General features: G+C 64.2%; 54 protein-coding genes (1 of these 54 cut by a window edge). 19 read left to right on the top strand and 35 right to left on the bottom strand.

Features of this window, described 5'->3' with window-relative positions:
* The 6 genes in view from DDT93_RS25100 to DDT93_RS25075 are tightly spaced (at most 25 nt apart) and all read right to left on the bottom strand, a layout consistent with a single transcriptional unit that may run on beyond the window.
* A protein-coding gene (locus tag DDT93_RS25100) for an amidohydrolase family protein (protein WP_109468670.1) crosses the window boundary here: on the bottom strand, positions 1 to 764 show its 5' portion. It extends 739 nt beyond the left edge of the window; 764 of the gene's 1503 nt are visible here — the first part of the coding sequence; it begins with the start codon at positions 762 to 764; the stop codon falls past the left edge of the window.
* A 1-nt stretch (position 765) separates the two neighbouring features.
* Positions 766 to 2223 (bottom strand): M81 family metallopeptidase, encoded by a 1458-nt coding sequence (locus DDT93_RS25095; protein WP_109468669.1) that lies wholly within the window; start codon positions 2221 to 2223, stop codon positions 766 to 768.
* The gene (locus tag DDT93_RS25090) at positions 2220 to 2768 is read right to left on the bottom strand and encodes a TRAP transporter small permease (protein ID WP_109468668.1); all 549 of its coding nucleotides are present in this window, start codon (positions 2766 to 2768) and stop codon (positions 2220 to 2222) included. Before DDT93_RS25090 ends, DDT93_RS25095 begins: the two co-directional genes overlap by 4 nt.
* Before the next feature lie 4 nt (positions 2769 to 2772).
* Positions 2773 to 3744 carry a TRAP transporter substrate-binding protein gene (locus DDT93_RS25085; protein ID WP_109468667.1) on the bottom strand — a complete coding sequence of 324 codons (972 nt, stop codon included), beginning with the start codon at positions 3742 to 3744 and terminating at the stop codon, positions 2773 to 2775.
* A gap of 25 nt (positions 3745 to 3769) precedes the next feature.
* Positions 3770 to 5053 (bottom strand): TRAP transporter large permease, encoded by a 1284-nt coding sequence (locus DDT93_RS25080; RefSeq protein ID WP_109468666.1) that lies wholly within the window; start codon positions 5051 to 5053, stop codon positions 3770 to 3772.
* On the bottom strand, positions 5050 to 6189 hold the full coding sequence (locus tag DDT93_RS25075) for an NAD(P)/FAD-dependent oxidoreductase (protein WP_109468665.1): 1140 nt from the start codon (positions 6187 to 6189) through the stop codon (positions 5050 to 5052). The genes DDT93_RS25080 and DDT93_RS25075 overlap by 4 nt, the downstream gene beginning before the upstream one ends.
* A gap of 182 nt (positions 6190 to 6371) precedes the next feature.
* Here DDT93_RS25075 and DDT93_RS25070 point away from each other — a divergent pair, with 182 nt between their 5' ends.
* Positions 6372 to 6965 carry a helix-turn-helix domain-containing protein gene (locus DDT93_RS25070; RefSeq protein WP_109468664.1) on the top strand — a complete coding sequence of 198 codons (594 nt, stop codon included), beginning with the start codon at positions 6372 to 6374 and terminating at the stop codon, positions 6963 to 6965.
* Positions 6966 to 6994: 29 nt separating this feature from the next.
* Here the strand turns inward: DDT93_RS25070 and DDT93_RS25065 are convergent, their stop codons facing one another.
* Genes DDT93_RS25065 through DDT93_RS25030 form a run of 8 tightly spaced genes read right to left on the bottom strand, consistent with a single transcriptional unit; the run spans position 6995 to position 16166 of the window.
* The gene (locus DDT93_RS25065; RefSeq protein ID WP_109468663.1) at positions 6995 to 7711 is read right to left on the bottom strand and encodes an ABC transporter ATP-binding protein; all 717 of its coding nucleotides are present in this window, start codon (positions 7709 to 7711) and stop codon (positions 6995 to 6997) included.
* Entirely contained in the window at positions 7708 to 9492 is a 1785-nt protein-coding gene (locus tag DDT93_RS25060; protein WP_109468662.1) for a branched-chain amino acid ABC transporter ATP-binding protein/permease, read from the bottom strand. The genes DDT93_RS25065 and DDT93_RS25060 overlap by 4 nt, the downstream gene beginning before the upstream one ends.
* A 2-nt stretch (positions 9493 to 9494) precedes the next feature.
* Positions 9495 to 10550: a branched-chain amino acid ABC transporter permease gene (locus DDT93_RS25055; RefSeq protein WP_109468661.1), complete on the bottom strand. Its 1056-nt coding sequence runs from the start codon at positions 10548 to 10550 to the stop codon at positions 9495 to 9497.
* A 54-nt stretch (positions 10551 to 10604) separates the two neighbouring features.
* A complete protein-coding gene (locus DDT93_RS25050; protein ID WP_109468660.1) occupies positions 10605 to 11774 on the bottom strand; it encodes an ABC transporter substrate-binding protein in 1170 nt (389 codons plus the stop codon).
* 50 nt (positions 11775 to 11824) lie between these two features.
* Entirely contained in the window at positions 11825 to 12553 is a 729-nt protein-coding gene (locus DDT93_RS25045) for a CoxG family protein (RefSeq protein WP_109468659.1), read from the bottom strand.
* Positions 12543 to 13019: a (2Fe-2S)-binding protein gene (locus tag DDT93_RS25040; protein ID WP_109468658.1), complete on the bottom strand. Its 477-nt coding sequence runs from the start codon at positions 13017 to 13019 to the stop codon at positions 12543 to 12545. Before DDT93_RS25040 ends, DDT93_RS25045 begins: the two co-directional genes overlap by 11 nt.
* On the bottom strand, positions 13016 to 13894 hold the full coding sequence (locus tag DDT93_RS25035; RefSeq protein WP_109468657.1) for an FAD binding domain-containing protein: 879 nt from the start codon (positions 13892 to 13894) through the stop codon (positions 13016 to 13018). The genes DDT93_RS25040 and DDT93_RS25035 overlap by 4 nt, the downstream gene beginning before the upstream one ends.
* Positions 13887 to 16166 (bottom strand): xanthine dehydrogenase family protein molybdopterin-binding subunit, encoded by a 2280-nt coding sequence (locus tag DDT93_RS25030; protein WP_109468656.1) that lies wholly within the window; start codon positions 16164 to 16166, stop codon positions 13887 to 13889. Before DDT93_RS25030 ends, DDT93_RS25035 begins: the two co-directional genes overlap by 8 nt.
* Before the next feature lie 239 nt (positions 16167 to 16405).
* Here DDT93_RS25030 and DDT93_RS25025 point away from each other — a divergent pair, with 239 nt between their 5' ends.
* On the top strand, positions 16406 to 16906 hold the full coding sequence (locus DDT93_RS25025) for a MarR family winged helix-turn-helix transcriptional regulator (protein WP_109468655.1): 501 nt from the start codon (positions 16406 to 16408) through the stop codon (positions 16904 to 16906).
* Between the two features lie 29 nt (positions 16907 to 16935).
* Here the strand turns inward: DDT93_RS25025 and DDT93_RS25020 are convergent, their stop codons facing one another.
* Genes DDT93_RS25020 through DDT93_RS25000 form a run of 5 tightly spaced genes read right to left on the bottom strand, consistent with a single transcriptional unit; the run spans position 16936 to position 21869 of the window.
* Positions 16936 to 18042: a DmpA family aminopeptidase gene (locus tag DDT93_RS25020; RefSeq protein ID WP_109468654.1), complete on the bottom strand. Its 1107-nt coding sequence runs from the start codon at positions 18040 to 18042 to the stop codon at positions 16936 to 16938.
* Positions 18039 to 18854, bottom strand: coding sequence for an ABC transporter permease (locus DDT93_RS25015; RefSeq protein WP_109468653.1), 816 nt, complete (start codon positions 18852 to 18854; stop codon positions 18039 to 18041). The genes DDT93_RS25020 and DDT93_RS25015 overlap by 4 nt, the downstream gene beginning before the upstream one ends.
* Positions 18854 to 19738: an ABC transporter permease gene (locus tag DDT93_RS25010; protein WP_109468652.1), complete on the bottom strand. Its 885-nt coding sequence runs from the start codon at positions 19736 to 19738 to the stop codon at positions 18854 to 18856. The genes DDT93_RS25015 and DDT93_RS25010 overlap by 1 nt, the downstream gene beginning before the upstream one ends.
* Complete coding sequence (locus tag DDT93_RS25005) at positions 19735 to 20796, bottom strand: ABC transporter ATP-binding protein (protein ID WP_232825572.1); 1062 nt, start codon at positions 20794 to 20796, stop codon at positions 19735 to 19737. The genes DDT93_RS25010 and DDT93_RS25005 overlap by 4 nt, the downstream gene beginning before the upstream one ends.
* A gap of 47 nt (positions 20797 to 20843) precedes the next feature.
* Entirely contained in the window at positions 20844 to 21869 is a 1026-nt protein-coding gene (locus DDT93_RS25000) for an ABC transporter substrate-binding protein (protein WP_109468650.1), read from the bottom strand.
* Positions 21870 to 21982: 113 nt separating this feature from the next.
* Here DDT93_RS25000 and DDT93_RS24995 point away from each other — a divergent pair, with 113 nt between their 5' ends.
* Both DDT93_RS24995 and DDT93_RS24990 read left to right on the top strand, forming a co-directional pair.
* Positions 21983 to 22849, top strand: a complete 867-nt coding sequence (locus tag DDT93_RS24995) for a MurR/RpiR family transcriptional regulator (protein WP_109468649.1) — start codon at positions 21983 to 21985, stop codon at positions 22847 to 22849.
* Between the two features lie 100 nt (positions 22850 to 22949).
* Positions 22950 to 24083 (top strand): aromatic ring-hydroxylating oxygenase subunit alpha, encoded by a 1134-nt coding sequence (locus DDT93_RS24990; RefSeq protein ID WP_109468648.1) that lies wholly within the window; start codon positions 22950 to 22952, stop codon positions 24081 to 24083.
* 145 nt (positions 24084 to 24228) lie between these two features.
* Here DDT93_RS24990 and DDT93_RS24985 read toward each other — a convergent pair whose 3' ends face one another.
* Positions 24229 to 24999 (bottom strand): hypothetical protein, encoded by a 771-nt coding sequence (locus DDT93_RS24985; protein ID WP_157960291.1) that lies wholly within the window; start codon positions 24997 to 24999, stop codon positions 24229 to 24231.
* A gap of 234 nt (positions 25000 to 25233) precedes the next feature.
* On the opposite strand from DDT93_RS24985, the gene DDT93_RS24980 reads away from it, so the two are divergent.
* Both DDT93_RS24980 and DDT93_RS24975 read left to right on the top strand, forming a co-directional pair.
* On the top strand, positions 25234 to 25707 hold the full coding sequence (locus DDT93_RS24980; protein ID WP_109468646.1) for a carboxymuconolactone decarboxylase family protein: 474 nt from the start codon (positions 25234 to 25236) through the stop codon (positions 25705 to 25707).
* A complete protein-coding gene (locus DDT93_RS24975) occupies positions 25697 to 26560 on the top strand; it encodes a sigma-70 family RNA polymerase sigma factor (protein WP_109468645.1) in 864 nt (287 codons plus the stop codon). Before DDT93_RS24980 ends, DDT93_RS24975 begins: the two co-directional genes overlap by 11 nt.
* Positions 26561 to 26652: 92 nt before the next feature.
* On the opposite strand, the gene DDT93_RS24970 is transcribed toward DDT93_RS24975, so the two are convergent.
* Entirely contained in the window at positions 26653 to 27483 is an 831-nt protein-coding gene (locus tag DDT93_RS24970) for an alpha/beta fold hydrolase (protein ID WP_109468644.1), read from the bottom strand.
* A gap of 181 nt (positions 27484 to 27664) precedes the next feature.
* On the opposite strand from DDT93_RS24970, the gene DDT93_RS24965 reads away from it, so the two are divergent.
* On the top strand, positions 27665 to 28660 hold the full coding sequence (locus DDT93_RS24965; protein ID WP_232825571.1) for a GlxA family transcriptional regulator: 996 nt from the start codon (positions 27665 to 27667) through the stop codon (positions 28658 to 28660).
* A gap of 39 nt (positions 28661 to 28699) precedes the next feature.
* On the opposite strand, the gene DDT93_RS24960 is transcribed toward DDT93_RS24965, so the two are convergent.
* The 9 genes from DDT93_RS24960 to DDT93_RS24920 form a co-directional block, all read right to left on the bottom strand.
* Entirely contained in the window at positions 28700 to 29992 is a 1293-nt protein-coding gene (locus DDT93_RS24960; RefSeq protein WP_109468643.1) for an ArgE/DapE family deacylase, read from the bottom strand.
* 8 nt (positions 29993 to 30000) lie between these two features.
* Positions 30001 to 30654, bottom strand: a complete 654-nt coding sequence (locus DDT93_RS24955) for a 3-oxoacid CoA-transferase subunit B (RefSeq protein ID WP_232825570.1) — start codon at positions 30652 to 30654, stop codon at positions 30001 to 30003.
* Positions 30641 to 31333, bottom strand: a complete 693-nt coding sequence (locus DDT93_RS24950; protein ID WP_109468641.1) for a CoA transferase subunit A — start codon at positions 31331 to 31333, stop codon at positions 30641 to 30643. Before DDT93_RS24950 ends, DDT93_RS24955 begins: the two co-directional genes overlap by 14 nt.
* 31 nt (positions 31334 to 31364) lie before the next feature.
* Positions 31365 to 32705 (bottom strand): aminotransferase family protein, encoded by a 1341-nt coding sequence (locus DDT93_RS24945; protein WP_109468640.1) that lies wholly within the window; start codon positions 32703 to 32705, stop codon positions 31365 to 31367.
* 9 nt (positions 32706 to 32714) lie between these two features.
* The gene (locus tag DDT93_RS24940) at positions 32715 to 33488 is read right to left on the bottom strand and encodes an amino acid ABC transporter ATP-binding protein (protein ID WP_109468639.1); all 774 of its coding nucleotides are present in this window, start codon (positions 33486 to 33488) and stop codon (positions 32715 to 32717) included.
* A 16-nt stretch (positions 33489 to 33504) separates the two neighbouring features.
* Positions 33505 to 34161, bottom strand: coding sequence for an amino acid ABC transporter permease (locus DDT93_RS24935; protein ID WP_109468638.1), 657 nt, complete (start codon positions 34159 to 34161; stop codon positions 33505 to 33507).
* Positions 34162 to 34177: 16 nt separating this feature from the next.
* A complete protein-coding gene (locus DDT93_RS24930) occupies positions 34178 to 34825 on the bottom strand; it encodes an amino acid ABC transporter permease (protein ID WP_109468637.1) in 648 nt (215 codons plus the stop codon).
* Between the two features lie 15 nt (positions 34826 to 34840).
* Entirely contained in the window at positions 34841 to 35632 is a 792-nt protein-coding gene (locus DDT93_RS24925; protein ID WP_109468636.1) for a creatininase family protein, read from the bottom strand.
* 62 nt (positions 35633 to 35694) lie between these two features.
* Entirely contained in the window at positions 35695 to 36480 is a 786-nt protein-coding gene (locus tag DDT93_RS24920) for a transporter substrate-binding domain-containing protein (RefSeq protein ID WP_109468635.1), read from the bottom strand.
* A gap of 138 nt (positions 36481 to 36618) precedes the next feature.
* Between DDT93_RS24920 and DDT93_RS24915 the strand changes: the two genes are divergently transcribed.
* Positions 36619 to 37575, top strand: a complete 957-nt coding sequence (locus DDT93_RS24915; RefSeq protein ID WP_198654969.1) for a LysR family transcriptional regulator — start codon at positions 36619 to 36621, stop codon at positions 37573 to 37575.
* 175 nt (positions 37576 to 37750) lie between these two features.
* Here DDT93_RS24915 and DDT93_RS24910 read toward each other — a convergent pair whose 3' ends face one another.
* A complete protein-coding gene (locus DDT93_RS24910) occupies positions 37751 to 38314 on the bottom strand; it encodes a carboxymuconolactone decarboxylase family protein (RefSeq protein ID WP_109468634.1) in 564 nt (187 codons plus the stop codon).
* Positions 38315 to 38446: 132 nt separating this feature from the next.
* Between DDT93_RS24910 and DDT93_RS24905 the strand changes: the two genes are divergently transcribed.
* Positions 38447 to 39049 (top strand): TetR/AcrR family transcriptional regulator, encoded by a 603-nt coding sequence (locus tag DDT93_RS24905; protein ID WP_232825569.1) that lies wholly within the window; start codon positions 38447 to 38449, stop codon positions 39047 to 39049.
* A gap of 82 nt (positions 39050 to 39131) precedes the next feature.
* On the opposite strand, the gene DDT93_RS24900 is transcribed toward DDT93_RS24905, so the two are convergent.
* The gene (locus tag DDT93_RS24900; protein ID WP_109468632.1) at positions 39132 to 40808 is read right to left on the bottom strand and encodes an amidohydrolase family protein; all 1677 of its coding nucleotides are present in this window, start codon (positions 40806 to 40808) and stop codon (positions 39132 to 39134) included.
* Between the two features lie 154 nt (positions 40809 to 40962).
* Between DDT93_RS24900 and DDT93_RS24895 the strand changes: the two genes are divergently transcribed.
* The 10 genes from DDT93_RS24895 to DDT93_RS24850 all read left to right on the top strand — a co-directional run bounded on the left by DDT93_RS24895 (position 40963) and on the right by DDT93_RS24850 (position 53202).
* Complete coding sequence (locus tag DDT93_RS24895) at positions 40963 to 41970, top strand: AraC family transcriptional regulator (RefSeq protein WP_109468631.1); 1008 nt, start codon at positions 40963 to 40965, stop codon at positions 41968 to 41970.
* 891 nt (positions 41971 to 42861) lie between these two features.
* Positions 42862 to 43449 carry a thermostable hemolysin gene (locus DDT93_RS24890; protein ID WP_157960290.1) on the top strand — a complete coding sequence of 196 codons (588 nt, stop codon included), beginning with the start codon at positions 42862 to 42864 and terminating at the stop codon, positions 43447 to 43449.
* Positions 43443 to 44831 (top strand): AMP-binding protein, encoded by a 1389-nt coding sequence (locus tag DDT93_RS24885; RefSeq protein WP_109468629.1) that lies wholly within the window; start codon positions 43443 to 43445, stop codon positions 44829 to 44831. The genes DDT93_RS24890 and DDT93_RS24885 overlap by 7 nt, the downstream gene beginning before the upstream one ends.
* Complete coding sequence (locus tag DDT93_RS24880; RefSeq protein ID WP_109468628.1) at positions 44828 to 45616, top strand: SDR family NAD(P)-dependent oxidoreductase; 789 nt, start codon at positions 44828 to 44830, stop codon at positions 45614 to 45616. Before DDT93_RS24885 ends, DDT93_RS24880 begins: the two co-directional genes overlap by 4 nt.
* A 21-nt stretch (positions 45617 to 45637) precedes the next feature.
* Positions 45638 to 46501, top strand: a complete 864-nt coding sequence (locus DDT93_RS24875) for a TauD/TfdA family dioxygenase (protein WP_109468627.1) — start codon at positions 45638 to 45640, stop codon at positions 46499 to 46501.
* Between the two features lie 22 nt (positions 46502 to 46523).
* Positions 46524 to 47117 (top strand): DUF6134 family protein, encoded by a 594-nt coding sequence (locus DDT93_RS24870; RefSeq protein WP_109468626.1) that lies wholly within the window; start codon positions 46524 to 46526, stop codon positions 47115 to 47117.
* Positions 47118 to 48010: 893 nt separating this feature from the next.
* The gene (locus tag DDT93_RS24865; protein ID WP_109468697.1) at positions 48011 to 49849 is read left to right on the top strand and encodes a heavy metal translocating P-type ATPase; all 1839 of its coding nucleotides are present in this window, start codon (positions 48011 to 48013) and stop codon (positions 49847 to 49849) included.
* 127 nt (positions 49850 to 49976) lie between these two features.
* The gene (locus DDT93_RS24860) at positions 49977 to 51356 is read left to right on the top strand and encodes an MBL fold metallo-hydrolase (protein WP_109468625.1); all 1380 of its coding nucleotides are present in this window, start codon (positions 49977 to 49979) and stop codon (positions 51354 to 51356) included.
* An 86-nt stretch (positions 51357 to 51442) separates the two neighbouring features.
* A complete protein-coding gene (locus DDT93_RS24855; RefSeq protein WP_109468624.1) occupies positions 51443 to 52747 on the top strand; it encodes a ferredoxin reductase family protein in 1305 nt (434 codons plus the stop codon).
* A gap of 275 nt (positions 52748 to 53022) precedes the next feature.
* A complete protein-coding gene (locus DDT93_RS24850; protein ID WP_232825568.1) occupies positions 53023 to 53202 on the top strand; it encodes a response regulator transcription factor in 180 nt (59 codons plus the stop codon).
* Positions 53203 to 53807: 605 nt separating this feature from the next.
* Here the strand turns inward: DDT93_RS24850 and DDT93_RS26630 are convergent.
* From DDT93_RS26630 to DDT93_RS24845, 3 genes are all read right to left on the bottom strand, one after another.
* Positions 53808 to 54971, bottom strand: a complete 1164-nt coding sequence (locus DDT93_RS26630; protein ID WP_157960289.1) for a hypothetical protein — start codon at positions 54969 to 54971, stop codon at positions 53808 to 53810.
* Positions 54968 to 55285 carry a hypothetical protein gene (locus tag DDT93_RS26625; RefSeq protein WP_157960288.1) on the bottom strand — a complete coding sequence of 106 codons (318 nt, stop codon included), beginning with the start codon at positions 55283 to 55285 and terminating at the stop codon, positions 54968 to 54970. Before DDT93_RS26625 ends, DDT93_RS26630 begins: the two co-directional genes overlap by 4 nt.
* A 604-nt stretch (positions 55286 to 55889) precedes the next feature.
* Positions 55890 to 56113: suppressor of fused domain protein (locus DDT93_RS24845; protein ID WP_198654968.1), on the bottom strand; the 224-nt coding region annotated here is incomplete at its 5' end.

The raw sequence follows: 56113 nt of genomic DNA, 5'->3' as shown, positions 1-56113 counted from the left end.
CCCACCACGTTCTCGATATCCATCAGCGAGGTCGAGTTCAGGTGGCAGATGTGCATATGCGCGCCGGTCGCCCCGGCAAGACCGATCAGCCGGACATAGCTGTCGACCGAGCTGCGCGGGTCGATGTTGGACATGTAGGCGATATGGGTGAAGGTCGGGGTGTTGTACTCGTAGGCCAGCGAGCAGACGCCGACCATTTCCTTCATGCCCGCGCCCGGCGCATAGCCGTTGGGAATGCCGATGCCGATGGCGCCTTCGTCCAGACCCTGCCGCACCAGCGCGCAAATCTCCTCGGTCTGCTCCAGCGTCGCCGCTTCGGTCGACCAGCTCATGTCATCCGAACCGCTGCCCATCTGGTCGATGGGATGAATGTCGGCGTTCAGTTCCAGCGCGCCCAGCGCCACCTTGCGGGCAAAGATCCAGGCCACCGCAGTACCGTAGTTCAGCGGGCGGGGCAGCTTGGCGTGACGGTCGTACCAGCCTGCCACTGGCAGGGCGCCGACCTCGAGTTCGAGGGTGGTGGTGATGCCGTCAAAGGCCTGCATCCGGTCGGCTGCGACGGACTGGCCGTGCGCGTGCAGGTCGATGAAGCCCGGCGCCACGATCAGGCCGGTCGCGTCGATCTCCCTTGCCGCGGCGCCTTCGACCTTGCCGATCTTCGCAATGGTGTCGCCCGACACCGCGAGATCGCAGACCTCGTCAAAGCCGGTCTCGGGGTCCATGACACGGCCGTTGCGGATGATGATGTCGTAGGTCTCGGCCATGTCAGGCGTCCTCTGAAAAGGGGTTCTCGATCTTGGGCCAGTAGGTCGGGGCCCGTTTGGTGTAGGGGATGATCGTGTAATCCGGGGTGATGGCGCCCGGCGTCGCGAGGTGGATCACCTCGGAGGCGATGGGGACAAAGCCGTCATAGAAATGCTGCGAAGACTTCACGACGACGATCTTCATCTTGGCCAGTTCCAACCCGAGGGTCTCGAACACCTCCGGGTGGAAGGTCTGGGTGCGGCGGGTGTTGACCACGATATGCACGCCGTCCGCCTCCAGCCAGACCGCATCGCCCAGTTTCATCTCGGCGGAGCCTAGATGCTGGATCGCGTCGTGGGAAATGCCCCTTACGGTGACAGTCAGGTCCACCGGATCGCCGGACATGCGCCCGATCTTGCCGCCCACACGCACCTCCATCTTCGCGCCGAGGCCCGCGTCGATGCACATGCCGGTCAGGACCGGATCCCAGAAGATACCGAAGGCGATGTCCTTCAGCCCCCGGTCCAGCGCCGCGCGCAGGACGAAAGTGCTGTCCGAGGGCGCGCCGCCCCCGGCGTTGTCGGCAAAGTCGGCAAGGACAACCGGCTGGGCGTTTGCCTCCACGGCGCGGTCCAGCCCGGTTTCGAGGTCGGGGAAGCTGCGCAACTGGTGCCGCATCTCCCAAAGCTCCTGCCCCAGCGCCTCGGCGCGGGCGGCGGCGAGGTCCGCGTCGCCATCGGTGATCACCAGCGTCCGGGTGCCCACGCGCGGGTTGTCGCCCCAGGGAAAGCCATGCGCCAGCGAGACCGAGAGGATGCCGCCCTGCCCCTCCATCGCCGACATGCGGTCGACGTAACCCCGGATCGGCTCGAACGGGGTGTGGTACATCGCCATCATGCGGCAGTCGTAGTCGCGCATCACCGGGTTGGTGCGCCCCGCAGCCGCATCGGCGCAGAGGGTGAACAGTTCGTCCGCCCGTTCGCTGACGTCGATATGCGGATATTCCTTGTAACAGATGATCGCGGTGGCCGACCCCAGCATCGCCTCGGTCAGGTGGCAATGCGGGTCGATCTCGAGCCCGACCTTGGCCTCGGGTCCCACGATCTGCCGGACGCGGGTCAGCATGTCGCCCTCGCAGTCGTCGTAGCCCTCGGCGATCATCGCGCCGTGCATCGACAGCAACACCACGTCCACCGGCATCGCAGCCGTCAGATCCGCGAGGATGTCGTCGCGCATGGTCTCGTAGACCTCGCGCACAGTCGGTCCGGCAGGCTGAGCGTAGGTCGAGAGACCCTCGACCACTTCCCAGCCCAGCGCCTCGGCGCGCTGGCGCCAGACGGTGACGGCCGCGGCATAGAGCCCGGCCCCGCCACGCGAAGCCTCCTTGGTGTGGAGGTGTTCCCTGAACCCGCTCCACCCGGTGGGGATGGGCGAGAAGGAATTGGTTTCGGTGGCCAGCGAGGCCATGAACAGTTTCATGCCGCGGTCTCCTTGTTGACGGGCGCGGGCCGGGTGTCCGGCGCGAAGAGCGTGGCGAGATCGGCCAGCGCGTGGATGACGATCAGGGCAAAGGCCAGGGGGATGGCGATGCCGAAGACCATCATCGGCACGTCCATCGTCTCGGCCTGCCGACCGGCCAGCCGGGCGAGGTAGCCCCGCGCCGGGTTGGCGCCGGGGCCGAAAATGCTGAACCACAGCACCGGGACCACGAAGCAGGCGACCCCGAAGGTGCGCAGCAGCCCCACGAGAATGCCGCGCGTGCCGGTGATCGCCAGCGCGTCCGGGAACAGGGTCGGGTCGGTCTTGAATCGGTAGGCGCAGGAGGCCCCCAGCAACCCGCCCCAGACCATCGAGAAGCGCGCCAGTTCCTCGGTCCATGCGGGAGGCTGGGCGAGGACGTAGCGGGCGACGACCTGCCAGCCCGCGGCGCCCAGCATGACCGCGACGGCAAGCACGGCCAGGATCAGGGCGAACCGGTTCAGCCAGTCCGACAGGGTGTTCAGAAATACGGCCGTCGCCCGCATGGTCTTATTGCCCCACTGCCGCGCGCCAGGCATCGAGTGCGCCCTCGGGCATCTCGACTGCCTCGTAGAGCGGCTGGGACGCCTCGCGGAACTTGGCGCGTTCCTCTTCCGAGAGCTCGATGACCTCGATGCCCGCCGCCTTCAGATCGTCGAGGATCTTGGCGCGGTTTGCGATGAAGTCGCGGTTGGCGTCATGCGCGGCCTTGGCGCCTGCATCGACCGTTGCGCGTTCCTCGTCCGAGAGCGACTGGTACCAGTCCTCGGAGGCGATGGCGATGCGGACCGAGGCCGACATCTTGGCGTTGGTGAAGTACTTGATGAAGGCGGTGTGGCCGAACATCAGCGGCACGAAGGGCGGGTTGATGTAGCCATCCGCCACGCCGGTCTGCAGGGCGTTCGGTACCTCGGACCACGACACGATGGTCCCCTTTGAGCCCCATGTCTCGAAGGTCTGGATCTGGAGCTCGTCCAGCGCGCGCATCCGCACGTTCTTCATGTCGTCGAAGGTGCGCACCGGCTTCTGCGTGGTGAAGATGCCCGAGGGCAACCCGAGATAGACGAGGTCGAGCACGCGCACGCCCTTGGGTGTGGTGCCCGCGTTGATCCGCTCCAGCATCCCGCCTTCGGAAAGGGCGCGGTCGAGTTCATCGGAGTCCTTGAAGAAGTAGGGCATCATCGAGCCGAAGATGGTGCCGTCGAGCGTGCCTGCCGACTTGGCGTCGGACATGGAGATTTCGAGCAGCCCCTGGCTCACCTGGTCGAGGCGTTCGGCCTCTTCGCCCAGCGCGTTGCGCTCGTACTCCTCGGCCTCCATCCCATGTGCCTTGAGGTATTCGCCGAAGGTATGCGCCCAGACGTAAGTGCCCGATTGCTCCATGTCGGCGGGCGTGTCGAGCGCGATCTTGACCTCGGCCGAGACCGGCAGCGCCAGCGTGGCGGCGATTGCCGTGGCGGTGAAGAATTTCATGAATGTCATTGTCTTACCTCTCCTGTTGATTGTTCTAGTGCCAAAGCCCCATGACGCGCGGCAGCCAGAGGCTGATCTCGGGCAGCGCGACGAGGATCGCGAGCACGACGATTTCCGCGATCACGAAGGGGATGACCGCGCGGGCGAGTGCCCAATAGCGGACCCCCGTCACGGTCGAGATGATCAGAAGGCATCCCCCCAGCGGTGGCGAGACGAGCCCGATGCTAAGGTTGAAGCAGATGACGATGCCGAGGTGCACCGGGTCGGCCCCGCCAGCTAGTGCCACCGGCGCCAGAAGCGGCACCAGTAGGGCGAGGGCCACGGTGACGTCCAGCACCATGCCCGCGATGATGAAGAGCACGTTCATCATCACGAGGTAACCCGCCGGGCCCAGCCCCATCCGGTCGACGAGCTCGGCCAGCGCCTGCGGGATGCGTTCGATCGCGGCAAGGTGACCGAGAGCCGAGACCGCGCAAAGGATCATGAAGATCGAGCCGGTCAGGACCGCCGTGCGGCTGAAGCTCTCGCGCAGGTCTTCCAGCGTGATGGGCGAGTAGAACCATGCCGCGACGACGGCCGCAAAGACGGCAACGGCGGCGGCTTCGGTCGGGGTCATCCAGCCCAGCACGATGCCGCCCACGATGATCAGCGGCAGGCAGAGCGCGGGCAGCGCGCCCAGAACCGCCGGGACCAGCGCCGGGGCCTCGCCCTTTTCGACGCGGGGGTGATCCTCGCGCCAGGCGTAGTAGCCGTTGACGAGGAACAGGGCGGCGGCCAGCACCAGCCCCGGCAGGATCCCTGCGACGAAGAGCGCGGCGACCGAGGTCTGCATCAGCGCGCCGTAGAAGATCAGGATGATAGAGGGCGGCACGATCGGCCCGATGATCGACGAGGCTGCGGTGACCGCGCCTGCGTATTCGTTGGTGTAACCGCGCTCGCGCATGGCCGGGACAAGGGTGTTCGACAGCGCGGCGGCGTCGGCGATGGCCGAGCCGGAGATACCGGCGAAGAACACGCTGGTCATGATGTTCACGTGCCCGAGCCCGCCCCGCAAGCGACCGACCATCGCCATCGAGAGGTCGATCAGCGCCTTGGTCACTCCGCCCCGGTTCATCAGTTCCCCCGCGAGGATGAAGAGCGGCATCGCCAGAAGCGAGAACACGCTGATCTGGGAAAAGACCTTTTGCGGGAGGATGGCTAGGTAGCGGCTGTTGTCGGTGGCCAGAAATGCCAGGACGGTGCTGCCCCCGATCACGTAGGCGAGGGCGAGACCGGCGGCGAGCAAAACCCCGGCGATGGCGGGAACGATCCAGATCATGCGGCTTCTCCGAAACGCTGTGGCGCGACATCCAAGGTCGTCAGGCCCTCGGCCGCGATGTCCTCCGGCACCTCCCGCCCGAGGGCGAGGGCCGCGGCGAGACGCGCCGCGGCGGGCGCGGTCTGGATGCCGTAACCGCCCTGCCCCGCCAGCCAGAAGAAGCCCGGAGCGGTCTGCGAGTACCCGATGACCGGCGCCTTGTCGGCGACGAAACTGCGCAGCCCGGCCCACTTGTTCTCGATCCGCCGGATGTCGAGGTCGAAGGCGGTCATGATCCGGTCGGCACAGATCGCGACGTCCAGCTCGTCGGGCTGCGCGTCGCAGGGCTCGGAGGGTGTCTCGTCGGCGGGTGAGATCAGCAGGCGGCCCGCGTCGGGCTTGAGGTAGAAGTTTTCCTCGATGTCGATGGTGATCGGCGCCTCGCGCGCGGCAAAGCCGTCGGGCTCGGCCACGACCATTGCCGTGCGGCGCAGCGGTTTAAGGCCGATGGTCTCGGCGCCTGCCAACTGACCGACGCGATCGGCCCATGCGCCCGCCGCATTGATCACGATGGGCGCTATGGCCCGGCCCTTGCGCGTCTCGACGATCCAGTTGCCGCCCGCGCGCTGCAGGCTTTCGACCTCGGCCCCCGTGAGCAGGGTGCCACCCCGGACCCGGAACTGGCGCAGGTAGCCCTGGTGCAGCCCGGCGACGTCGATGTCCTGCCCCTGGCGGTCCAGCATGCCCTGATCGGCATAGCCCTCGCGCAGCAGGGGTTGCCAGGCACCCAGTTCGGCGCCCGGCAGCCGCTCGATCTCTCCCTCGGGGGCCACGGCGTCGATCAGCGCGTCGAGGGCGTCGCTCTGGTCGGGCCGGGCGATCATCAGGATCGGGCGCGGCGACAGGAGGGGAGAAGGTGCAAAGCCGTCCGGCGGGCTGCCGTAGAAGGCGCGGGAGGCGCGGGTCAGGGCACGGATCGGAGCGGGGCCATAGCTCGGGGCAAAGACGGCGGCGGAGCGCCCGGTGGTGTGATACCCCGGCTGCGCCTCCATCTCGACAAGGACGACACGGGCCTCGCCTGCCAGTTCGGCGGCGACCGATGCCCCGGCCATCCCTGCCCCGATCACGATGACATCCGCACTGATGATCTCTGCCAAGCTTCCCGCGCCCCTTGTGACTGTACCTGCGATTCCGGCCCGGACCGGGCTGGCGACGATTTTCACGCTAAGAGGAAATTTTCTTATTGCAACGAAAATTTATCGGATACGAAAATTACTTCTCATTTGCGCGAGGCGTGTGTAAACTCGACGCAGCCAATTCTCCGGGAGCCGCCCCTCATATGACCACCTCTCAGGCGCTGGGTCAGCGCGTGCGCATGTTGCGCAAGACACGCCAGCTGACCCTACACGATCTCGCCCGGATCTCGGGTGTCGCGGTGTCCACCATTTCCAAGATCGAGAACGGGGCCCTGTCGCCGACGCTCGACAAGGTGTCACGGCTGGCCGAGGGCTTCGGGCTGTCCATCGGGCAGCTGATCGGGGATGAGGAAACAGAGAGCGACAGCCGCCCGCCCAACAGCCGGTTCATGAAGGTCGGCACCGGGGACGGCATCCAGATCGACACCGAGAACTACGAGTACAATTACCTGTGCTCGGATATCATGAACAAGCGGCTGATCCCGATCCGCGCCAGGATCAAGACCGGGTCACTGCAGAAGTTCGGCCCGCTTGAACGCCACGGCGGCGAAGAGTTCCTGATGGTGCTGGAAGGGGCAGTCGAGGTGCATACCGAGTTCTACGCCCCGGTGCGCCTGTCGAAGGGCGAAGGCGTCTACCTCGACAGTTCGATGGGCCACGCCTACCTGAACGTGGGCGAAACGGATGCCGAGGTAATCTGCATCTGCACCGAGTCGCAGCGCCCCGAACCCCGCTAGGGCCGGCGCGCTGCGGTCATGGCGCGGTCTCAGACGCCGCCAAGATAGCTCTCGAAGACGCGTTCGTCGGACTTCAGGACATCGGAGCGCCCCTCCACCGCGACTTCGCCGGATTCCAGAACATAGCCGTAGTCGGAGCTTTCCAGCGCCGCGAGAGCGTTCTGTTCGACCAGCAGGATCGACACGCCGTCCTCGCGCAGGCCCCGCACGATGGCGAGGATCTCGTCGACGATCAGCGGCGCGAGGCCGAGGCTTGGTTCGTCCAGCATCAATACCCGGGGCCGGGACATCAGTGCGCGCCCAAGCGCGAGCATCTGGCGCTCGCCCCCCGAAAGCGTCTCGGCACGCTGGGTGCGCCGCTCGGCCAGCCTCGGGAACCGGGCATAGACCAGTTCAAGCTGGCGACGCCTGTCGGCCTTTGACTCGCGGCGGACGTATGCGCCCAGCTGGAGGTTGTCGAGCACGCTCATCTCGCCGAAGAGTTCGCGGGTTTCGGGAACGAGGCAGAGGCCGCGCTCCACCCTGTCCTCGACACCGAGCCGCCCGATCTCCTGCCCGTCGAACAGAATCCGCCCCTGCGAGGGCAGCAGACCGATGGCCGCCGACAGCAGCGTGCTCTTGCCCGCGCCGTTGGGTCCGATGACCGAGACGATCTGCCCGGCATCAAGGTGCAGCGAAACGCCGTGGACCGCTTCGACCTTGCCGTAGCAGACGTGCAGGTCCTCGATGGCAAGAAGGGCCGTCATGCCGCGTCTCCCAGGTAGGCGGCGCGCACGCCCTTGTCGGCCCGTGCCTCCTGCGGCGCTCCGTCGAACAGCTTGGTGCCGAAGTTCATCACCACCAGCCGGTCGACCAGCTTCATTACGAAATCCATGTCGTGTTCCACGATCATGATGGTCACCCCTTCCTCGCGCAGCCGCCGCAGCAGCTCGGCCAGCGCTGTCTTTTCCGGCTTGCGCAGACCGGCTGCCGGTTCGTCGAGGATCAGCAGCAGCGGGTCCGAGGCCAGCGCCCGCGCGATCTCGATCAGGCGCTGGGTGCCGAGCGGCATGCTCCCCGCGGCTTCCAGTTCCTGCCCGGTGAGACCGATCCGAGCGATCTGCCTGCGGGCCTCGTCGTAGATCCGGCGCTCCTCCTCGCGGTCGAGCGCCAGCCCGCCGCGCAGCATCCCGCATCGGCCACGGGCATGGGCCCCCAGCGCCACGTTGTCGAGGACGCTCATGTTGGGCCGCAGCTTGACGTGCTGAAAGGTGCGCCCCATGCCCATGAGCGCAATCTCGCGCTGGGAGCGGCGGGTGATGTCCTCGCCGAGGAACTCCACACGGCCAGCGGTGAGGCCGAGCGTGCCGGTGATCAGGTTGAACATGGTCGACTTGCCCGCGCCGTTCGGACCGATCAGCCCGACCATCTCGCCCGCACGGACCTCGAAGCCGACTTCGTTGACGGCGACGAGCCCCTTGAAACGCTTGACCACGGCATCGACGCTCAGCAGTGCGGCGCCCTTCGTCGGCATGGTGCGCCGTTCCAGAGGTTCCGACGCCGGCTCGGTGCTTGCGGCGGCCGGCGAGACCGGTCGGCGCGGCAGCACGCGGCTGACCAGCGAAAGAACACCGCCCCGCGCATTCTGGAGCAGCAGGATGAAGAGCGCGGCGAAGACCACCGCCTGGATCTGTGCTGCATGTTGCGAGACCAGCGGCAGCACGTCCTGCAGCACGTTCTTGAGCGCCAGCACGATGGTCGCCCCGGCGACCGCGCCCACCAGCTGCCCCATGCCGCCAACGACCATCATGAACATGTAGTCGATGCCCGCGTGCAGCGAGAAAGGCGCGGGACTGACGAAGCGGTTCACATGGGCATAGAGCCAGCCCGAGAGTGCGGCCAGCACGGCCGAGAAGACGAAGAGCATCAGCCGGACGTGGAACGAGTTGGCCCCGACGCTCGACAGCAGGACATCGCCGCCGCGCACCGCGCGGATCGCCCGGCCCATGCGCGAGTTCAGCAGGTGATGACAGAACAGCCCTACGAGCCCCACCATAATCCAGACCACGTAAAAGGCGGCCTCGGCGCTCATCAGGTCACGGCCCGCGACGGAGAGCGGCGCGATGTCAGAGATGCCGGAGTGACGGCCCAGCATGGTGAGGTTGCCGAAGAGCAGCGGGACCGACAGCCCCCATGCGATGGTGCTGAGCGGCAGGTAGTGCCCGCCCAGTCGCAGGGTAAGGGCCCCGATCAGCACCGCGCAGAGCGCCGTGACCGCCAGCGCGCAGGGCAGCGCCAGCCAGGGCGAGAGCGCGAACTGGGTGTTCAGCCAGGCGGTCGCATAGGCGGCGATACCGACAAAGGCGGCGTGTCCGAAGGAGGTGATCCCGGCCACGCCCGACAGCAGCACCAGACCAAGCACCACGAGGGTCGCCATGCCGATGTCGTTGAACAGGGAAACCGTGAAGCTGCCGAACAGCAGCGGTACCGAGGCGAGCGCGGCCATGACGACCAGCAGGCCAAGCCGGCGCTTGAGGGTCGAGGTCATGCTCATACTTCCTCTTCTTCGACGTCATCATCGGAATGATGCGAGAAATGCGAACGGATCATCAGGGCGGGGATCAGCAGCGAGAAGACGATCACGTCCTTCAGGGCGCCGTCCCAGAACGAGGCGAAACTTTCGAGCATCCCCACCGCGAGCGCACCAAGCGCCGTCAGGGGATAGCTGCTGAGCCCGCCGATGATGGCGGCGACAAAGGCCTTGAGGCCGATGATCAGGCCGGAGTCGTAATACATGGTCGTCGACGGGGCGATCAGGATGCCCACGAAGCCCGCCAGCAGCGAGACCGCGCAGTAGGTGAGCGCCGCGGTCGAGGCCGGGCGGATGCCGACCAGTTGCGCACCGGTCCGGTTGACCGCGGTCGCCCGCAGGGCCTTGCCCACCAGCGTCCGTTCGAAGGCGAGGAAGAACAGGCCCGCCAGCACGGCGGCCGCGCCGACCATCAGCAGAACCTGCGCACTGACGAGGAACCCCGGCGCCAGCTCGACCGCGCCGCGCATCAGCGGCTGGGTGCGGAAGCCCTCGGGGCCGAAGAACAGCAGGCCGAGGCCCGACATCAGGAAGTGCATCACCAGCGAGGCGATCAGCAGAACCAGCGTCGACGCATGGGCGATGGGGTGGAAGACCAGCCGCGCCATCAGCGGAACGATGGGGAGCACAAGGGCAAGAGTCAGTGCGATGTCGACCAGTGGCGGCAATTCCTGTCCGGCGAGCAGTTGCGCGGGAACGCAGGCCAGCAGCGGCAGCCCCAGCCATGTGCCGAGCGCAGCGGGCACCTTTGCGACGCGGCCGTGCCTCAGATGCGCGACCACCTCCTTGACCGCGGTGATCGCGGCAAGGACGGCGACCAGCGCGATCGTCGGCGGCCAGCGCCCGGCCTCGAGGTAGGCCAGCGTCAGCGCGCTGAACACCGCGATGTCGCCGAAGGGGACGAAGATTACCCGCGTCACCGAGAACACGAGGACGAGGCCCAGCCCCGCGAGAAGGTAGATCGCGGCCCCCGCGACCCCGTCCACCGATAGAATGAGGGCTATATCCCAGGTCAATGCAGCGTCTCCCTGCCCGGATCGGGCCCGGACCAAAGCCCGGGCCCGTCCGATTCACTTCTTCAGAACCCAGTTGCCGTTTTCGAGCGTCACCATGACCGCCGCGCGGTCATCGGCCCCGTAGGGATCGCCGAGGTGGAAGCTGAGCACGCCATGGGTGACCGGGAGGTCCTTGGTCGCGAAGATCGCATCGCGCAGGGCGATCCGGAATTCCGGCGTGCCGGGTTCGATCGAAGGATCGACGCGCGAGACCGCGTTGGCGATGACCTTCCATGCATCGAAAGCATAGGCCGAGAAGGCGTCGGACGGCGCTTCGCCGTTGGCAGCGGTAAAGGCCGCGCTGAATTCTTCCGCCGCCTTCTTGCTCGGGTGATCATCGGGCAACTGGTCTGCCACCACGACCGGGCCGGTCGGCGCAAGCAGCCCCTCGGCGCTGGCGCCAGCGACGCGGATGAAGTCCGGGTTGATGATCCCGTGGGTGCCGTAGATCGCGCCCTGGTAGCCGCGCTCGGACAGCGCGAGGTAGGGCAGCGCGCCCGGGGTTCCGGCGGTGCCGGTCACCACGGCATCGGGACGCGCCGCGATCACCTTCAGCGCCTGGCCAGTGACCGAGGTGTCGGAGCGGGCATAGCGCTCGTCCGTCACCACTTCGATCCCGGCGCGGTCGGCTGCGGCCTTGAGCGTGTTGTAGGCGAGATCGCCCCAGGAGTCGGAGAAGCCGATGTAGCCCACGGTCTTGACGCCTGCCGCCGACATGTCCTCGACGATCTTGTCCAGCATCAGCGAGGCGGGCTGGGCGGTGGTCACCGACCAGTTGGCCTTTTCGTCCGACAGGAACAGCGGGGTGAAGGAGACCAGCGGCAGTTGCGCCTCGCTGGCGATCGAGGCCAGCGCCATCGCGCCCGGGACGCCGCCGGTGCCGACCAGCACGTCGACCTTGTCCTCGTCGATCAGCTTGCGCGCGTTCCGGGCCGATTGCGACGGGTCGGAGGCGTCATCGAGCTGGATGAATTCGAGGGTGTGGCCATTGACTTCGGAGACATAGGCGTGACCGGCGGCCATGCCCTTGGCGAAAGGTACCCCCTGCGAGGCGATGGGGCCCGAGAGCGGGGTGATGAAACCGATCTTGACGTCACCGGCCATGCCCGCCTGGGCCTGGATCAGGATGGCGGCCGCGGCGACGGCCGCGCCCGCGAGGATCGACTTGAGCTGTTGGTACTTCATTTTTTCGTTCCCTGTTGCTTGGTGCTTTTGGTGATTGTTCCGGTCCGGGGTCAGGCGCGCCCGCCCCGGTCCAGCTGCCTGTCGAGCCAGGCGAGGCACTGGTCGGCGCGGTTGGACGGCCAGTGCAGGACAACCCGCGTATTGTCGCGGTCGAGTTCGACCCGGATGGTGTCGGTGCCATTGAAACGGCGGCAGAGCCCGGCCCAGAAGCCGCTATCCGGCATCTCTTGTGCAGTCGGCACCGCCGGTTCGGCCCGGGGTGCGGTTTCGACTGGCGCAGCGTTCGGTGTCGCTGCGATGGCCAGTGCGGCCTGCTCGGGTTCCGCCGCCCCGGTTCCGTCCAGCTCGGTCTGAAGACTCTCGCAGAACTGCTCCCACATGCGTTCCGCCTTGGTCCGCATCGGGTTCAGCCCCAAGGTGCCGAGACGGCCGAGGACCGTTGCCTTGGCGGTGACCCGCAGTTCGGTTCCGCCGCCGTCAGCCGGAGTCAGGAACATCTCGCTCACGCTCTTGACCGAGCTGCCAACGGAATTGTCTTCGCCCATGGTCTCGCAGCGCAGGTAGCTTGGCGCGGTCATCTCGGTGATGACCGTGCGCACGTCGAACTTGGCGCTGATGAAGGCGATCTTGACCTGTATCCGCGCGCGGTACTCGGTGTCGCTCAGCACTTCGACCGACTTCATGCCGGGGACGCAGCGCGCCATCCGTTCCGGGTTCAGCAGGATTGACCAGAGCTGGTCGGCGGTGGCGTCGAAGCTGCGCGAGAGTTCAAGCTCCATGACCGGCCTCCGCAGTGCTGCGGATCGCGTCGACGATCCCCTGGTAGCCGGTGCAGCGGCAGAGGTTGCCCGACAGGCCCTCGCGGATCTCGGCATCGTCCGGGTTCGGATTGCGTTTCAGCAGGTCGACCGCCGCCATCAGGAAGCCCGGCGTGCAATAGCCGCACTGCAGGCCGCCCTTCTCCATGAACTGCTGTTGCAGCGGATGGAGTGCGCCGACCCGACCCAGCCCCTCGACGGTGGTGATCTCGCGCCCGTTCATCTGAACCGCGAGGCTCAGGCAGGATTTCACCACGTCGCCGTCCACCAGCACCGAGCAGGCACCGCAGACGCCGGTTTCGCAGCCGCGCTTGGTCCCGGTGAGCGCGAGATCGTCGCGCAGGAACTCCGAGAGCAGGCGGTTGGATGGCACATCGGCCTCCACGCGTTCGCCGTTCACGACAAGGGATAGTTTGTGTCCGCTCATGCAGCCGTTTCCTTCCAGTCCAGTCCTGCGGCCTCTGCCACGATCCGGCGCGTTGCCGCGCGCACTACCTGCCGGCGGAAGGCGGCATCGCCCCGGCCGTCGGAGATGGGCGCCAGTTCCTCGGCGACGAGGCTTGCCGCCTCTGCCGCCACGTCCAGCGTGATCGCCCGGCCCGCGAGGTAGGCTTCGGCGCGCGTCATGCTCTGGGGCGAAGGTGTCGCCGCACCCACCACGAGGCGCACCTCGTCCCACGCCGATCCGACGCGCCGCGCGGTCAGCGCCACATTGGCGACGGGGCGATGTTCGGCCGCCGTACGCAGGTGGCGCCGGTAGTGCCCCAGCCGCTGCGGGTCCGGCGGCGGCAGCAAAATCCCGGTGAGGATCTCACCCGGTTCCAGCGCCGTGGTGAAGAAGTCGACCGAGAAGGTGCGCATGGGGATGCGACGTTCGCCGTCCGGCCCCGCGATGGTTACCTCGGCCCCCATCGCGATCAGGCAGGATGGCGGATCGGTGGCCGGGTCCGCGTAACAGAGATTGCCGCCGATTGTGGCCTGGTTGCGGACCTGCGGGTTTGCCAGCCCTGCCGCTACCCCGGCGAGCATGGGGTAGTGCTGTTGCACCAACTCGGAGCGCGCGACGTCGCCGTGACGGGCGAGCGCGCCGATGCGCAGCCCGCCGGCCGGCGTCCAGCCGATGGTGCGCAGATCGTGAAGACGGCCCAGAGAGACGACGATCTCGGGCACCATCATGCGCTGGCGCATGGCCAGCAGCAGTGCGGTTCCCCCGGCAAAGACACAGGCGTCATCCTCGTGCGTGGCGAGCAGCCGGAGCGCCTCGGCCAGCGTCGTGGGCTCCATGAATTCGAAACTATGCATGGGGCTGCTCCTTCGCGGCGAGAGCCGCGAGAATCTTCTCGGGCGTGATCGGCAGATCGGTGATGCGAACCCCGATGGCGTCGTAAACGGCGTTGGCGATGGCCGGGGCCCCCGGCAGGATCGCCGTCTCGCTGGCGCCCTTGGCGCCGAGCGGGCCGTTCGGCTCGTCGGTTTCGACGATATCGCTGTGCATCGTCGGGACCGCTTCGGCCGTGGGCATGGTGTAATCGGCGAGATTGCCGTTCATTACCCGCCCGCCTTCCATCTGAAGCTCTTCGTAAAGCGTCCAGCCGACTGCCTGCACCGCCGCACCGGCAGACTGCCCGTGCACCGTGAGCGGGTTGATGGCCTTGCCGCAGTCGTCCGACAGATAGGTCTCGACCACCCGCACCTGCCCGGTTTCCGTGTCGACCTCGACCTCCAGCGCCTGCGCGGCAAAGGAATAGGCCGGGGCGATGTTGCCGTAGTGCTCCTTGTTCATCATCACGGTCTTCGGATCGTGGGTGTGCCGCACGAGGATGCCTTCGCCGCCATGCCGGAAGATGTGGTAACGGCAGATCTCGGGGAGCGGTGCGAAGAGGTTGGGGTTCTTGCCGGAGTGGACCACGCCATCGGCAATGGTCAGGTCGGCGGCCTCGCAGCCGAGTTTCTGCGCCGCCGCCTCGAGGATCTGGCTGCGCGCCTGCCGCGCCGCGCCCAGCATCGCGTTGCCCGCGTTGATCGTCACGCGCGAGGCGAGGGAGCCGAGGCAATAGGGCGAGTTGTCAGTGTCGGGGGCCTGCACGGTCACATGCGAGACGGGGATGCCGAGCTCCTGCGCGCAGATCTGCGTCAGCATGGTGTTGGCGCCCTGCCCCATGTCGGACTCAGCGGTGAGGATCACCACGCGTCCGTCCTCGTTGACCTTGAGCACGACGGTCGAGCCATCCCAGTTGCCCATCGTCCGGTTGCCGCTGACGTGCATCACCGCCGCCATGCCGACCCCGCGCCGCAGCACGCCACAGCGCGTGTTGCGCGCGCGCCGGGCGGTCCAGTCCAGCGCGGTGCTGACCTGGTCGAGGCATTCGGGCAAGCCGCAGCTGCCGATCTCCCAGCCGTGCACGCTGAGGTCGCCGGTGCGGATCGCGTTCCTGCGGTGCAGGTCGAACGGATCCATGCCCAGCATGTCGGCCATCGTCGACATGTGGCTGTTCAGGGCAAAGCTCATCTGGGTGCCGCCGAACCCGCGGAAGGCGCCGCGCGGCATGGTGTGCGTGTGGATCATCCGGGCGTGGCTGCGTACGTTTTCGAGCCGCTGCATGTTGTCGCTGCGCATGGCCGTAACCAGCATCACCTCGGGCGAGAGCCCGGCATAGGCGCCGCATTCCGCCTCGATGGTCACGTCCTTTGCGGTGATCGTGCCGTCGCGGGTCATGCCCATCTTCAGCCGGATGCGCATCGGGACGCTGAAGCAACCTGACTGGATGTCGTCGAGACGGCTGAGGTTCAGCCGGACCGGCCGGTCGACCTTGGTTGCAAGGAAGGCGGCGATCACGCTGGAGCGTTCCTCGACGATCTTGGCGCCGAAGCCGCCGCCGACCGTCGCCTGGATCACCCGGATGGAGGAAATCGGGCGGTCCAGCGCCTCGGCCAGACGTTGCCGCGCAAGGAAGACCGACTGGGTCGAGGTCCAGACCGTGAGCCTGCCGTTGCCATCGGTGGCGGCCACGGTGGCCATCGGCTCCATGTAGCCCGGATATTGCGAGTGGGTGGTGTAGACCTCTTCGTGCACGATATCTGCCGCGGCAAAACCTGCCTCGACATCCCCGCGCGCGATGTTGATCTCGTCGACGACATTGCCCTCGGGGTGCACCGGAACGGCGCCTTCGGACAGCGCCGCGTCGATGTCGAGCACCGCGGGCAGTTCCTCGTATTCGATCCGGATAAGTTCGAGCGCGTCCTGGGCAACGGCCTCGGTGGTGGCGACGACCGCCGCCACCTCTTCGCCCACGAAACGGACAAGACCGCAGGCCAGCACATTCTGCTGCTTGTGATGCACGCCCCAGCGGCGGCGCGGCACGTCGTCGCCGGTGACCACGACCTTGACACCCGGCAGCGCCTCGGCGGCGGAGGTGTCGATGGAGAGAATGCGCGCGTGGGCATGTGGGCTGCGCAACAGCTTGGCGTGGAGCATGCCGGCCATCTTGATATCGCCCGCATAGACCGCCCGGCCCTGCACCTTTTCCTGCGCCGACACCTGCGGCATCGGCTGCCCGACAACGGATACGGTCATTCTTCTCCCTCACCTGGCTCGACCGTCCGATGCCCGGTCCGCAAGGGGTTGCGGAGGCGTCGCGTCAAGATGTTGATTGATCAACTTTAGGGAAGGCTACTCCAGCCGAAATTGACTCGTCAACAAATTTATTGATCCGTCAACATCTAGGATTTTCTCAGCGAAAACCTTATGGTTGCGGCCAAGTCAGCCGAGGCGCATCAGGTGCAGGCAGAAAAAGCAGACAGGACGACCGGCCCATGAGCACATCGGAAACCGCAGCGCATTGTCCCTGGTCGACGCTCGATTCGAGTGGCGACGGGCTGAACGTGCACGACTTCATCACCACGCGGCTGAGCGCGCTGATGTCAAACCTGCGGCGGCAGGTGACGATGCCCTATGCCAGCGACTACGGGCTTTCGATCGCGGAATGGCGCGTGCTGTCGCTGATTGCGCATGCGGGCACCCTGCCCTTCGGCGATCTGGTGGTGCAGTCGACCTCGGACAAGGCGCTGGTCAGCCGGACGATCCGCAAGCTGGAAGAACGCAACCTCATCGAGATCCGCCCCGAGAGCGAGACCGCGAAGAAGCGCATCGCCTGCTCGATCGCGCCGGCCGGGCAGGCCATCTACGACGAGGCCATCGTCTATGCCCGCAGGCGGCAGGCCGAGATCATCTGCGCCCTCTCCCGCGAGGAACGGGAGGGGCTATTCTCGACCATCGAGAAGCTTCAGAAGGTGCTGGAGAGCGAACAGGGCTGACGCCCTGTCCGGCAGCTGTGGCCGGTGGCTCAGGCCACCAGCAGCGACATCAGGCGCTTGGTGTCCATCGCGCGGCAGGTGCCCTTGGCGGGCCGCGCCAGAGGCACGTCCTCGGCGGCGCAGAGCGCGTTCAGCACTGCTTCGTCCACCGCCTCGACCGCGGCCATGTAGACCGGATCGAGCCGTTCGTCGTTCAGGCAGGTCATCTGGCGCCACGCGCCCGAAAGCTGCGGCAGGGGCATCTCGTTGGCGGTCGAGAAGGCGAGGAAGATGTCGCCCGAGTTGTTGCCGCCGGGTGTACCGCCCCGTCCGATGCCGATGGCCGCGCGGCGGGCCAGCCGTTCGAGCTGACCGGGCAGCAACGGCAGATCGGTGGCGAGGATCACGATGATCGAGCCCCGCTCGGTGACCATGTCGAGAATGCGATGCTCGGCCATCGTCTCGCCCACGCGCTGCCCCGCGACGGTGAGCCAGGGCCGCAGACCGTGGTTCGCCTGCACCAGCGCGCCGAGGGTGAAGGACTGTCCTTCGATCTCGAGCTGGCGCGAAGAGGTGCCGGTGCCGCCCTTGTACTCGTAGCAGATCATGCCAGCGCCGCCGCCCGCGTTGCCCTCGCGCACCGGGCCGGGCCGCGCGTCGTTCAGCGCCGCCCGCGCATGGGCCTCGGTCACATGCAGGCCGTTGATATCGTTCAGGACACCGTCATAGGTCTCGGCCACCACCGGCATCGCCCAGAGGTGGTTGTCCTCCCATGTCGCGCCATATGTCTCGACCATCCAGCGGACCGCCGCCGTATGACAGGGCCCGATGGCATGGGAGTTGGAGATCATGATCGGACCGGCCAGCCAGCCGCCGTCCCGCACCCAGTGGCTGCCGGTCATCTCGCCGTTGCCATTCAGGCTGTACTGCCCGGCCCAGACCGGTTTGGGCTCCGGGTCGCGCCCGCGCGGCAGGATGGCGGTGACGCCCGTCTGCACCTGGATGCCGCGCGTCGCCAGTGCCGGATCGCGCGAGGACAGCAGCTCCATGGCCCCAACTTCGACCCCCGGAACGTCGGTGATGGCGTTCAGCGCCCCGGGCGTGCCGGGCAGCGGCACACCCAGTTCGCGGGCGCGCGGTTTGATCTTGTGGGTCATTTCTGTCGTCTCGATCTGAAGTAGAGGCCGATGGCCGCGATCACGAGGGTGAACAGCAGCATCAGGGTCGCGATGGCGTTGATCTCGGGTTTGATGCCCCGGCGGAGCATCCCCCAGATGTGGATGGGCAGCGTGGTGTTGCCGGTCCCGGCGATGAAATAGGTGATGACGAGGTCGTCCATCGAGATGATGAACGACAGCAGCCAGCCGCCGAGGATGCCGGGCGCGATGCCTGGCAGGGTCACCTTGCGGAACGTCTGCGCCGGGGTGGCCCCAAGGTCGGCCGAGGCCTCCTCGACGCTGGTGTCGAATTCGGCCAGCCGGGCCGAGACGGTGACGAAGACATAGGAGATCAGGAAGGTCGACTGCCCGATGATGATGGTCAGCAGCGAGAGGTTCATCCCGATGGTGATGAAGAAGATCAGCAGCGCGATGCCCAGCACGATGTCGGGCATGATCATCGGGACCATCATCATGGTCCGGTAGAACCCCGCCAGCCGGAAGCGGTAGCGCGCCACCGCCAGTGCCAGCGCGGTGCCGAAGACGGTCGAAAAGGCCGAGGTCGAGAAGGCGACGATAAGGCTGGTGCGGACCGCGGCATAGAGCTGGTCGGTGCTGTCGACGTAGGTCGCGCTCTGGGTGATCGAGGTCTCCATCCCGAAGATCTGGCGGTACCAGTCCAGCGTGAAACCGTCCCAGATCATCATGTTCAGCGTGTTGGCGTTGAACGAGTAGATCACCACCAGAAGGATGGGCGCATAGATGAAGACGAAGAACAGCAGGCCATAGAGGCTGAGAAGGCGGCGCAGCATCAGGAGGCCTCCTCGCGCCGGGCCAGCCGCAGCTGGACCACCAGCAGGACCAGAACCGCCGTCATCACCAGCATGGCCAGCGCCGAGCCGAAGGGCCAGTTGCGGGCCGAGAGGAACTGCTGCTCGATCAGGTTGCCGATCATCAGCACCTTGGCGCCGCCGAGGACCGAGGGAACGATGAAGTTCCCGAGCGCCGGGATGAAGGTGATGATCCCACCCCCGATGATGCCCGGCATGGTCGCGGGCAGCACCACCTTGCGGAAGGTCTGGAACCGCGTGGCGCCAAGGTCGGAAGATGCTTCCAACTGGGCCACGTCCAGTTTCTCGATGGAGGCATAGAGCGGCAGGAACATGAAGGGGATGAAGACATAGGTCATGCCGAGGATGACCGCGAAGTCGGAATAGAGGAACTCGATGGGTTCGGAGGTGAGGCCGATCCCCATCAGGCCCTGGTTCAGGACACCGGTGGGGCGCAGGATCAGGACCCACGCAAAGAGCCGCACGATCAGGCTGACGAAGAAGGGCAGCGTCACGAGGAAGATGGCAAAGTCGCGTCGCCCCGGGCTCATCCGGCTGATCCAAAAGGCCGCCGGGTAGCTGACCAGCAGGCTGGTCACGACGGTCAGCGCGGCAAGGCGGAGCGAGCGCAGGAAGATCGAGAGGAAGACCGGGTCGAACTTTTCGTAGCGCGTATTGGCCCAGCCGAGGATGCGGCCGTAGTTCAGATGTGAGAACTGCCATTCGACCCCGCCGTAAAGGCCGGGCGTCAGGAAGCTATAGACCAGCATGATGAGCAGTGGGCAGAGAAAGAAGAACAGCAGGAAGACGGTCGGCGCCCCGAGCAGCCCGACGAGTTGCAGCAGCTTGCGCCGCGCCAGCGTCATGGCGCCACCTCGTCGATCAGGTGCAGATCGTCGGCGGGCGCGTGAAGGGTAAGTTCCGCGCCGAGATCCAGCGGCGTGCTGCCCGAGCGCAGCAGCGCGTGGAGGGTGCCGAAGGCCGGGGTCTCCAGCGCGACCTGGTGGTCCTTGCCGGTGTAATAGGTCTCGCGGATCACGCCGGTGAAGCTGAGCGCCGGACCTTGCGGGCGTGCGAGGCCCAGCGCCTCGGGGCGCAGGAGAAGGGTGGCGGCACCGGCGGGTCGCGCGGCGGCGAACCCCTGCCCGTCGCCGATACGCGCGGACTGGCCATCGAGCGCTACGGGCAGCAGGTTGCTCTCGCCGAGGAAGTCGGCGGTGAACAGGTTGGCCGGGCTCTGGTAGAGCTGGGACGGCGCGCCGATCTGCTGGATCTGCCCATGTGCCAGCACCGCGATGCGGTCGGACATGGTCAGCGCCTCTTCCTGATCGTGGGTCACGAAGACGAAACCGATGCCAAGCTCGCGCTGCAGCGCCTTCAATTCCTGCTGCATCTTCTGGCGCAGGTTCTTGTCCAGTGCCGAGAGCGGTTCGTCGAGCAGCAGCAGCTTGGGTTTGCCCGCCAGCGCCCGCGCCAGAGCGACGCGCTGCTGCTGGCCGCCCGAGAGCTGCGAGATGGTGCGTTTCTCGAGCCCGGTCAGACCGACGAGTTCCAGCATCTCGCCCACCCGCGTCCGGATCTCGCGCTTGTCCCGGCCCGCGATTTCCAGCGCGTAGCCGACGTTGCGCGCCACGCTCATGTGGTTGAACAGGGCGTAGCGCTGGAACACGGTGTTCACCGGACGCCGGTGCGCCGGAAGCTGCGTTACCGCCGTGCCGTCGATCAGGATGTCACCCGCATCCAGCGTTTCGAAACCGCTGATGGTGCGCAGAAGGGTGGTCTTGCCGCAACCCGAGGGCCCCAGAAGGGTGACGAACTCGGCAGTGGCGAGTTTGAGCGAGACACCGTCGAGCGCGGTCAGGCTGCCGCCTTCCGGGGTGCGAAAGACCTTGCGGGCGTTGATGATTTCAAGGGGTGCGGGCATGTTCCGGGTCCTGTGGCCCGGCGGGGCCGAGGCCCCGCCGGATGGGTTTACTGCGCGGTCTTGATACGCGTCCATTCCGAGTTGTAGAGCTGCAGGTCGCGGCCCAGGTCCTCGAAGATCTGAAGCTTGTCCATGACGTCCTGCGGCGGATAGATCGTACCGTTGGAGGCGATCTCTTCCGGGATCAGCTTTTGCGCCGGGACGTTCGGTGTGCCGTTCATCTGCTGCTTGACGTTCAGCGCCGCGATCTCGGGCTTGAGGTAGAACTCGAGGAACTTCTTGGCGTTCTCCTTGTGCGGCGCGGACTCGAGAACGCAGATATCTTCTTGGTACATCGTCGCGCCTTCCTCGGGGATGATGTAGCCGATGGTGTCCGGGTTCTCGGACACGAAGAGGTTCGCGCCCACGTACCAGTGCGCCGCCGCCACGTCGCCCGAGATCACCTGCGGCACCGAGTCGTAGGTAAAGGCGGTCACCCCGTCGAGATGCTCGACGATGTAGTCGGCGGCGGCGGTCACCTCATCCGGGTCGGTCGAGTTGACCGACTTGCCGTTCATGATCAGGCCGATGCCGATGGTCTCGCGCAGGTCGTCCAGCAGGGTGATCTTCTTGCCCTCGGCGCCGAGCGCGAAAAAGTCCTTCCAGCTCTTGATGTCACCGGCCAGCGCCTTGTTATAAACGATGCCCACGTTGCCCCAGGCATAGGGCAGGCAGTATTCGGCGTTCGGGTCGGTCTTGGCGCGGACGAACTGCGGGTCGATGTTCTTGAAGTCAGGCGAGGCGCCGATGTCGGTCTTGGCCAGCAGCCCGAGCTGGAACATGATGTCGTGCATGTGCACCGAGGGGAAGACGATGTCATATCCCGTCGCCCCGGCCTGGATCTTGGCCAGCATTTCCTCGTTCGAGCCGTAGCTGTCGAGCGTGACCTCGATGCCGGTCTCCTTGGTGAAGGCCTCGAGCACCTCGGGGTTGATGTAATCGCCCCAGTTGTAAAGCGAGAGCTGCTCCTGCGCCGCTGCCGCCAGCGGGGCAAGGACCAGAGCCGTGGTCACGGCAAGGTGGGTCATTTTCATGGCGTGGTTGTCTCCCAGTCAGGTTGCCTTTGCGGATTTTTCTTGAGTCGGGAAAATGATGCGATACTGTCTTTTTCGTCAAATGTTAGTTTTCTGTCATTAGGAGATCCGACATGTCCCACGGCTTTGCCTCCTACGCCGAGGCCCCTCTTGATGAATTTGTGAGCAGGATGGAGGCCGGGTTGCCAACGCTGCCCAAACAGGAGGCGAAAGTTGCGCAGTATTTCCTGCTGAACCTCACGTCGATCTCCTTTGAGACCGGGAAATCCATCGCCCAGAAGGCCGGTGTTGCCGAGATTACCGTCGGTCGGATGCTGCGCCGGTTCGGCTGTGCCGGGATGAAGGAATTCAAGGGAATGCTGCGGCACCGCTACTCGGTCACCGGCGAGAGCCTCGCCGACGAGAGCGCCGAACTTCCCGCCGACTGGCAGGAGCAGCTGAACGCCGAACTGCTGGCGGTGCGCACCGTCTACGCCAAGCTCAACACGCCCGCCTTCGAGGCGGCGGAACGCTACCTGCGGGAGTCCACCGATGTCTACGTGACCGGGTTCCAGACCGTGCGCGGCCTTGCCGAGGATACGGCGCGGCGCCTTGCCCTCGCCCGCCCTCGGGTCCGGTTCCTGTCCGGACACGACAGTATGCTGTCCGAATGGCTCGACCCTCCGAGGGATGGCAGCAGCTGTCTGCTGATCATCGACGTGATCCCCTATGCCGCTGAATGCGAGACGCTGGCACGGCTCGCGCGCGAACAGGGGCGCTCGGTCGTCGTGGTTACCGATGAGTACTGCCACTGGGCGCATGACGTCACCGATGCGGTGATCAACACGCCGTCCAAGACCGGCCTGTTCCTCGAGTCGATCCTTGGCCTGAACGCCGCCTGCAGCCTGCTGGTCCATGCCACCGCGAACGCCCCGGGCATGAACCTCGACCGCCGGATGCGCGACTGGAAACGGCTGGCGCACCGGATCGGGATATTCTGATTTAGGGCCCTCGCTCGCGCCGGATTTGCTTTGACAGGGTCTCGCGGCTCCGGTTCAAATCGTGGGCGACAGCCACGCCCGCCGACCGGACAAGCCTCTCATGACACTGCAGAACCTCGACTGGACCGAAGCCCTCGCGCCACTGAAGATCGCCAAGTCCATGCCGCCCGAGATTTACACCTCGGCCGAGATCTTCGCCGCAGAGCGCGAGGCGATCTTCCTGCGGGACTGGTTCTTTCTCTGCCGTGAGGACCAACTGGCCAACAAGGGCGACTACCGCAGCTTCGACACGCCGGGCGGCCCCATCCTGCTGCTGCGGGGGCAGGATGACCGGCTGCGCTGCTTTGCCAACGTCTGCCGCCATCGCGGCTCGATCCTGCTGGAGGGCAGCGGCAACACCGGCGGGCGCGTCGTCTGCCCCTACCACGCCTGGAGCTACTTCTCGGACGGGCGCCTCTACGGATGCCCTGACATGCAGGACGCCGAGGGGTTCGACCGGACCGAGAACGGCCTGATCCCCCTCGCACTCGACACCTGGAACGGGTTCGTCTTTGCCTGCTTCGACCGCAAGCCCATGCCCTTGCTGGACCACCTTGGGGACCTGCCCGAGCGCATGGCCTCGCACCGGCTCGACCTCATGCGCTGCACCTGGGAGTTCGAGATTGACGTCGACTGCAACTGGAAGCTGCTGCTCGAAAACGCGATGGAGACCTATCACACCGGCATCGTGCACCGCGACACCGTCGGCGCGCAGACACAGCGCCCGATCCCGACGCGCGGCCAGTGGCTGTGCATGCAGGTCCTGAGCGACCGCAGCATCGCGACAATGGACAAGAGCGCCGCGTCCTTCCCGATGATCGAGGGGCTCGACGAGGATGCGCGCCGAGGGACCTACTTCACCGTCATCCATCCCACCTGCCAGTTCGCCATCGCGCAGGACAGCATGTGGTGGCTGAACGTGACCCCGGTGGCCGCCGACCGTTCCCGGCTGCACATCGGCGGCTGCTTTCCCGAGGGCACCGTCGCCCTGCCCGACTTTGTCAGCCGCGCCCGCGCCTACGAGGACCGCTGGGAAAAGGTGGCCCGCGAGGACGTGGGGGTGCTGGAAGGGCAGCAACGGGCGCTGGGATCGGTCCTGTTCCGCCCCGGCCCCCTGTCGGGGCGCGACGACATGGTGCAGGCCGTCAGCCGCTGGAGCGTGGAACGCCTGCTGCGCGGCCGACCGACCCTCTAATTTTTTTGGGGGTGTTCGGATACTGTGTTGGTCGGAAGAGCGGACGAAGTGGCCTTTCGCTTTCGATGTGGTAATGTCCGCTACCGGTCCGAAGGCACCTTGTGGCTTTCAGCTTCCTAGCGGCGTGTATCTCGCCAGCGCGGCTCTAGCCCGGTAAAGCACCTGCGATCAGATAGCTGATTGTTTGGGTGACTTTTCCGCGCAGGAAGAGCCAATCGAAGAAAAGTAGGGCAAAGAAGATCATTGCGATTTGGTATACGGGCGATGCCCAATCCTGCAAAAGGATCGCAAGAGCCCAATTCTGATTGCAAAGATACCCATAGGCTGCCCAAGCGGCGTAACTCGTCAATGCGACTGAGAAAGCTGTGAAACGCCAATCCAAGTAGTTGCGAAACACCATTAGCCCAAGCATCATAGAAAGAACCACAACATTCACGAGCCCAAACCTGCGCAAATCGCTCAACAGCCCCTTAACCGAAGTTTCGTAGCGCTCGACCAAAAAGTCACTTAACGTGCTTTGTCCAAATCTAATTTGAGCAACGCGCTCTATCATGGAAACGTTTGTCAACTGAGAGGCAAAGCCCCAGAACTCACAGTTCTCTTGGCAGATTTCTGACTTTGCCAACGCGAGTATTGCAGGAACAACTTCTTTACGCTGGGCATCAAGAACTTCTGCATCCAATCCGAAGCGGTCGGAAAGCGCCATGAGCCTTTCGGACCGACTGCCTTCGCCTTGTCCGACTGTTCTTTGTGACCACACCTCCTCTGCCGCGCGCTCGACTTCAACTATGGCGAACTGTCGAAGACGCTCTTCGACTTGATCAGGGTTTGAAAAGGTCACACCGACAAGAAAAGCGGATATAACCAAGCCCGCCAATTGGATACTGATAAGCGTCAATCTGCCTGCGAGTTCCAATATGCGCTCCAATCTGAATAGTACGCTTATGGCCCTAAAGCAGAACCTTGTGCAAGCCGCAGCATCCGGCAATTTGGGCTCAAAGCCGACCTTCGCCGCGCTATGCCCAAAGGGTCCGCTCCAAAGGACATGATTGACCGACACGGTATGCGGACACCTCCATTTTTTCCGGGGGCGTGTCACATTGGCCGGGGCTGCCTCGTCATGAGGGTATCAGACCCAAAGGAGATACTGATGAAACCCCGCATGACCGACCACATGAAACGCGCCGAGGCCGGGTTCCGCCCGATGTTCGCACTGGAAGCCGCCATCAAGGGCAGCACCCTCGAACCGCTGCTCATTCACCTCGTCAAGCTGCGCGCCAGCCAGATCAACGGCTGTGCCTTCTGCATCCAGATGCACGTGGCCGAGGCGCTAAAGGATGGCGAGACCCCGCTTCGCCTGCACATGCTGACTGCCTGGCGCGAGAGTGGGCTCTACAGCGCGCGCGAACGGGCCGCGCTGGCCTGGACCGAAGCGCTGACTTACCTGCCTGAGACCGGCGCGCCCGATGCGGATTGGGCCGGGGTCGAGGCCGTGTTCGACGAGGACGAGCGGGCCTGGCTGACCCTCGCGATCGGCGCGATCAACCTCTGGAACCGGGTTCAGGCCGGGATGCGCTCCGCCCACGCGACGACGCTGCCGGCGGCGCGCGCCGATGCCGCCTGATCCGGTCGCGCTCTTCGATGCGCAGCGGCCCCGGCTGCTGCGCATCGCCTACCGCATGCTGGGGTCGTGGGCCGAGGCCGAGGACATCGTCCAGGAGGCCTATCTGCGCTGGCACCGGGGCGTCGAGCGGCACGACGAGATCCGCAACCCGGCGGCCTGGTTGACCCGGATCGTCTCAAGGCTGTGCCTCGACCAGATGAAGTCGGCCCGTGCCCGGCGCGAGACCTATCCCGGAACCTGGCTGCCTGAGCCGCTGATCGAGCCGGAGGACGACGCGCTGCGACCCGACAACCTGACCCTGTCGCTCATGCTGGCGCTGGAGCGCCTGTCGCCGCTGGAACGGGCGGCCTTCTTGCTGCACGACGTGTTTGGCCAGCCGCTGGAGGACGTGGCCCTGACCATCGGGCGAAGCGCCGCCGCGACACGTCAGCTGGCAAGCCGCGCCCGCGCCCATGTGCGCCTTGACCGGCCGCGCTACGACATCTCGCGGGATGCGGGCGAGAAACTGGTCAACGCCTTTTTCGATGCCTGCCGTTCAGGCGACGCCGCGCGCCTTGGCCAGATGCTGGCACGCGATGCGACGTTCCATGCGGACGGAGGCGGCAAGGTGAGTTCCTACCCGAACGTCATTACTGGGGCCGACAAGCTTGTCCGGCTGTTGCTTGGGCTGCATCGCAAGTTCACCGGGCAGATGGAGTTTCTGGGCGCGACGGTCATCGACGGGCTGCCCGGGTTCGTCTGGAAGGTCGACGGAAACATTCAGACCACCGCGCTGGAGGTGTCCGAGGGGCAGATCACCGCGCTCTACGTCACGCGCAACCCCGACAAGCTGGGTGGTGTCACGGTGCATTGAACCGCCGGGCCCCGACGTCAAGGGAAAGCCCGCCCTCCGATTGGAAGGGCGGGCCGTGGTCTTGTCCCTCGTTGCTTTCTTCCGAATGGGCCTCAGGCCTTTACAAAGGCGAGAAGTTCGGGGTTCACCACCTCGGGGTGGGTGGCGAAGAGGCCGTGCGACAGGCCCGGGTAGGTCTTGAGCGTGCCATTCTTCAGCAGCTTGATGCCCTTGTGCGCCGAGTTGTCGATCGGCACGACCTGGTCATCCTCGCCGTGCAGCAGCAGGACCGGAACGTCGATGGCCTTCAGATCCTCGGTGAAATCCGTCTCCGAGAAGGCGGCGATGCCGTCGTAGTGTGCCTTGGCACCGCCTGCCATGCCCTGCCGCCACCAGTTGTCGATGAGGCCCTGGCTGATCTCGCCGCCCGGACGGTTGAAGCCGTAGAAGGGCCCCGATGCCACGTCGAGGTAGAACTGGGCGCGGTTGTGGGCCAGTGCGGCACGGAAGCCATCGAAGACCTCCAGCGGAACACCGTCGGGATTGGCCTCGGACCGGACCATGACCGGCGGCACCGCACCGATCAGGGCCGCCTTGGCGACCCGGCCGGCTTCGGCACGGGCGACATAGTGTGCGACCTCGCCACCGCCGGTGGAGTGACCGATGTGGATCGCGTTGCGCAAGTCGAGTTCCTTGACCAGCGCGGCCACGTCGGCGGCGTAGTGGTCCATGTCATGTCCGTCCGACACCTGGTCCGAGCGGCCGTGGCCGCGCCGGTCATGGGCGATCACGCGGTAGCCCTCGGCGAGAAAGAAGAGCATCTGGTTGTCCCAGTCGTCGCCCGAGAGCGGCCAGCCGTGGTGAAAGACGATGGGCTGGGCATCGCGGGGGCCCCAGTCCTTGTAGAAGATGTTGACGCCATCCTGGGTCTTGATCGTGGACATGATAAAGTCTCCTGTTGCTTGGGCGAAGGTCAGGCGGGGCAAGGCACTCATCGCGGCCGCTGCGGCCGTCGTCGTGAGCATTGCGCGCCGGGTGAAGTTGGGTTGCATCGCGTGTCCTTTCGGTTTCGACATGAACAGAGATAGTGAAAGCGCAGAGCCCTGAGAGGTGGCGGATCGGACAATGACCGAGGCAAAACAGACAATGCGCTCCAAGACGGCGCCCGTGGCCGAGATCGGCCTGCTGATCTATCCGGACTGCCAGCTTTCGGCGATCTACGGCCTGACGGACCTGTTCCGCATCGCGGGCGAATGGAGCGGCGAGGCGGGCCGACGAATCCGCGTCTCGCACTGGCAGGCCGAAGGCGACGATATCCGCTGCACTTGGGACAGCGACCCGGGCGAGGCGCACCAGCTTTCGCATGTCATTTCACCGCCGAGCCTCGTGATGCCCGAGCGGATGCAGTCCAGCCCCGCCACGGCGGACTGGCTGCGCGACCGCCATGCGGAAGGATCAACACTCTGTTCGGTCTGCGCCGGGGCCTTCGTGCTTGCGGAAACCGGTCTGATGGACGGGCGGCGGGCGACGACCCACTGGGCCTTTGCGGACCAGCTGGCGCGCCGCTATCCCCGCATCAAGCTGGCCGAAGAACACATGGTGCTGGATGACGGCGATATCGTCACGGCGGGCGGCATCCTCGCCTGGACCGACCTTGGTCTGACCCTGGTCGAACGGCTGCTGGGGGCGTCGACCATGCTCGCCACCGCGCGTTTCCTGCTGATCGAGCCGCCCCGGTCCAGCCAGCGCCCCTTTGCCCCCTTCGTCCCCCGTTTCGATCATGGCGACGATGCGATCCGGCGGGCGCAGCACCACGTCCATGCCAACGCGGGCGAGGCGCTTCATCTGAGCGAGCTGCAGGAGATCGCCGGCATGACCGAGCGCACCTTCCTGCGCCGCTTCACCGCCGCGACGGGCCATCGGCCCAACAGCTATCTCCAGCAGGTTCGCATCGCCAAGGCCCGCGAGGCGCTTGAGCAGGGCAACACGCCCATCGACCGGATCGCATGGGAGGTGGGGTATTCCGACGTGGCGGCTTTCCGGAAGAGCTTTCAGAAACTCACCGGTATGGCGCCCTCGGCCTATCGCCAGACCTTCGGCATCGCCCCGGCAACGGCCTGAGCGGCGGCGCCCCCTCCACGCCTCCGCCCCGGAGCCCGTTCAGAGCGTCTGCACCCCGCACCAGTTGGCGATGAAGAGCGCGGTGGCCTGGGTGACGCGGCGCATGCTTTCCAGTTCGACGCGTTCGTTGAAGCCGTGGATGGCCTCGGCCTTTGGCCCGTAGACCAGTGCCGGGGTATCGGCGTAGAGCCCGAAAAAGCGGGCGTCCGTCGTCGCGGTGATCGGCAGCTTGCCAAGCTCGACGCCGGTCACCCGGCGGTGCGCGGTTTCAAGCGCCGCGATGGCCTGCGCGGCGGCGGCGCTGTCGTCTTCGGCGAGCGCATAGCCCTCGGCCTCGAAGCCGTTGTAGATCACCTCGGGCATGTTGTTGCGCAAGAAGGCGCTGTGGCGTGCGGCGTCGTTCAGGGTCGCTTCGATTTCGGCCTTGGCGGCCTGCATGTCCTGCCCGGGATAGAGCCCCATGCGGACGTCGAAGACGCACCAGGCCGGAACCGAACTGGTCCAGTCGCCGCCCTCGATCCGGCCGACATTCAGGTTCAGCGGGTGGTGGACATGGGCGTATTCCGGGTGCTTGGCCTGATCCGCGTTCCAGCGCGCTTCCATCTCGTGCAGGGCGGCGATCAGCGGCATCGCGGCCTCGATGGCGTTCGCACCGGACCCAGCATAGGCAACGTGGGTCGGCATGCCCTTCAGGTGTACCTGGAACCACAGAACGCCGACCTGCGCGGTCACCAGCTGCTCGCCGAAGGGCTCGGGGATCAGCGCGGCCTCGGCGCGGTATCCCCGCTGCAGGCAGGCCAGCGCGCCATTGCCGGTGCACTCCTCCTCGACCACCGATTGCAGGAAGACGTCGGCGGCGGGGACCAGCCCGCAATGGCGCAGCGCATCCAGCGCGAAGAGGTTGGAGGCGAGACCTGCCTTCATGTCCCCTGCCCCGCGCCCGTAGAGCCAGCCGTCGTCGATCCGGGGCGCGTAGGGCGGCGTGTCCCACATGTCGTGCGGCCCTTCGGGCACCACGTCGATATGGCCGTTGAGGATCAGCGACCGCCCTTTCGGATTGGTGCAGCGATGCGCGCCGACCACGTTCACCGCCTCCTCGTAGTCGCCGATCACAGGGGAGAATCCCGGCATATGCGCGATATCGGCGACGTCGATCTCCCAGCGGTCAACTTCATAACCGCGCGCGGCCATCTCGGCGGCCATGAAGTCCTGCGCCGCCTGTTCGTTGCCCCGGGTCGAGGGGAAGGCAGTCAGTTCCGACAGAAAGGCGGTCTGGTCGTCGAAGAGCGCATCGACGGCAGAGAGGATGCGGGTTTGCAGGTCTTGGTTCATGGTCTTCCTCAGAACGTCGGTATTTCGTCCGCGGGCAGGTGCAGCCGCGCGCCGGTCGCGGCGGCGACCTCGGCCACGCTCGTTCCCTCGGCGATCTCGCGCAAGGCAAAGCCGTCCGGCGTCACGTCGACCACGGCCAGTTCGGTGAAAATCCGGCTGACGCAGCGCGCGGCGGTCAAGGGGAGGGCACATTCGGCCAGCAGCTTGGGGTTGCCTGCGCGGTCGGTGTGGGTGGTCACCACCACGACGCGGCGCGCCTTCTGCGCCAGTTCGAGGCCACCGCCCACGCCGGGCGAGAACTTGCCCGGGATCTTCCAGTTGGCGAGGTCACCGTTCTGCGCGACCTCAAAGGCCCCGAGCATCGTCAGGTCGAGCCTGCCGCTGCGCACCAGCGCGAAGGAGGTCGCGCTGTCGAAGAAGGCGCTGCCGGGAATGGTCGAGACATAGGCCCCGCCCGCATCGATCAGGTTCCGGTCGGCGCGGTCGTAGGGCAGCGTCGGGCCGATCCCGGTGAGGCCGTTCTCGGTGTGCAGGCAGACCGGGAAGTCGGGAGCCAGATGGTCGAGCACCTTGGTCGGCAGACCGATCCCGAGGTTCACCACCATGCCCGGCGCGATTTCGCGCGCGGCGCGCGCGATCATCCTGCTCCTAGCGTCGGACAATGCCGTACTCCTCGGTCAGGGCCTCGAGCGCGACGACGTGGTCGACGAAGGGCCCGGGGGTGTGCACCTGTTCGGCCTCCAGCCCGCCGAGCGGCACGACCGTCTCGGCCTCGGCGATCACGACGTCGGCGGCCATCGCCATCAGGGGCGCGAAGTTGCGGGCGGTGGCGGCATAGGCGAGATTGCCGAAGACATCCGCCCGTGCCGCGTGGATCAGCGCCACGTCGACGCGGAGCGCGGTTTCGACCAGAGCCGGGACGCCGCCGATCTCGATCCGGGGCTTCCCCTCGGCGAGTTCGGTCTGCATCCCGATGTCGGTCAGGATGCCCGGCAGACCCGCGCCGCCTGCACGGATGCGCTCGGCAAGGATGCCCTGCGCGCAGAATTCGACCTCCAGCTCGCCAGCATTCATCATCGCCACCGCACGGGCGTTGAGCCCGATATGCGTGGTGATCAAGCGCCTGACCTGTCCGCTGGCCAGCAGGTGATCCACGCCCATCCCGGTCTCGTTCGCGTCGTTCTTGATCAGGGTCAGCCCGCCCTGCCCCTGCCGCACTAGTTCGCGGATCAGCTGGAACGGCGTGCCCGGCACGCCGAAGCCGCTGAGCATGATGGTGGCGCCGGGCGCAATTCGCTCCACGGCCGCCTCGATGGTCGTGGTCTTGTCGGGCAGCCTCATCGCGGACCACCCCGGCTGGCCGGGCGCGGCCTCATGCAGGTTCTCCGACGCCCAGACCCGCCTCGGCGGCGAACTGGTCGAGCGAGCGGGTTAGCCCGTCCATGATCTCCTCGATACCGTCCTCGCCGATGATCATCGGTGGGCAGACGAGGAAGTGATCGCCCTCGGTCCCGCCACGCGTCCGGCGGGAATAGATGATCAAACCGTTGTCATAGGCGATGTCCACCAGCCGCTGGTAGGCGTTCAGCCCCTTGGGCAGCGGCGCCATCGTGCCCCGGTCCGAGACCAGTTCGAAGGCCAGCAGCAATCCCTTGCCGCGCACGTCGCCGATGAAGGGATAGCGGTTCATCAGACCGGTCAGCCGCGCCTTGAGCAGATCGCCCATGCGGGCGGCGTTGCCGATCAGGTCGTTGCGCTCGATTTCCTCGATCACGGCAAGGCCCGCGGCGCAGGCGAGCGGATTGCCGGCGTAGGTGTGGCCATGCTGGAACCCGCCCGAGCCGATCACCGCGTCCACCATGTCGCCCCGCGCGATCATCGCGCCGAGCGGGACATAGCCGCCCCCGAAGCCCTTGGAGATCGAAATCAGGTCGGGCGTGGTGCCCCAGTGGTCGGCGGCCCAGAACTTGCCGGTGCGTCCGCCGCCCGACATGACCTCGTCGTGGATCAGCAGGACGTCATGGGCCGTGCAGATTTCGCGGATGCGCTGCATGTATCCCGCCGGTGGCACCAGCGCCCCGGTCGAGGCACCGCCGACCGGCTCGACGATGAAGGCCAGCACGCTCTCGGGGCCTTCCTCGAGGATCTTGGCCTCGAGCATGTCGGCATAGTGCAGGCCGGTCGCCGGGTCGTCCATGTCCAGCCCGTCGAGATAGGCGCGCGGGGCGGGGATCTTGGGCATCTCGCGCATCATCGGTGCGAAGGGCGCGGTCAGCGGGTCGTAGCCCGTCACTGCCAGCGCCCCGAAGGTCGAGCCGTGGTAGGACGGCATCCGCGAGATCACCTTGAAGCGGGAGCCCTGCCCGATCGCCAGCTTGTACTGCCGGGCGAGCTTGATGGTGCTTTCCACCGCCTCGGAGCCGCCCGAGACGAAGAACACCCGATCCATGCCCGGGGCCGACAGTGCGGCGGTCTTGGCGGCCAGCGCCTCTGACGCCTCGGTCTGAAAGTGCAGCCGGTAGCCGAAGGTCGATTTCTCCATCTGGGCCCGCATCGCTTCCAGCACGCGCGGGTTGGAATGGCCGATGTTCGACACCATCGCGCCGGAGGACCCGTCGAGATAGCGGCGGCCGTCCTGGCCGTACATGTAGATGCCCTCTCCCCGGTCGAGGAAGGGGCGGTAGGCCGATGTCTGGTAGAAGAGATGCGACATGTCTCTGGCTCACTTGTTCGCGGTGGCGAGATGCTTGCGGAGGAAGTTGCGGGTGCGTTCGTTCGACGGGTTGCGGAAGATCACCTCGGGCGGGCCTTCTTCGACCACGACCCCCTGATCCATGAAGAGGACGCGGTCGCAGACACTCTCAGCAAAGCCCATCTCGTGGGTCACGATGATCATCGTCATGTGCTCCTCGGCGAGCTTCTTCATGACGAGGTTCACCTCTTCGACCAGTTCCGGGTCGAGCGCCGAGGTCGCCTCGTCGAACAGCATCACCTTGGGTTTCATCGCCAGCGCCCGCGCGATGGCGACACGCTGCTTCTGCCCGCCGGAGAGCCGCGAGGGGTAGTAGTCGATGCGTTCCAGCATCCCGACTTTCTCGAGCTGCTCCTCCGCCAGCTTGTCGGCCTCGGCGTCGGAGAGGCCCTTCAGCAGCTTCGGCGCCAGCTTGATGTTGTCGCGGACTGTGAGGTGCGGGAACAGGTTGAAGTGCTGGAACACCATGCCGATGTCCTGCCGCACCTGGTTGATGTGCTTCTCGTACTGGCGGTGCGGCAGCTTCTTGTTGACCTGCGTATCCTCCAGCCAGACCTCTCCGCCGGTCAGCGGATCGAGGTCGTTGATGGCGCGCAGCAGCGTGCTCTTGCCCGAGCCCGAGGGCCCGATGATCGCGACGATCTGGCCGCGCTGGACCTGCAGCGAGATGTCCTTGAGCACCTCCAGCGTGCCGTAGCTCTTCTGGGCATGGCGGATGTCGACGAAGGGTTTCTGGTCTGTCATGTCGTTTCCTTCGCGCTCAGCGGGAGGCCTGGACCCGGCGCTCGACGCGCCGCAGGACCGCTTCCATCCCGAGATTGATGACGTAGTAGAAGACCGCCGCGAGGACGTAGAATTCGAATGGCCGGTAGGTGCGGCCGATGGCGAGCTGGGCCGAGAGCGTCAGTTCGCCCACCCCGATCACCGAGACCAGCGCGGAATCCTTCAGCAGGGCGATCATGTTGTTGCCGATGGGCGGGATCACGTCCCGCACCGCCTGCGGTACGACGACCTTGCGCAGCGCCTCGCCCCGGCTGAGGCCAAGGGTCCGCGCCGCCTCCATCTGGCCTCGGTCCACGGCGACGATGGCGGTCTGGATCAGTTCTGAATTGTAGACCGCGAAATGCAGCCCCAGCCCGATCACCCCGGCAACGAAGGCTGGCAGGTCGATACCGATCTGCACGAGGCCGAAATAGATCAGGAACAGCTGCAGCAGCAGGGGCGTGCCCATGAACAGCCACTCGAACGCGCGGAACGGCAGGCGGATGGCCCGTGGCGCGTAGAGCGCGATGACCGCGAAGAGAATGCCGCCGATAAAGCTGAGCAGCGCGGCCGCCACGGTGATCGCGATGGTCCACAGCGCGCCCAGCAGGATCACGTCGAGGTACTTGGGAATTACCGAGAAATCGAGCCCCATGTCGGCGTCCTTCCGGTCAGACGATCCGGACCTTGCGGTCCAGCCAGGCAATCGCGCGCCCGGTCACGTAGATGATGATCATGTAGAGAATGCCCGCGATCAGGAACATCTCGAACGGTTTGTAGGTCGATCCGATGAAGCGCTGCGCGGTATAGGTCAGCTCCACCACCGAGATCGCAGCGACCAGCGCGGTCCCCTTGATCAGCGCGTTGATGTTGACGCCCAGCGGCCGGATCATCAGCCGCGCGGCCTGCGGAAGGATGACGTAGCGCATGGTCTGGAACCGTCCCATCCCAAGCGTGCGCGAGGCTTCGCGCTGGCCCTTGTCGATGGCGACGATGGCCCCCCGAATGGTTTCGGTCATGTAGGCGCCGATGTTGATGCCAAGCCCGATCACCCCCGCCTCGAAGGCGTCGAGCTGGATGCCGATCTGCGGTCCGCCGAAGTAGAGGATGAAGAGCTGGATCAGCGCGGGCGTGCCGCGAAAGGCGCTGACATAGGCCGCGCCGAGGTAGCGGACGACCGCGTGGCGCGACAGGCGCGCCGAGGCGCCGAGCGTTCCGCAGGTAAGACCCAGCAGGCAGGACAGGACCGAAAGCTGGATCGTCACCCACGCCGCCTGAATGAAGTAGGGCGTGACCTGGTAGATCAGATCGAAATCCATCCGCCTGCTCTCTCCTCAGTGGTGGTCTTTGCGCGACAGGATCGGCAGCGCGCGGATCTCGCGCACCAGCGCCGTCGTCTCCTCGATCGCCGCTTCAAGGAACTTACGCCCGGTCTCGGGGTCGGCCACGGTCGGGTCGCCCATGGTGCCCTCGGGCGAAACCTCGGACCACCAGCGCATCAGCATGGCCTTGCCGCCGCCCTTGGCGAGGTCGAGGTTGAAGAACTTGCTGTTCGGGTTGTGCAGGTTCTGGTTGGTGGCCTTCGACAGGTCCACGTGTTCCGGCTGCAGGTGCATGTACATCGCCGCCTCGAACTCGCCCGCGTGGGCGATGCCGCCGATCTCGGACTTGCGGACCTCGTTCACCCGGTCGGCGCAGAGGTTCCAGTAGGAGGCCGAGACACAGATGATCTCGTTCTCGATCACCGTTTTGCGCGCGGCGAGGTCGAGCACCGGGTGGTTGGACCCGTGCGAGTTCAGCAGCAGGATACGGCGGAAGCCGTGATGGGCCAGCGACTTGGTGATGTCGGTGACGAAGGCGATGAGTGTCTCGGGCTGGATCCAGATGACGCCGGGAAAATCCTTGTGATGCTCGTTGAAGCCATAGGGCACGGCGGGCATCACGAAAACCTCGTCGGGCGCCAGCTTTGCCACCCCGTTGGCCACCGCCATGCCCAGCACGGTGTCGGTGTCGAGCGGCATGTGCGGCCCGTGGTCCTCGGTTGCCGAGACGTTCAGGATCACCACGCGGTCCTTGTCCGCGTCGCGCACGTCTTCCCAGGTCAGCTTGCCGTAGTCTGTCGTCATTCTTGGTCCCCGAAACGTCAGGCCCGCCGGTATCCCGGCGGACCGTATTCGATTGCGTCGGCTCAGCGGATGTCGCCGCCGACCCACTCGTTTGCGATTTCGAGGTAGGTGCCGTCTTCCATCATGGCATCCAGCGCCGCCTGCATCTGCTTGGCGAGTTCGGGGTTGCCCTCGCGGATCGCGATGCCGGCACCGATCGCGTCGGTTTCGAGGTCGTCGAGCGCCACGAAGTCATAGCCGATTTCCTTCATCGCGAGGATCGCGGCGATGGAGTCGTTGACAATCACGTCCACGCGGCCGTTCTCGAGCTCCAGCAGCAGTTCGGGCAGGCCCTTGTAGGTGCGCACGGTGTAGCCCTGGTCGCGGGCCCATTCCTCGTGCGTTTCGCCGAGGGTCACGCCGACCTTGACGTCCTTCAGTTGCTCGACGCTGGTGATACCGCTGTCGGGCTTGGTGAAGATCGCGCGCTTGGTCGTGTAGTAGGGACCGACAAAATCGACCACCTTGTCACGCTCCTCGGTGATCGACATCGAACCGACGATGGCGTCGTACTTGTTGGCCAGCAGCCCGCCGATGATCCCGTCCCATGCGGTGGTGATGATCTCGACCTTGAGGCCCATGCGCTTGGCGATCTCGGTGCCGATGGCCGGATCGAACCCCACGACCTCGTTCTTTTCGTTCACGAAGTTGAACGGAGGATAGGCGCCGCTCATCGCGATGCGGATCACGCCGTTCTCCTTGATGGTGTCGAGGTCCTCGGCCGCGGCAAAGCCTGCGGCGCCGAAAGTGGCCATCGCGGCAACTCCGGCCAGCATGGCGGATTTGATCAATGCCCTGCGCGTCGTCATGTCATACTCCCTGTTTTTCCAGATTGGCCGGGCCTCTGCCCGTGCTGCGACGCGAGACGCACCGCTTCGGCAGAGGGTTGCATGGGGGCATTTCATCATGCAAATAGATATTCTAAATTGCGATAATTGACCAAATCTATGATTAGAACCTACGAACAGCGCTTTCCCTGGAACCTGGACTGGAACCTGCTGCGTACCTTCATGGTGGTGGTGGAACAGCGCGGGATCTCGAAGGCCGCGGACTTTCTGGGGCTCAAGCAACCGACGATCAGCAGCGCCCTCAAGCGGCTGGAAGAGGCGACCGGCCGGAAGCTGATCGACCGCAAGCCCAACCGGTTCCAGGTGACCGAGGCGGGCAAGGTGCTCTATTCCGAATGCGCCTCGATTTTCGGGGCGGTGTCACAGCTGCCCGCGCTGATGGCCGCAGACGAAGAGACCCTGACCGGCCATATCAGCATGGTGGTGGCCAGCCACGTGGTCTCGCCCCATTTCGACGAGGTGCTCGCGACCTTTGGCCGCCGGCACCCGGAGGTCACCTTCTCGATCGTGATCGAGGAAAGTGCCGAGGTCGCCGTGAGAATTCGCCAGAACGCGGCCAGCTTCGGCATTTGCCTGCTGTCCGCGCCGCCCGCCAACCTAGAGGCGCGGGTGCTCTTTCGGGAATACTTCGGGTTGTACTGCGGCGTGAAGCATCACCTCTTCGGCCAGCGCAACATCGCGCTGTCCGAGCTGGAAGACGAGCCTTCGGTGGCCTTCCAGACCGAGATCGAGGGCGGTCCGCTGGTTTCGGTCAGCCAGTTCAGGGAACGCGCCGGGCTCGCCACCGGCCTGCGCGGCGTGTCCTCCAGCCTGCCCGAGGTCCGGCGCATGATCGTCGCCAATATCGGCATCGGCGCCCTGCCGGTCCATGTTGCACGCCGCGACGTGCGGTTGGGCGAACTCTGGCAACTGCCGCCCTACTCCCAGCTTCCGATGGTCGAGATCTACCTGCTCACCAACCCGCGCCGGAGCCTGTCGCCCCCTGAGACCGCCTTCCTCGCGATGATCGAGTCCATGCTGGAAACGGTGCCGCTGGAAGAACGGACCTACATGTGAGGTCCTGAGGGCGCTCCGTGTTGCGCCTGCTCACTGGCCGCCGGGGCGAGTTGGGTCCAGGCAACAGCCGGTCAGTGCTTTCGCCCAGCATCGCCTAAGCGCCTGCGGACGCGGTCAGTAAGATCGCGCCCGCCCTTTGGTCGGCGGCGGGAGGTACCCTCCCGCCACCATTGCCTTAGCGATCTGCCTTGGGCGTCCAGGCGAACTTCTGCATGGGGGCGTCCACCGGGGTCTGGGCCAGGTGGTTGGTGTAGTTGCTCATCACCTTCTGCGCGAGACCGAGCACGATCTCCAGCACCTGCTGTTCGCCATACCCTGCCGCATAGAACGCTTCGAGGTCGGCATCGGTCGGGTTGCCACGGCTCTCGGTCATGGCCAACGTGAACGTGCGCAGGGCCTCGAGCTTGGGCGTCGGCAGCGGGGTTTCGTCGCGCAGCGCATCGGAAATGGCGTCATCCACCTTCATCGCCTTCGCGATCCCGGTGTGGGCGGGCACGCAGTAGTGGCACTGGTGGTACACGTTGATGGTTTGCCAGACGACGGTCTTCTCCTCGGCATCGAAGGAGGTTTCCTCGGCGAAGAGGCGGTGCAGCACCTGATAGCCTTCCAGCAGCGCGGGCGAACGCGCCATGACGGCATGCAGGCCTGGAAGACGGCCAAAGGCGGCCTTGGATTTCTCGATCAGCGGCAGGGCTGCCGGTGCGGCGGTGGTTTCGTCGAGCTTCTCGAACTTGGTCATGGTCTTGCCTTTCCTCTGGGCTTCGCAACGCCGCCAATCTGAGCATACTTGAGTGATTGCTCAAGTTCATTCCTGAGCAATCACTCAAAACTTTTCGTGATGCCATTGCGTCCTGATCCTTGGGCGTCCTAAATGACGCTCATGGCACGGACGGCTTCCTATGACCGCGATGCCGCCCTCGAGGCGGCGATGACCCTTTTCTGGACAAAGGGCTTTCATGCGACGTCGCTGAAGGACCTCGAAGTGGTTCTGAACATGAAACCGGGCTCGATCTATGCCGCCTTTCAGAGCAAGGAAGCCCTGTTCCGCGCCACGCTCGACCGCTACGCCGAACGCATGACGGGCGAGATGGAAGCGCTCATCGCGCGCAGCGCGTCTCCGCTTTCGGCGCTGCAAAGGCACCTCCGGGGATTGGCAGACCTCGCGCCGTGTGACCGGCCGTCCACCGCCTGCATGCTGGTGAAATCCCTGCTGGAGGCCCCGCAGGACGGTGAGCTGCGTACCTTCATCTCGGACCATCTGGACCGCGTGGGACAGGTCATCGGCTCTGCGCTGGAGGCCGCAAAGTCAGAGGGCGAGTTGCCGGAGCACACGGACACCGACAGGCTGGCGCGGCGCATCCAGACCTACATTTTCGGTCTGAAGGTACAGGCGCAGCGCGAGACTGACACCGCGCGGATGCGGGACCTCTGCGACGATCTTGCCGCAGAGATCGGGCGGGCCGCGCAGGGCTAGTTGCGCCGAGGGCCCGTGACGAGGAACCGGCCGACCCTTTCAGCAGACATCCGACCGAGGGCACCGGCGAGGAAGACTTTCCTCAGTCACAGCACCGGATAACCCGCTTGTCGTAGACCGGCTGGCTGCCGGGAACACCGCCGCCAAAGTCTTGCGGGACGTCGTAATATGTCTGGGTCCAGGCTGCGACGTCGACCGGTTGCAGCAGGCTTTCCTGTGGCTCGAACCGGATCGGTTGCCCCGGATTGACGTCCTTCAGCACCTCGGAGTCGTCCACCACCACGGTGCCGTTCACGATGACGTAGGGAATGCCTTCCGACGGCAAAGTGCCCTTCTCGTAGGTTGCGTTGTCCTTCACCGTCTCCGGGTTGAAGATGGTGATGTCGGCCACCATGCCCTCCTGCATCCGGCCGCGTTCCTGCATCGACTTCAGGCCCAACTCGCTGAGAGGCCGGGCCGAGTTCCAGCTGGTCTGCGCGAGAGACTGCATGAGCGGGATGCCGTTCTCGCGGCCCATTCGCAGCGCTCTGGCAAAGCTGCCTGCTCCGCGCGGATGGCTGTTCGGCAGGTCCTCGTAAGGCGTGTCCCACGCGAAGCCATCACCGGCGATCGGCATCGTGTCAGACGCAATTGCCACGCCCGGCATCTTGAGCCAGTCGGTGACGGCCTCCGGGGGCATCTTGTAGACCTGAACCAGTCGTGCCGGTTCCTTCTTGATCATCTCGGCGCGGGTTTCCTGCGTGTAGAATTCCCCGGTCAGCGCATCCTGAATTGTATCCTCGTACTTGTAGCCAAGCTGCTGGACCCAGACCTCGGGCTCAAGGAACACGGCATTCAGCGCCGTCGAGCCGGCGACGTAGGGATAAAGCTCTCCCCACACGTTCATCCCGCGCTCGCGCATCCGGGTGAGGAGTTCGTGGACGAGGTTGTAACCGGGGTTGTTGAAGTGGCAGGCGATGGCGGGCGCACCCAGCGCCGCGGCATTGGCCAGCATCTCCTGAATGCCGTTCGATTCCTGCGTGTCCGTGCCCGGTGTGTAGCGGAAATGGAACGCCGACGGCCGCCCGTAGTTTCCCGCCGTTCTCTGAACCTCGAACACCTCGCGGGCGGATACACCGTCGCGCATGTAGCCAAGCGTCGATCCCATCCCGATGGCGCCCGCGGCAAGTCCTTCGTCGATCACCTTCAGGATCGCATTGCCCTGCTCGAGGCTTGGCCTCGTGGACGACCAGCCAGTCTTGTCCGACCCGCGGTGGTTCAGCGCCTCGGGCGTATCGGTGGTAGTGATCCCGTCGAGGACAAAGGCCCTCGCGAATTCATGCGAGGTGGCGCAGCCGTAGTTGGTCTGGTTGCTGCCCTCCCGCGCGGCGTACCAGTCGTTGACCAGGGTGCCGAGCGTTCCCATCTCGAGATCCATCACCGTAGTGCGCCCATCGCGCAGCGCGATCTTGTTACCGATGGCGCGCGGCCAGTGGAAATGCGTGTCGATGAAGCCGGGCGCGACCACATGGCCCGACGCGTCTATGGTTCTCGCCCCGGAGAGTTCCTCGGTCGTGATCGACACGATGCGACCGTCCTTCACCCCCACGTTCGCGACCTGGTCAAATCCGGTCTCCGGGTCCATCACCCTGCCGTTCAGGATCGCGAGGTCCAGCGGTGCGGCAGACTGGGCCAAGGCGCGGCCCGCGGTTCCGACGATAGCCGCGGCGGCAGTGGCGCCGGTGTTGAAGTCACGGCGAGTGATCGTTGAATCGCTCATAATCATGTCCATTCTCGAAAAGGCCCGGACTCGGGCGAGACGCTTCCAAATTGGTCGACATGCTACATCACTTTGAGTTGCGGGATTGTGCCCGAGGTGCCAGAACTTGGGAAAACCTGGCGCGTCGCGCACAGCGATTTCCGAAGAGGGCCAGATGCGATCCAGCTCGAACCCCAAGTTCACGAAGGCTGTACTGCTCCAGCAGGCGGCGCGGGAATTCGTCGGGCGCGGCGGTGATATCGAGGCCGTGATGGCCAGGAATGGCATCCCGCAGGCGGCGATGCAGGACCCGAACCATCTGGTCGAGGCGACGGCCTTCTATGCCGCACTCGAAGACATGGCCGCCCTCCTGAATGACAACTGTTTCGGTGCCGGGCTTGCGCGAGCCTCGGCGCGCAGCGGCGGCCCAACGGTGCGGTCCTCGATAAAGGGCGCAAGGACACTCGGAGACTTCCTGATCGCTACGACGCTGGACGTCGATCTGCAGTTCGACAACGTCGTCTACTCCCTTCGTATCGGGCCCGAGCTCGCCGTGTTCCAGGTTCACAGGACACGACATGTCGAACGGCCGACGATCCAGGCCGATGCGATAGGCGTCGTGTTCTTCACATCCATGATCGAAGCCTGCCTTGGACCGGCCTTTGACGCTTCGAAGCTGCTGGTCGTCGCACATTCGTTCGATGGCCTGCCCGAGGGTTTCCTGCCCGCCCATGTGCTCATGAGAAGCAAGGACATCGCGCTGTCGATCAGCTTTCCGCCCGCATGGCTCAGGTTGCCGCTTCACGTCGAATGGGAGACTGAAGATACCAGCGGCTACAGCATCAGTGACGCCCCGCAGACCGACACCTTCCCGACCATCATACGGGACCTGATGCGGCAACGACTGTCGTTTCGGGACGACACGCTCGCCGACCTCGCCGCGGCCATCGGTCTTGGCACGCGCAGCCTGCAACGTCTGCTGACGGAGGCCGGAACCTCCTTCCGTGCGATGCGCGATGACCTTCGCGCCGAGGCCGCCGCGAAACTCGTCCAGGGAACCGATCTGCCGTTCAAGGAGATCGCCTCGCGCACCGGGTTCTCCGACGCCGCCGCATTCGGACGAAGCTATCGGCGGTGGACCGGCATGTCACCTGGCGCCCACCGTCGAAGTGCCGCTGGATAGACGGCGGGCGGTCCGGGAAGCGTATCTGAGGGGCGAAGATTCGCTGCTCGCAGAATCGGACGGCCAAAGCGCTCGGGATACGCGCCCGCCCTCAGGAGAACCCCGCGCGGACACGAAACCCCGGAATGCGGATCGCATCGGAGCTATCGCAAGTATCTGAAAGGAAATGGCAGGGGCAGCAGGGTTCGAACCCGCGACCTACGGTTTTGGAGGCAGTTGTCACACATTGTTTCCTAACCGCATTACTGCCAACCGCCGCGAGTTCCAAGCATACTTATCAATACCTTACAGCGCTTTTGCCAAATACAAGTGCGGGTCGAAGCGACCGCGACCAGCAATCGACATATCTGAGGAGAGTGACCCCCCATCGTGGCGCTAGCCGCTTGTACCAACAATGCGCTGTGTCCCGACCTTCGCTGTCCCGCCCTCGCAAGGCGGCAACACCCATCTAACTGCCGTTGTTGCTTCGGCTCACGTCGTTCGCTAGGCGCAGGAGGCGATCGTCCGTCGCGACGTACTTGGCTGTCAGCTAAGTGCATGCAGTTGACAATCGTCGCGCAGGCCGAGCCACGCTAGAAAACAAAGGAAGCAGAACCGTTAACGAGAGTCACAGATAAGTGGAACATCGGCATCCTGCATTGCGACACGCGATAGACGCGCCGCGCCGATCGGTGCGAACACCGATCAGCTTCCAGGCGCGGTTGGATGGAACTTCGTGACAGGTCACTTCAGATCGTGATGTCGCCACGCAGCACTCCTAGAAAATCCTCACTCCCGTAAGCTTACCGTAAGCCTGCTCCGGCATCAGACGACTGAGAGCAGTAGTTGGTAAGAAGAACATGAGCAGTTTCATTCATGCGCAGTCCTCTCGAGGTCGGGAGGTTGCTGATCATGCAGCTTGAGCAGGTCTTTCCACTGGACGTAGGCTGGTCAGACGGGGCCGAATACATATCCTCCGAGTTTCGGCGTGTCTTCTCGGCCCGGGTAGTCATCCCCCCCATCCCTCTGGTCATTGCACGGGGAACCAGTGGTGCCATCCTCGGCGCGGCCGGGATCAGGACCTCCGGAGACGGCTTTTTCTCAGAGACCTACCTCGATCTCACCGTGGAGGACGCGATCTCATCCGCCATCGGGCATCAGGTAGACCGCGCTGACATCATCGAAGTCGTTTCGCTCGCGTGTTCCGCGTCCTATGCGGCCCTCCCGCTGATCCAGGGCATCACGTCCATCGGCCGGACACTTGGTTGCCGCTGCGGAGTTTTCACGGCGACCAGACCGCTGATGCGCCTCCTGTCCCGCACCCACACGCCCCTCTTTCGGATTGCGCCGGCACTAGCCAATCGCGTTCCCGATCCGGAGCGCTGGGGGAGCTACTACACGACAGATCCGTGGGTCTGCGCGATGCCGGACCTCGAACACCCCCTAGATTTTCTTCCCGCGGGCGCAGAGCGCCGATTCAAAGAGTATCGCCCATGCTGACCGTCTTACGTGCCCTTCAAACCCAAGCAGGTGAACGTCCGGATGCCCTTGCCTTCATCTCGAACCGGGAGAGTGTGACCTGGGCCGAGCTTGAGCAGCGCGTCACAATTGCCGCCGCCGGTTTTCTCGATGGCGGAGATCGTGTTGCGTTGAAGCTGGAGGGCATCAACGCCGTCATAGGAGAGCTGGCCGCCACTGCTGCGGGACGGACCATCGTGCCTGTGCCGGGCTTTTTTTCGGATCAACAGGTTGCGCATCTTGTGCGCCAGTCTGATGCCTCGCTGGTCAGCGAACTGCCCGCGGCAGATGGCCCGATGCCGGACCTGTCGAAGAACTCTACCCGCATCATCTTCACTTCCGGGACGACCGGTCAGCCGAAGGGCGTTGTCCTTGGTGCGGCGCAAGTCGAGGCGTCGCTCCTCGCTCTGAACGCCGCGCTGAAGCCTGATCTGGACGATCGGTACCTCTCGATGCTGCCACAGGCACAGCTACTCGAACAGATCTGCGGCATCTTCATGCCGGTGCTGGCAGGAGCAACGACCATAATCTGCACCGAGGGGCAGTCACTGCTCTGGGGCGGTGATGCGAGCGCATTCGCTCGCACCGCACTGATGGCGGCTCCGACGATAACGGTTCTTTCTCCTCGGCAGCTCGCACTCTGGGTCGCGGCGGTCCATGCAGGCACGCCAGCCCCGAAAACGCTCCGCTACGTGGCCGTCGGCGGCGCCCCAACGGCGCCCGAACTGTTACACGAAGCCCGGTCCCTCGGGATACCGGCACACGCCGGATATGGCCTGTCAGAGGCCTGCTCAGTCGTGGCTCTCTCCAGACCGGGCGACCCGGTTGACGGCAGCGCAGGGCAGGTACTCGAAGGCATCGATGTTGAGATCGTGAATGGCGAAATCGTGGTGTCGGGTCCAACCGTAATGGACGGATACCTTGGCCGCGATCCGGTAGAACGGCGCTGGCATACCGGAGATCTCGGGCGGATCGAGCGCGGGCGGCTGTGGATCGAAGGCCGGCGCGACGCGATGATCGTCTGTTCAAACGGTCGCAACATCGCGCCTGAATGGGTGGAGGCAGAGGCACTTGCCGACCCTGCTATCCTCGCCGCCGCGCTGATTGCCGATAACGACGACCTTGTCCTCGCCCTGTTTCCGGTGGCTCCCTTCGATGTCCACGCGCTTCAGACACGGCTCGCCGCACTGCCGACTTATGCGCGTCCCTCCTGTATCGAAATCCTCGACCCCAGTCACCCAGGCCTCGTCCGGGGTCCCGGCTTGACCGACCGTCGGGCGGTGGCAGCAATTCTGAAGACCGCGGAGGCGCGCGCCGCCGGGCAAAAAGCAACAACCAATGAAATGCAAGGGGCCGAGTCATGAACGAACGTATTGTCCTCATTACTGGCGCTGGATCGGGCATCGGTCGTGCCCTCGCGCTGGAAGCAGACAGACGTGACCATCGCGTCGTTTTGGTTGGCCGCCGGGCCGCCGCTCTGGAGGAGACAGCTGCGCAGCTGACGCGCCAGGACGTCGTCAAGGTTCCGGCCGACATCATCACAGCCGAAGGCCGCTTGGCTGCCGTCGCCGCGGTGAAGGAAATCGGGGGTCTCGATGTCCTTGTTAACAACGCAGGTCTGGTCCTGTCAGGACCGTTGGCAGGCAGCAGGGACGACGATATCGAACGCCTGCTGATGACCAACGTGGCCGCGCCCATTGCCCTCAGCCGTGAGTTGCTCCCGATGCTCGTGGCGCGCCGGGGTCAGGTGGTGAACATGGGGTCGATGTTCGGCGATATCGCCTTCCCGTACTTCACAGCTTATTCGGCAAGCAAGTTCGCGCTCCGCGGGTTTTCAGATGCACTACGGCGCGAAGTCAAACGGCACGGTGTTGACGTGACCTACCTTGCACCCCGCGCGACGCGAACCGCCGCCGCGGACGACTTCGCGGCCTTGGTCGAACCAATGGGCATGGTCCTCGACGCGCCGGAAGCCGTGGCGGCCCACGCCTGGCGCGCCATAGAAAGTCGCAAGTCCACACAGTATCCGGCCAGCCGCGAACGCCTGTTCGTTGCATTGCAACGCCTGCGGCCCCGCCTAATCGATAACGCCCTGTCAAAAATGGCCGCCGATCCGCGTGTCGCACGCGCCGCCGGAAGCCGGGATTGACTCCGATCCAGAGGTGAAAACATGACCTACAACGTTCTGCGCCGCGCCGCGTTTGACGGCGGACTCGCCAACGAAGCCCTTTTGACCGCCATCCGGGCAGATCTTGCCCGCGATGGCTGGACCTTGCTGCGCGGCTTCGCTCCCGATATGCGCGCCTTTTCTGACCTAGTCGGTCGTTTGTGCCAGCGGGTCACTTTCGATCCGGCACGCAGCCATACCAGTGAGAAGACCCAGATGGTTGATGCTGGACTTGGCCCCATCGGCTTGCACGTGGAGAATGGCAATACACCGCGATGCCCCGATATCGTCTCCTTCTTCGCTGAGCGCGCAGCTTTCGAAGGTTCTCAGACAACAATCTGTGACGGGGCAGCGCTGTATGATGCGATGTCGGAACGGGACAAAGCCCGCTGGTCTCAGGCAATGACCGTTGAACGTCGCCTGCCGGAACTACTTTGGAAGCGATACCTAGCAAACGAGCACCCTGCCCTTTCGAACCCCGAGGAGGTTCGGATGGAGCATATCCTGCAGTTTCAGCAGGCCGTGCCCGGCCAGACCTTCGACCTGCACGACGACGGTTCGCTCACCTATCGTCTGACTGTCGCGCCGGTGCGGAGGTCAGCCTTCGGCGGAGAGCATCTCGCATTCGCGAATGCCGTGCTCGGCCCCTCGCACAACTACGAAGCCCCGCGTTACACGTTGGCCGACGGTTCTCCGGTGACACTTGACGAGATCGAAGACCTCCGCGGCCAAGCCGAGGAGCATACCAACGAAATCAATTGGCAGGACGGCGACATCGCAGTCCTGGACAACACCCGCGTGATGCACGGCCGCCGCGCCATCGTGGACGTCGAGCGCACACTTTTCATTGGAATGGGCTCGCTCTGAGCCTCGCAGAAGGATACGCAAGATGCAGAACCCCACCTTTGCAGGACTGCTGGCCGCAGCACTATCTCTTACTGTCGGACTGCCCGCCTCGGCCGCGCCAGCCAGCGGAAGCCAAACCTATGACGTTATCCGCAAGGGCAAGGACATTGGCGACCAGGTCATTCACTTCCAGTCCAGCGGCGACACGCTGACTGTCACTCTAGTGACGGATGTGTCGGTCAAGGTCCTCGGCATTGAGGCCTATGGGTTTCACCAGAAGTCTGTCGAGAATTGGAACAGCGGGCACCTTGCAACGCTGTCGTCCCACACCGATGACAATGGCAAGACGCATGATATCAACGTCAAGGGCGACGGACTGGTCCCCGCGAGCCTCTGGAACGAACAGGTCGCACAGAACGGAACCCTCCTGAACACGATCGACGGCAGCAAGATGAAGGTATCCGTCAAGAAAGTCGGCACGGAAGCCATCACCGCTGGAGGTCAGCAGGTACCGGCAACCCACTACCGTCTGTCAGGCGATCTTGAACGAGACCTCTGGTACGACGCAGATGGCCGGCTGGTGCACGTCGCCATGAAAGGAGAGGATGGCTCCCAAGTCGATTATGTCCTTCGTTGACACGGCTACACAGAGTGTAGTTGGCACCGAGCCTTCAACTTGCTGGAGATTTCGAGCTCAAGAGGCGTGTACCAACTGGGAAGATATCGCGCGAACAGTAGCCCTTTTTCAGTCGGTTCTCTGGATTCATTTGATGGTCCTATGAGATGGTTCTTAACCGGTCTTTGCAGCTGAAGTCGCTATACCCCTTATACCGTGCAAAGACCGCGCCACTCGGCGAGCTGGGGCGGGAAAATTCCGAAAACTTGCTCGGGAGTAGTTCTTCCGCTCCGAGTAGAAGTGGTTGAAAACTAAAGCGCCCCCGGTTCTGTAGAAAACTGCCTCGTTCACTGTCTGCTGTCTGCTCTCGTAGTCAACCGTTGCCCAGAAAGCGATTTGCGAAGCAAGTCCGGTGAAAGGGGCGACATCAGGCCATTGTTCGTGTGCACGCGCTCCGATCTGTAAAAGAGTTTGACTTAGTCGAAGTCGTCCTTCTTGGCTTCGTCACGACCGATCGGCGATTTGGAAGCCGGATGGGGAGCATGGCCTCTGAACACCAATGAGTTAGCAAGAAACAAGACGTGCTACTTCCCTTCTTGGTCATGAGCATATCAATCGGCGCTAGCGAAAAATCGAAGACATAGAGGCAGGGGCTGTTTCACGTCGACAAGTAACTTTCGAGGGAGAGCAGTTCATAGATGCTCCTCTGAAAGGCCCGGCACTTCCGACAACTAGGCCGCGTCCCGGGGGGCCCTTATTGATCCCCATCGGTGCCGACATGTCAGCCGCCACCGCATAGACAAAGCGTGGCCCTCGCAAATGCGCCGCGCGCACGCAAAAGATGATAACGAAGTAATAGCCAGCCCCGATCCGAACGGAGAGCCCGCAAGTTGGACAACACCTTCCCCGACCGGATGAAGGCAATCGTCCTGATCATTGCCTTGGGAGGTCTCGTCGCAGGCGGCCTCCTCTGGCTGACAGGACGGCACGACCTCGCCAACATCACATGGTTTGTCTGCGTGCTTCCCGCGCTGCTGTCGCTGGTAGTCGAGGTCCTGCGCGCCATCGCCCGGGAGGAAGTCGGGCTCGACATCATCGCGGCGGTCTCCATGTCTTTCGCCCTCGCGTTCGGAGAAACGCTGGCTGCCGCCGTGGTCGCGGTCATGTATTCCGGCGGAACATTCCTGGAGAGCTTTGCCGAGGGCCGCGCCCGTCGCGAAATGCTCGCCCTGTTGGCGAGAGTCCCCCGCACGGCGATGCGCAAGCGCGACGGGACCTTGGAAGAGATCCCGCTGGACGAGGTCGAACCGGGAGATCTCCTGCTGATCCGCCAGGGCGACGTGGTGCCGGTCGATGGTACGGTGAACTCGGCAAAGGCCTTCATCGACACCTCGGCCCTGACCGGCGAGTCGATGCCGGTGTCCACGCTCGAAGGTACCGAGGTAATGAGCGGCTCCACCAATGCCGGCGATGCCTTCGAGATCGTGACCCTGCGGCGCGCCTCCGAGAGCACCTATGCGGGGATCATTCGTCTCGTCGAAGACGCGCAGCGGTCAAAGGCCCCCATGTCTCGCCTCGCCGACCGCTGGTCGCTGGGGTTCCTGGCAGTCACGCTGCTCATCGCCCTCGGCGCCTGGTGGATGACCGACGACCCGATCCGGGCCGTCGCGGTTCTGGTGGTCGCCACGCCCTGCCCGCTGATCCTTGCGGTTCCGGTCGCGCTGGTCGCCGGCCTGTCGAGGGCTGCGCAGTATGGCGTGCTCATCAAGGGTGCGGCGCCGCTCGAGACCATGGCCCGCATTAAGACCCTGATCCTCGACAAGACCGGCACGCTGACTGACGGTCGCCCGCAGATCGTGTCGATCCACTCCCACGGCGCGTTCAGCGACGACGAAGTCCTGCGCCTTGCGGCCTCGCTCGATCAGGCGTCGAAACACCCGGTGGCCCAGGCCATGGTCACCGCGGCCCAGTCCCGTGGCCTGGTCCTGTCCCTGCCCTCCGAGGTCGCCGAGATCCCCGGTGAGGGAGTCGTCGGAGGCATCGACGGCCATCGCGTGATGGTCGGGGGCGACACCTTCGTCGCGCGCCGGATCGGTCGGACAAGCGATGACCAGCCTCCGCAGGAGGTCGGCGCGGTGATCGTCGCGGTAGCCGTCGACGGGCATACCGCGGGCCACTTGGTGATGGCCGACCCCCTGCGCGAGGGCTCGCAGCAGATGCTCGCACGCTTGCGCAACCAAGGCGTCGAACGCATCCTGCTGGCGACCGGAGACCGCGTCGAGGTGGCTCGCAGGGTCACCGAGGGGCTCGGACTCGACGGCCTCCGCGCCGGGCTGACCCCCGACCAGAAGGTGCTTCTTGTGTTGACCGAGCGCAAAAACCGACCAGTCATGATGGTGGGCGACGGGGTGAACGACGCCCCTGCACTCGCCGCCGCCGATGTCGGCGTCGCCATGGGAGCCCGCGGGGCCGCCGCCTCGGCTGAAGCGGCGGACGTGGTGCTGCTGGTCGACCGGGTCGACCGACTGCTGCCCGGCATCGAGATCGCCCAGGCCGCGCGCCGTATCGCCCTGCAGAGCGTCGTGGCCGGGATCGGCCTCTCGGTGATTGGGATGGTGGTCGCCGCCCTCGGTCACCTGACACCCGTCGAGGGCGCAGTCCTGCAGGAGGCCATCGACGTGGCTGTGATCCTGAACGCGCTGCGTGCCCTGAGGATCAGACCGGAAGCCCCTTCGGGCGATGCCGCGACTTAGGCCGCGCACCCGATCTCCGACTGTCATTGACTTCCATCAAGGTGGGCAATGACCAGGTCGGCGACAACAGCACCGGGAGGCCGGTCCGCCGGACTCGAACGGCCGGTAAATGGGAGGGAATGACCAGATGAAGCTCACCTTTCACGGTGCTGCCCGGCAGGTGACCGGCTCGTGTCACCTCATCGAGGCCGCGGGCAAACTAATCCTGATCGACTGCGGCATGTTCCAGGGGTCCCATGAACTCTATGACGACAACGCCAGCGACTTTGGCTTCGACCCCCGGCAGATTGATCTGCTACTGCTGACCCATGCCCATCTCGACCACTGCGGCCGCATCCCGCTGCTGGTCAAGCGCGGCTTCACCGGAGAAATCATCTCGACCTCGGCCACCCGTGACCTTGCCCGGCTTGTGATGTTGGACGCGGCACACCTCCAGGAAGAGGAAGCGCGGCACCAGCATCGCCACGGCAAGCGCGGCGGCCACTACGAGGCGCTCTATGATGCGGTCGATGCGCTCGACGCGGCGGGGCAGTTCGGGCGGGTGGCGACCTACCGCGAGCGCATCCAGCTGTGTCCCGGCGTTGCCGCCACCTTTCACGACGCCGGTCACATCCTCGGTTCGGCCTCGATCCTCCTGGAGCTGACCGAGGGAGACCAGCAGCGCAGGGTCCTGTTCTCCGGCGACATCGGCTCCTACGGGCGCGCCCTTCTGAACGATCCCGACCCGCCGCAGGACCTCGACACCGTCGTCATGGAGACCACCTATGGAGACCGCGACCACCGCACGTTGGAAGCGTCGATCGGCGAGTTCCACGATGTGCTGAGCGAAGCGGCCGATCGCGGTGGCAATGTCATCATTCCGACCTTCGCGCTTGAACGTGCGCAGGAACTTCTCTGGTACCTGCGCCTCGGGATCGAGAGTGGCGTCATCGAGAGCGGACAAAGCATCTACCTGGATTCCCCGATGGCCGTCTCGGCCACCCGGATTTTTGCCCGCCATCCGGAGGCGATGCGCCCCGAACTGGCTCGCATGATCCACGACGGCGAGGACCCCTTCAGGATTCCCGGCCTCCATTTCACCCGGGACGCTTCGGACTCCATGGCGCTGAACCATGTCCGGTCCGGGGCGATCATCATGGCCGGTTCAGGTATGTGCACCGGCGGCCGTATTCGCCATCACCTGCGCCACAACCTGTCCCATGCCGACTGCAGTGTGATCTTCGTCGGCTATGCCGCAGAGGGAACTCTGGCGCGGCGGCTAATTGACGGGGCCGGCAGAGTAAAGCTCTTCGGCGACGAGATCCCTGTCCGGGCGAGCCTGCACACCGTCAACGGGTTTTCCGCACATGCGGGACGTGGCGGACTACTCGAATGGCACAGGAGCCTCAGGGGCCCCCGGCAGACGTTCCTGGTGCACGGCGAGCACACGGCGATGGACAGCTTTGCCCGGTCCTTGGACGGGCAAGTGGTCCGGACACCGAACATGGGGCAGACATTCGAACTCTAACCGCCCGCGCTACCCCATAACGCGGGGCAACGCTGAAATGCGCGCGGCGGCAACGGCCCAGCAGGCGGGACAGACAGGCAGCGGACATGAGGCACATTGCGTTCATACTGGCGTACCTTCTGGTGGTGTCCCTCCCGCTGGTCCTGTCCTGGCAACTCGGGTGGCCGCCTCGTACCTTCCACCAGGAGCTCGCCACCGCCCTCGGTATCGTCGCCTTTGCAATGATCCTCGTGGAATTCATGCTCTCCGGCCGCTTCAAGAGGGTATCGAACGGGATCGGCATGGACCTGACCATGCGGTTCCATCAGGTAATGGCCCGGCTGGCGCTGGTCTTTGCGATCCTTCATCCCCTGCTCTATCAGGGCACCCCAGCCGATGGCCCGCACCCCTGGGACCCGACCCGGCAGCTGACCATAACGACCGATCTCCCCTATCTCGCCACAGGTGTCCTTGGCTTCCTCCTACTGCCCGCCCTGTTCCTTATGGCCATCGGCCGCGTCCAGCTCGGTTACCGGTACGAGACCTGGCGCCTGACCCATGGGGTGTTCGCCCTGATCATCGTTCTTCTGGTCCTCCACCACGCGGTCTATGCCGGGCGCTATGCCTCGCAGCCGCTGCTGACCTGGACCTGGATCGGAATGGCAGGCATCGCCATCGGGTCGCTGCTGGTCGTGTACCTGCGCGGCTCGGTCCTGGGCCGGGCCCGCCCATGGCGGGTTCGTTCGGTCACGCAACTGACACCCCGGCAATGGCAGGTCACCCTGACGCCGAACGGCCACACGGGTATCGACTTCGAGGCCGGGCAGTTCGTTTGGCTGAAACTCGGCCACCAGATACGCCCGCTGCAGGAACATCCCTTTTCCATCTGCTCCGCCCCGGCATCCGGGCCGGACGTCAGCTTCATGATCAAGGAACTGGGCGATTTCACCCGCGCTATCGGGCAGATCGCGCCGGGAACACTGGCCCACATCGACGGCCCCTTTGGCAACATGACCATCACAGATCGAAGCGAACCGGGTGTCGCCCTGATCGCAGGCGGCGTGGGTCTTGCGCCTCTGCTCAGCATTCTGCGGCAGATGCGCCTCATGGAAGACCTAAGGCCGCGCAGACTGATCTACGGGAACCGCACCCTGGACCAGATCGCCTATCGCGAGGAACTCGAAACCGAGGACGTGACCCATGTCCTGTCGGAACCACCCGAGGATTGGGCCGGTGAGATCGGCTTCATCGACGAGGCTCTGCTCGACCGCTGCTTCTCGCCTGAGGAATTCGAGAACTGGCTCTTTGTCATCTGCGGCCCGACCGCAATGATGGAGCTCGTCGAGGACCACTTACTCGAACGAGGAACCCCGTCGAACCGCATACTATCGGAGCGTTTCGCCTATGACTGATCCCTTCCGCTCCACGAGCTTCCGGCGACGGTTCAGTATATCAACCCGGGTGGTGGCATTCCTGCTCTGCCTGCTCGTTTTCGCTTTCGCCATACGCTGAGCGCACCTCTGCCCCAACGTGGCTCATCTTCACATAACCTGCGGCACCGGTCGGTGCAGTTCTGTCAAACGCGCGGCTTGAGGTATCGATCACGCGCGGCCCTTTCCGGCCGTGGCCATCATGATGCTGACCGTTTTCGAAGCGGACGACGATTTGCTCGCGGCGTTGAAAGCTGGTGCGCGAGGCCGAGATTTTGCGCCACCTCGCCTTCGGCCGGAACAACAAGGAGATCGCCGGTGCCCTTGAGCTACAGGAGGAGACGATCAAGAATTACACGACGAACATCCTCAAAAAGCTGCAGGTGCGGAACTGCGTAGGAGCCGCGCTCAAAGCTCGCGAACTTAGTCTGTCCTGAACTCCGGCGGGTTGCTCGGGATTGACCGAAGCCGCTGTTGGTCGATTTGGCAGCGAAGGTTTGTTGTCAGTTCTTCTATTCGATCTATGCCGAAATGCTGCACGCGCATGAGTATCGCGTTTGCGCAGGAAGCGGACATAGCAACCAGGAGGTCGGCCCCCGGCCTGACTGACACAACCGGCCCTGAACGGACATTCGCCAGGTTGGGTCTCGCCGCGGCGCAGCCTCCCCATACCGGACATCGGTGGCATCGTGCAGCATGGACTGACAACCCAACGTCAGCAGAGCGGACAAACCCGACCTTGGATTTTCAGTCTTCGCTGCCGCAGCATTTGCTTGCACGTGCGGCACACCAATCGACGCGGCGCAGCGGATGTCGCGAGACCGGCCATTCGTGGGTGCCAATTTCGCTTGGATCGAAACAGTGCTTTCGTTGCGTCTTGGTTTGGCCATCGAGACGCGGGACTTGGCTGCCTCTCAAACATAGTGCAGCGAGGTCTGCTTAGAAAATTCGATAAGCACCGAAAATGTGGGCTTTGGTTCGAAGATCCGCACTGGTTGTTTCTGGCGAAAATCCAAGTTTGACGAGAACTTAGTCACCTAACTCAGTCAATGTAGCTGATGATCTTTTCTCCTCGGAACCTATAACGTTCGCAAAGCCTAGACAATTCTGGAAGAACTCGACCTGACCAGAACTGATAGTGCTGATCAGCTCTTGAAGACCAAAAAGTCCCAGCAAGAACATCTGGCACTACACGAAATTCCGTGGATAGAGAACACACACGCGGCCACAGTTTTCCTGCAAGTACAAGACCTGCTGTTAGTTCTGCCGTCTGCATGGATTTTGGCTTCAACTTTTGATCAACAATTGACGTCATCAAAACAGACAGACGATCAGGCATGAGAAGATGGTGCTGTCCACCATGTTCACGCAGCCGCAAGACCCCTTTGCTCACGGATGCGTAGTAATCCTCGCCACAATCGTTTAATTCAAATGTATTCCAACTGGCAAATAGCATCTGAAGACCCAGAAGAATGGCCGCATATGAAGCTGACTGACTTTTAAACGAGTTCCCAAGATAATTACCGTCGTTTTGCGTATGAAGCAGCAGTGTGGATAGTGAGGAAAAATCGGCTATGGTTTCAGCACACAAGATCAGCTCGCGACGGTTGGAACTCGAGATTTCACTTTTCCTCTCTCCAAGATAGGCTCTCGGACCATTATCACAAAATAACTCAACATGTCCAAATATGATGTGGTGCAGCTCGTGATTTAGGACAAATGCATGAAGAATGTTCGAAATATAGAGAACATCGGGAAAGAAATCTGTCTGCTCGTCAATAATCATTGATATTTTCTGTAGAATACTAAAGTTGTACGGATTCCCTTCTGACAGAAGATGCCACTTATTATTGCAAATGAGCTGAAAGTGCGGTGCTAAATCTTCTGCGACATCACCATTTCTCATTATAAGCGCACAAAATATGGACACTTCTGCGATCAGGGCTGTCATCCCAAGATCGTGGCCCATATAAAACTGTTCTTCATCAACAGTAGCGAACGCGTTGAAGTCATACGACTCGACAACTTCACATGAGGCTAAAAATTGCCTCCCATTCTGATTAACAAGTCCTTCAAGGCCCAAAAGTTGCTGTTGGAAAGTTCTTTGAGCGTGAGCGCAATAAGGATCTTGATGCATCGGGAATGGGGCCCCGAACGAATTGACAAAACGAGAACTTTCGCCAGTAAATGCCGAAGAAAACGTCATAGCCCCATGGCATCCATGGGATCTTCGCAGAAGCGCTCAACACCAATTTTTGCGATTGCTTGGAGGCAAACGTATAAGCCTGGAACTTGTGAGACGCCTACAAAGATCTCTGCCAATGCAGTAATCACATTGGCTTCCGACGACGACACTTTCTCTAAAATTTCCTTCTTGTAAGGGCAAATCTTAGATTTCAACATCTCAACGGCGATGAAAATCAAGCGATCCCTATTTGGACGGCGAGCCCCCAACGAGGTACGTGTAAACAAATCAGCGCCAACTTCGGCCAAAGCCTCGTGAATATCAGTATCTGTCATCTAGAATAACGCACCCTTTTTTAGTTTGTGAGCTCAACATCGCCTCATAGCATACAAGTTGGACTATATGGTTGATCAAACCTTACAAACAAACTCTACTGCATAGCTTAATCCATAGAAAGCCCACGAACACAGCTCAACGCAAGAAATCACGGGTATCTGCTCTTGGCGCTGCTTGGCATTTAGATCATCGATCCGCTTTTCTACCGCTGCTGTCATTTTCGCCCTGAGGGTCGCGCGCCTGGTCAACCGTCTGAATGGCCGGGTTTCCCACCGCCTTGCAGCGTCTAAGAGAACGCACTTGCGGCGATCTTAGTGCTGCATGCGCACGCAGCGAGAAATAGTAATGACCGCCTTGGGCTCCAAGCGGTCATGCGGCGCTGCGGCGGACCGCCGAACCACCCAGGCGTAGCAACATGACGCTTCCGGCCCTGACCTGCCGTTCGCCTAGATCTCCAACGCCGCAGGGCAGCTTCCCCAAACCGGACTTTTACAGGACCGCGCAGCGTCGCCCAGGAGCCAGAAATCCGCAGTGCGGACGAAGCGGACGGGCTCCGCTGACAGATGAACGTCTGCTTTAGTGATCACTGGCAATACGGAAGTATTACTTCTCAACAAGTGCCGTGATCAGAAGTGGATGACTGACTGCCTTCTTGTCGATCAGGGCTTGGGGGGAAATACTCTTCGTTTGAAGATCGCCAAGTTCACTCGCGGTGATGCCGATTATCTGTAAAAAGTCCAAGCGTCCGTGCGGGGTGTCCGTCGAGACAAGTTCCGGGTCATTGCAAAAGACAATGGCGGTTTTGTCGGTTGATGAACCTGCCCTGA

Source organism: Albibacillus kandeliae, from assembly GCF_003116585.1.
GTDB classification, from domain to species: domain Bacteria; phylum Pseudomonadota; class Alphaproteobacteria; order Rhodobacterales; family Rhodobacteraceae; genus Albibacillus; species Albibacillus kandeliae.
This window is presented reverse-complemented; position numbering and strand designations above follow the sequence as displayed.

Bases quoted from the DNA above. Each gene is read 5' to 3' on its own strand.
- DDT93_RS25095 (WP_109468669.1), bottom strand. From the start codon at position 2,223: ATGAAACTGTTCATGGCCTCGCTGGCCACCGAAACCAATTCCTTCTCG.
- DDT93_RS25090 (WP_109468668.1), bottom strand. From the start codon at position 2,768: ATGCGGGCGACGGCCGTATTTCTGAACACCCTGTCGGACTGGCTGAAC.
- DDT93_RS25085 (WP_109468667.1), bottom strand. From the start codon at position 3,744: ATGACATTCATGAAATTCTTCACCGCCACGGCAATCGCCGCCACGCTG.
- DDT93_RS25080 (WP_109468666.1), bottom strand. From the start codon at position 5,053: ATGATCTGGATCGTTCCCGCCATCGCCGGGGTTTTGCTCGCCGCCGGT.
- DDT93_RS25070 (WP_109468664.1), top strand. From the start codon at position 6,372: ATGACCACCTCTCAGGCGCTGGGTCAGCGCGTGCGCATGTTGCGCAAG.
- DDT93_RS25065 (WP_109468663.1), bottom strand. From the start codon at position 7,711: ATGACGGCCCTTCTTGCCATCGAGGACCTGCACGTCTGCTACGGCAAG.
- DDT93_RS25060 (WP_109468662.1), bottom strand. From the start codon at position 9,492: ATGACCTCGACCCTCAAGCGCCGGCTTGGCCTGCTGGTCGTCATGGCC.
- DDT93_RS25050 (WP_109468660.1), bottom strand. From the start codon at position 11,774: ATGAAGTACCAACAGCTCAAGTCGATCCTCGCGGGCGCGGCCGTCGCC.
- DDT93_RS25045 (WP_109468659.1), bottom strand. From the start codon at position 12,553: ATGGAGCTTGAACTCTCGCGCAGCTTCGACGCCACCGCCGACCAGCTC.
- DDT93_RS25040 (WP_109468658.1), bottom strand. From the start codon at position 13,019: ATGAGCGGACACAAACTATCCCTTGTCGTGAACGGCGAACGCGTGGAG.
- DDT93_RS25035 (WP_109468657.1), bottom strand. From the start codon at position 13,894: ATGCATAGTTTCGAATTCATGGAGCCCACGACGCTGGCCGAGGCGCTC.
- DDT93_RS25030 (WP_109468656.1), bottom strand. From the start codon at position 16,166: ATGACCGTATCCGTTGTCGGGCAGCCGATGCCGCAGGTGTCGGCGCAG.
- DDT93_RS25025 (WP_109468655.1), top strand. From the start codon at position 16,406: ATGAGCACATCGGAAACCGCAGCGCATTGTCCCTGGTCGACGCTCGAT.
- DDT93_RS25020 (WP_109468654.1), bottom strand. From the start codon at position 18,042: ATGACCCACAAGATCAAACCGCGCGCCCGCGAACTGGGTGTGCCGCTG.
- DDT93_RS25015 (WP_109468653.1), bottom strand. From the start codon at position 18,854: ATGCTGCGCCGCCTTCTCAGCCTCTATGGCCTGCTGTTCTTCGTCTTC.
- DDT93_RS25010 (WP_109468652.1), bottom strand. From the start codon at position 19,738: ATGACGCTGGCGCGGCGCAAGCTGCTGCAACTCGTCGGGCTGCTCGGG.
- DDT93_RS25005 (WP_232825572.1), bottom strand. From the start codon at position 20,796: ATGCCCGCACCCCTTGAAATCATCAACGCCCGCAAGGTCTTTCGCACC.
- DDT93_RS25000 (WP_109468650.1), bottom strand. From the start codon at position 21,869: ATGAAAATGACCCACCTTGCCGTGACCACGGCTCTGGTCCTTGCCCCG.
- DDT93_RS24995 (WP_109468649.1), top strand. From the start codon at position 21,983: ATGTCCCACGGCTTTGCCTCCTACGCCGAGGCCCCTCTTGATGAATTT.
- DDT93_RS24990 (WP_109468648.1), top strand. From the start codon at position 22,950: ATGACACTGCAGAACCTCGACTGGACCGAAGCCCTCGCGCCACTGAAG.
- DDT93_RS24980 (WP_109468646.1), top strand. From the start codon at position 25,234: ATGAAACCCCGCATGACCGACCACATGAAACGCGCCGAGGCCGGGTTC.
- DDT93_RS24975 (WP_109468645.1), top strand. From the start codon at position 25,697: ATGCCGCCTGATCCGGTCGCGCTCTTCGATGCGCAGCGGCCCCGGCTG.
- DDT93_RS24970 (WP_109468644.1), bottom strand. From the start codon at position 27,483: ATGTCCACGATCAAGACCCAGGATGGCGTCAACATCTTCTACAAGGAC.
- DDT93_RS24965 (WP_232825571.1), top strand. From the start codon at position 27,665: ATGACCGAGGCAAAACAGACAATGCGCTCCAAGACGGCGCCCGTGGCC.
- DDT93_RS24960 (WP_109468643.1), bottom strand. From the start codon at position 29,992: ATGAACCAAGACCTGCAAACCCGCATCCTCTCTGCCGTCGATGCGCTC.
- DDT93_RS24950 (WP_109468641.1), bottom strand. From the start codon at position 31,333: ATGAGGCTGCCCGACAAGACCACGACCATCGAGGCGGCCGTGGAGCGA.
- DDT93_RS24945 (WP_109468640.1), bottom strand. From the start codon at position 32,705: ATGTCGCATCTCTTCTACCAGACATCGGCCTACCGCCCCTTCCTCGAC.
- DDT93_RS24940 (WP_109468639.1), bottom strand. From the start codon at position 33,488: ATGACAGACCAGAAACCCTTCGTCGACATCCGCCATGCCCAGAAGAGC.
- DDT93_RS24935 (WP_109468638.1), bottom strand. From the start codon at position 34,161: ATGGGGCTCGATTTCTCGGTAATTCCCAAGTACCTCGACGTGATCCTG.
- DDT93_RS24930 (WP_109468637.1), bottom strand. From the start codon at position 34,825: ATGGATTTCGATCTGATCTACCAGGTCACGCCCTACTTCATTCAGGCG.
- DDT93_RS24925 (WP_109468636.1), bottom strand. From the start codon at position 35,632: ATGACGACAGACTACGGCAAGCTGACCTGGGAAGACGTGCGCGACGCG.
- DDT93_RS24920 (WP_109468635.1), bottom strand. From the start codon at position 36,480: ATGACGACGCGCAGGGCATTGATCAAATCCGCCATGCTGGCCGGAGTT.
- DDT93_RS24915 (WP_198654969.1), top strand. From the start codon at position 36,619: ATGATTAGAACCTACGAACAGCGCTTTCCCTGGAACCTGGACTGGAAC.
- DDT93_RS24910 (WP_109468634.1), bottom strand. From the start codon at position 38,314: ATGACCAAGTTCGAGAAGCTCGACGAAACCACCGCCGCACCGGCAGCC.
- DDT93_RS24905 (WP_232825569.1), top strand. From the start codon at position 38,447: ATGACGCTCATGGCACGGACGGCTTCCTATGACCGCGATGCCGCCCTC.
- DDT93_RS24900 (WP_109468632.1), bottom strand. From the start codon at position 40,808: ATGAGCGATTCAACGATCACTCGCCGTGACTTCAACACCGGCGCCACT.
- DDT93_RS24895 (WP_109468631.1), top strand. From the start codon at position 40,963: ATGCGATCCAGCTCGAACCCCAAGTTCACGAAGGCTGTACTGCTCCAG.
- DDT93_RS24890 (WP_157960290.1), top strand. From the start codon at position 42,862: ATGCAGCTTGAGCAGGTCTTTCCACTGGACGTAGGCTGGTCAGACGGG.
- DDT93_RS24885 (WP_109468629.1), top strand. From the start codon at position 43,443: ATGCTGACCGTCTTACGTGCCCTTCAAACCCAAGCAGGTGAACGTCCG.
- DDT93_RS24880 (WP_109468628.1), top strand. From the start codon at position 44,828: ATGAACGAACGTATTGTCCTCATTACTGGCGCTGGATCGGGCATCGGT.
- DDT93_RS24875 (WP_109468627.1), top strand. From the start codon at position 45,638: ATGACCTACAACGTTCTGCGCCGCGCCGCGTTTGACGGCGGACTCGCC.
- DDT93_RS24870 (WP_109468626.1), top strand. From the start codon at position 46,524: ATGCAGAACCCCACCTTTGCAGGACTGCTGGCCGCAGCACTATCTCTT.
- DDT93_RS24865 (WP_109468697.1), top strand. From the start codon at position 48,011: ATGAAGGCAATCGTCCTGATCATTGCCTTGGGAGGTCTCGTCGCAGGC.
- DDT93_RS24860 (WP_109468625.1), top strand. From the start codon at position 49,977: ATGAAGCTCACCTTTCACGGTGCTGCCCGGCAGGTGACCGGCTCGTGT.
- DDT93_RS24855 (WP_109468624.1), top strand. From the start codon at position 51,443: ATGAGGCACATTGCGTTCATACTGGCGTACCTTCTGGTGGTGTCCCTC.
- DDT93_RS26630 (WP_157960289.1), bottom strand. From the start codon at position 54,971: ATGACGTTTTCTTCGGCATTTACTGGCGAAAGTTCTCGTTTTGTCAAT.
- DDT93_RS26625 (WP_157960288.1), bottom strand. From the start codon at position 55,285: ATGACAGATACTGATATTCACGAGGCTTTGGCCGAAGTTGGCGCTGAT.